We start from the raw sequence: 55592 nt of genomic DNA on the forward strand, positions 1-55592 counted from the left end.
ATCCCTGTGATGCGGGCTCGCTGCAGGCCGCCATGCAGGCCGCGCAGGCGGGCCTGATCACGCCGCTGCTGGTCGGCCCCGAGGCACGCATCCGAGCGGCGGCCCAGGCGGCCGGGCTGGACCTGGCGGGCGCGTCCATCCACTCCACCGCCGACGATCCACGCGCGGCGGCTGCCCAGGCGGCGGCGCTGTGCGGCAGCGGCCAGGCCCGCGCGCTGATGAAGGGCAGCCTGCACAGCGACGAGTTGCTGGGCGCCGCCGTGGCGCGTGAGGCCGGCCTGCGCGGCAGCCGCCGCGCCAGCCATGTGTTCGTGATGGACCTGCCGGGCTTCGAGCGCCCGCTGCTGATGACCGACTGCGTGGTCAACATCTTCCCCACGCTGATGGACAAGCGCGACATCGCGCAGAACGCCATCGACCTGGCCCGTGCCATCGGCATTGCCCGGCCGCGCGTGGCCGTGCTCTCGGCGGTGGAGACGGTCAACCCCGCCATTCCCGGCACCATCGACGCGGCCGCGCTGTGCAAGATGGCCGACCGGGGGCAGATCAGCGGCGCCATCCTCGACGGGCCGCTGGCCTACGACAACGCCATCTCACTGCGATCGGCGCATCACAAGGGCATCGTCTCCGATGTGGCCGGCCAGCCCGACGTGCTGTTGGTGCCCAGCCTGGAGGCCGGCAACATGATCTACAAGCAGCTGGTCTACATGGCCGACGCCGAATGCGCGGGCCTGGTGCTGGGCATGCGCGTGCCCATCGTGCTGACCAGCCGTTCGGACTCGGTGGCCAGCCGCATTGCGTCCTGCGCGCTGGCTGTGCTGGCCAGCGCGGCGGGCGGCAAGGAGCAGTCATGAGCCAGGTCCAAGCACAGGTGGCTGCGCAGGCGCCCGTGCCGCGCATGCTGCAGTGGCTCAGGCTCCTGCCCGGCACGGGCCTGTCGGGCGTGATCGCGCTGGCGGCGACTTTCGTCTCCACGCTGCATGGCGGGCCGCAGCTGCTGTTCGCGCTGTTCTTCGGCGTGGCCTTCCACTTCCTGAGCCAGGACGCGCGCGCCAAGCCCGGCATCGAGTTCTGCGCGCGCGGCGTGCTGCGCCTGGGCGTGGGCCTGCTGGGTGCGCGCATCACGGCCACGCAGATCGCGGGCCTGGGCTGGACCACGGCGCTGATCGTTATCGCCGCCGTGGTCACCACGCTGCTGTGCGGCACGCTGCTGGGCCGGCGCCTGGGCCTGACGCGCCCGCAGGGCGTGCTGTCGGGCGGCGCGGTGGCCATCTGCGGCGCCTCGGCGGCGCTGGCCATCTCGTCGGTGCTGCCGCGCGACAAGGACAGCGACCGCTTCACGCTGACCGTGGTGGTCACGGTCACCGTGCTGTCCACGGCCGCCATGGTGCTGTACCCGCTGGTGGCGCGCGCCCTGCATCTGCCGCCCGAGCTGGCGGGCCTGTTCATCGGCGGCACCATCCACGACGTGGCCCAGGTGGTGGGCGCGGGCTACACCATCGACCAGGCCACGGGCGACTACGCCACCATCGTCAAGCTGTTCCGCGTGTCCATGCTGGCCGTGGTGGTGGTCATGGTCTCGGCCCTGTTCAAGCGCCAGCGCGAGGCAGCGGCCGAGCAGCACCACGGCAAGAAGCCGGGCCTGGTGCCCTGGTTCCTGTGGGTGTTCGTCGCGCTGGTGGCCATCAACTCGCTGGGCTGGGTACCGCCGGGCCTGCAGCACCAGTTGAGCGACCTGTCGCGCAACTGCCTGGTGCTGGCCATTGCGGCCCTGGGCCTGAAGACCTCGTTCCAGCAACTGGCCCAGGCAGGCTGGCGACCCTTTGCGCTGCTGGTGGTGGAGACGCTGTGGATGGCGGCCTTCGTGCTGATCGCCATCGAGATCGAGATGCGCTGACGCCTGCACAGGCATTGCCGCAAGAGGCCCGCCCTGCGCGGGCCTTTGTCATGGCGCCACACATCGCTTGATGGGCATGCACCAAGATGATACATTTGCACACAAATTTTTGATCCACATCAACGCCCTACCGCGCCGTGAACGTTTTTCGCAAGCAAGCCGGCAGATTCCGCAGGCTGACCGCCACCCAAGTCCTCACCCTGCTGCGCAATCAGCAACCCCGGCAAGCCGCCCTGCTGCGGCTGCTGCCCTGCCTGTCGATGCTGGCCGTGTGCGCGGTGCTGCTCGATTCCCTGCTGCCCATTCCGCTGTGGGCCATCGCCAGCCTGACCGTGGTCATGGCCGCCTACATCGCCCACAACTGCCAGTCCTTTGTCGCCACCCAGCGCAGAAAGTCCACGCTGCGCCATCTCGCGCGCTCCTGCCTGCTGCACGCCGGCTGAAGCACAAGTGCCCCTGGGTGCCGGGCGTCAGGCACCGCCTCTGGCATAGGCCGTCAGCGCCTGGGCCACGGCCTTGAAGACCACGGCGCAGCGCTCGCTCTTGCGCAGGTCCTCGTGCATGGCCACCCAGGTATCGAGCTTCCATGAAAACGCCTGGGGCAGCACCCGCACCAGGTCCGGCTCCCGGGCCGCCAATGCCGACTGGCACACGCCAATGCCAAAGCCCGCGCGGATGGCGCCCAGCTGGGCCAGGTCGCTGTCAGAGCGCAGCGCCATGCCTTCGCGCGTGAGCATGGGAAACTGCTGCTGCATCTTTCGGATCAGGGCGCTTTCATGGTCGAAGCCGATGAGCGAATGCCCGGCCAGGTCCTCCAGCGATTCCGGCACGCCGCGTGCGGACAGATAGCTTTCATGGGCATGCAGCCCCAGCTCGATGGCGCCGATATGGCGTGCCACCAGCGCCTCCTGCTGAGGCCGGAACATGCGCACGGCCACGTCGGCCTCGCGGCGCAGCAGGTCATCCACCGCGTTGGACAGCACCAGCTCGATGCCCAGTTCAGGGTGTGCCGCGCGCAATTGCGCAAGCACAGGCGGCAGCACCTCCACGCCCACCACCTCGCTGGCCGTCAGCCGCACCGTGCCGCGCACGCCCGAGCCATGGCTGGCCGCCACGCGGCGCAGCGCGGCCGCCGTCGCGGCCATGCTGGCTGCATAGGGCTGAAGCTCGTAGGCCGCCTCCGTGGGCGCGAAGCCATCGGATGAGCGGGTGAACAGTTGCAGGCCCAGCGCCGACTCCAGCCCGTCGATGTGGCGGCCCACGGTCGGCTGCGCCACACCCATGGCCCGGCCCGCCGCTGACAGCGACCCGGACTCCAGCACCTGCAAAAAGCTGCGATACCACTCCCAGTGGGGTTCCGACATCACTCATCCATTCATTTATGCATGGACACCAGAGAATTCTAGGCAATTTTCTTTTTGCAGCGGGTTGCTGACACTGAGGCTGTCACCACAGGACCCAGCCCATGCCATCCATTGCACTCTTCGGCGCCGCAGGCGCCATCGGCCAGAGTCTGGCCGCCGCGCTCAGACAGCAGGGCCGCGCCTACCGCGTGGTCGGCCGCAACGCAGCCAGCCTGCGCCAGACCTTCGGCGCCGACCCGCTGGCCGAGATCGTCCCCTGGAACCCGGACAGCAACGGCTCCGTCGAGGCTGCCGCCCACGGCGTGGACACGCTGGTCTACCTGGTGGGCGTGAACTACTGGCAGTTCGCATTGCATCCCGAGCTCATGCGCAGGACGCTGGACGGCGCCATTGCCGCCGGCGTGCGCCGCATCGTACTGATCGGCACCGTCTATCCCTATGGAAAGGCGCAGGCCCATGCCGTGAAGGAAGACCATCCACGCAACCCGCATACCTTCAAGGGCCGCATGCGCAAGGCGCAGGAAGACCTGCTGCTGCAGGCCCACGCACAGGGCCGCATCGAGGCCGCCGTACTGCGCCTGCCCGACTTCTACGGCCCGGGCGTGCACAACAGCCTGCTGCACGGAGCCTTCGAGGCGGCGGCCCGTGGCGGCCGGGCCGACATGGTCGGCCCGCTGGACCGGCCGCATGAGTTTGTCTATGTGCCCGATGTGGGCCCCGTCGTGGCGCGCCTGATCGGCACGCCGCAGGCTTTCGGCAAGGTCTGGCACCTCGCCGGCGCGGGGGCGATCACGCAGCGCGACGTCGTCTCGGAGATCGAACGCCTGACCGGCAGGCCGTTGAAGCTGCGCGTTGCAGGAAAGACCGCGCTGCGCCTGGCCGGCCTGTTCAACCCCTTCATGCGCGAGCTGGCCGAGATGCACTACCTGCTGACCGATCCGCTGATCATGGAGGACTCCGCGCTGCACGCCCTGCTGGGCCCCATCGCCAAGACGCCCTATGCGCAGGGCATACGCGCAACGCTCAACGCCGCCATGGCAAGTGCCGACTCACACTTGGCCGCGGCCTGAGCCTGGCCTGCAGCCCGAAAACAAAAAAGCCCTGACAGCAAAACTGTCAGGGCCTTTGTCTATCTGGCAGGGGAGGAAGGACTCGAACCCTCGCATGCCGGAATCAAAATCCGGTGCCTTTACCAACTTGGCGACTCCCCTAGAAGACCTAAATTCTAATACGTTTTTTTGGCCCGAAATCCAAAATTCCAAAAATTTCGACACCGCCAAAGTTGTCTTCATGGCGCGGCCAGGGCTCCCTCAAGACAGCGGAGTATCGCCTCCCGCCCCATCGCCGTGAAACAGCCAATGAAGACAAACACGGACTCCGAGACCCTGGCCCCATGCAGGCTGGCAATGCGCAAGCGCCCACCCACCACGTGGACTTCCTGGACGCTGTCCTGCCCGCCCAACCGCACGATGCCCTTGGCCCGCAACAGGGGGACAGGCAGCGTACGCAGCGCCTGCCGCAACCGCTGCCGGTCAAAGCAGCGGCGCGTTGCGTAGGAAAAGCTGCCCACTTCGGCCATGCCGGCCATGTTCCCGGCCTGGCTTTTCCAGGAGCCGCCCGCTTGCAGCAGGCCTTGCGGGCGGCGTGGCGAGGCAGCCGCATCAATGAACACGGCCAGCGGTATCTCGCCATGTCGGGCAGCCAGCACCACGGCACCGGGCGCCATGCCGGCCACGCGCGCGGCCACCTTTTCGGTGGCACATGCGCCGGCCAGATCGGCCTTGGTCAGCACCAGCGCCGTCGCGCCCGAGATCTGGCGGCGGACCATGTCGCCGACCAGCGGGTCGCACAGTTGCTCATCGACGTCCTGGACATCCACCGCCACCAGGATGGCGTTGAGCTGCAGTGCGGGGTCGAGCATGCCAACCTGGGCAATGCGCACGGGGTCGGAGACGCCGCTGGCCTCGATGACCAGCAGGTCCGGTCGGTCAGGCCGCGCGCCCACGGCGGCCAGGGCTTCAGCCAGCCGGCCTCCGATGGAGCAGCAGATGCAGCCGTTTTCCAGCTGCAGCACGTCGCTGCTGCGCGTGCGGATCAGGGCGGCGTCGATGTTGATCTCGCCGAAGTCGTTGACCAGCACGGCCACGCGCAGGCCATCGGCACGCTCCAGCAGCCGGTTGAGCAAAGTGGTCTTGCCCGCGCCCAGATAACCGCCCACGACGACCATGGGAACGGGCGCCCGCTGCGCCGCGGCGACCGGCGTGCTCATGGCGCTGACCCGGGCGCGGGGAAGATGCGGCCGCCCAGCACGGTGCCCCAGACCTTCACGTCCTTGAGCGCCGCTGGCGCCACCGCGCGGGGATCGTCCTCCAGCACGGCGAAGTCCGCCAGCTTGCCGGGCTCGATGCTGCCCACGCGCCGCTCCAGTTTCAGGGTACGGGCCGCGCCCATGGTGATGGCATGCAGGGCGTCGTCCACCGACAGGCGCTCGGCCTCGCCCAGCACGCGGCCTGAAGCGGTTTCGCGCTGCACGGCGCACCATGCGGTGAACAGGGGGTGGATGGGAGTGATGGGCGCATCGGAATGCATGGCGAAATCCATGCCCAGGCGCCGCGCCGTGCCCGCTGCATTCATGCGCGAGGCCCACTGCATGCCCACGGTCTGCTCGGCGTGGGCATCCCCCCAGTAGTAGAGATGGTTGGAGAAGAAGTTGACACACATTCCCAGGCGCGCGGCGCGCTGCAGCTGGGCGCTGCTGGCCAGCTGGCAGTGCTGCAGGGTGTGGCGATGGTCGGCGCGCGGGTGCCTGGCCAGCAGGTCCTCGATCACATCCAGCACCACCTCGGTGGCCTCGTCTCCGTTGGTGTGGATGTGCTGTTGCAGACCGGCCAGGTGGAAGGGCTCGAACAGCGCGGGCAGCTGCGACGGGGGAATCAGCCACAGGCCGTTGGGCTGCCCGCCCGCATAGCCGGGAGCGCGCAGGCGCGCCGTGAAGCCCTGGATGGAGCCGTCCACGATGAACTTGACGGGGCCGAACTGCAGCTTGTCGCTGGCCGAGGACGCCGCTGCAGCATGCACGCGCGCAGCACCGCCTTCCGGGTTGCGCTGCGGCGCGAAGGCCGGGACGATGCGCAGCGGATAGGCCGCGTCGCCCGTGACTTCGCGCAGCGCGGACAGGCCCTGGGGCGAGAGATCGCTGACCAGGTCGGTGGCGGTGGTCACGCCCGCGAGCTGGGCCACGCGGCCGAACTTCCAGATCGCCTCGCGCTGCTCGGCGGCGGCCAGCGACAGCGCGCTGCCGATCACCTTCTGCACCGGATACATGGCGGCGAATTCCTGCAGCTCGCCCGTGGGCTGGCCCTCGGCGTCCTTGTGGATGCCGTCGATGTCGGTGTCCTCGTCGATGCCGGCCAGCGCCAGCATGGCCGAGTTCACATTCATCAGGTGCACGCTGGCGTGCAGGATGACGATGGGCCGCGTGGCGGAGACACGGTCCAGCTCGCGCACCGACAGCCGGCTGCTGCCGAAGAGGATGGGATCGAAGCCCCAGGCCAGCAGCGTGGCCTGCGCATCGGGCAGGGCACGCTCGGCCTCGGCCAGGCGCGCCAGCACGGCATCCAGCGTGCGCAGGCCGGGCCACAGGCGGCCCTCGGGATCGCGCCGATCGAAGTAGCCCAGGTACACGGCCTCCCACATGGCGCCTTCCATCAGGTGGCTGTGCGCCTCGATCAGGCCGGGCATGAGGACCTTGTCGTGCAGGCGGTCGATGCGCTCGGCCTCGGGCCAGGCAGCCATGTCGGCCTCCTGGCCAACGGCCAAGATGCGGCCGCCCTGCACGGCCACATGGGTGGCCTGCGGCTGGGCCGGGTTCATGGTGAGGATGGTGCGCGCCACAAAGACCTGCGTGCGCGCGTTCTCGTCGTGGTTCATGGTGGTGGTCTTTTTCAGGCGGCCTTGACGCGCGCGGCACCGGGCAGATAGTGGACGATGGCCGTGACCAGCAGGTTCAGCGCCAGGCTGATGAAGCCCAGGTTGATGCCGCCGAAATCCGGCTGCTGGATGTACAGCGCAATGGCCAGCGCCTGGCCGCAGGCAATGCCCAGGGCAACGGCCATGGGCCGGATGCGCCAGCCGAAGAGGATGGCCATCATTCCGGGGAAGAACTGCGTCACGCCGTAGTAGGTGGTGTTGATCAGCGTCAGCATCAGATTGGGCGTGAGCAGCGTCATCACGATGGACAGCACCAGGTAAATGACGATCACCACCTTGGCGCCCTGCTTTTGCTTGGCCTCGGGCAGGCCGGGCAGCAGGTTGCGGGCCACGATGGGGCCGATGGCCAGGCAGATGCCCGCCAGCACCAGCAGGCCCGACAGCGCGGCGCCTGCGGCCACCAGGCCCAGCAGCCAGTCGGGCAGCAGTCGCACGGCAGCCGCGAAGAAGGCCTCGTTGGGCGATGCCAGCTGCAGGTTCTGGCTGATGGCGTAGTACGAGGCCAGCACCAGGAACGGGTACATCAGCATGTACAGCGGCATGGCGATCTGGGTGCGGCGGATGGTGTGCGAACTCTTGGCCGTGAAGAAGTTCTGCACGGCGAACGGCATCATGTAGAAGCCCAGCGCCTGGAACAGCATGGTGCTCATGGAAAAGCGCAGCTGCGTATCGGTCATGTGGTTGCTGACCTTGGCACTGGCGGCGGTGAACACATCGCCCACACCCGCATGCCAGCCCACGGCCACGCCCGTGGCGATGATGGCCACCACCATCAGGATGTCCTTGAGGATGGCGATATAGGCCGAGGCGCGCACCCCCGAGATGGCGATGTAGGTGAAGGCCAGGCCCGCAGAGATCAGCAGCAGGTGCAGCGGCTGGAAATTCCATCCCAGGCCCTTGAGCGCGGCCACCAGCCCCGTGAACTGCAGCTGGCCCCAGGGCAGCAGGAACAGGATGGCCGAGCCGGCCACGATCAGCTCCAGCGCACGGCTGCCGAAGTGGCCCTTGAACAGGTCCGGCAGCGTGATGGCGTTGTGCCGCAGCCCCGCCTTCCAGATCATGGGGCCGAGGAAGTAGCCCAGCGGATAGGCCAGCAGGATGTAGCCCAGGAACCAGACGCCATAGGTCGGCCCCTTGGCGTAGATGCCGCCCGGAAAGCCGACCATGGTGCCGATGCTGTAGATCTCGCCGGCGGCCAGGAAGAACACCAGGTAGGCGCCGAACTGGCGGGAGGCGACGAAGAAGTCATGCACGCTTTGTGCACCCCTGCCCGTGCGCGAGCGGATGGCCAGGTACAGGGACAGCGCGATGAAGCCCAGAAAGACTGCGGTGGTCATGGCGGTGCTCCCTTCAGGCGGACTGCGCGTCGTCGGCTTCGTGGCGGTCGAACATCAGCCAGCACACGAGCATGCACAGCGACGTCAGCACGAACCACATGAAGATCCACAGGTAGATGAAGGGCACGCCGAACACGAAGCGATCGACGGACGCGACCCAGGGAAGCAGGCCGATCACCGCGATGTACGGGATGCCTATGCCGATGAACAGCTTGAGCATGGTTTGTCTCCTTTTGCTCCGATGAAAGAGTTGGCGGTTGTGGCCGCTCTATAGAACATTTCAATGTCCCTGGATGCGATCTTAGGAAGCGCCTACCTATAATTCAAATGAAAAATTTGCCAACAAACCATGAGGACTCCGCATGGATACACAGAAGCTGCGGCACCTGCTGGCCATCGTCGAGCACGGCACCTTTTCCGACGCAGCGCGCGCCGTGCATCTCACCCAGCCGGCGCTGAGCCGCAGCATCCGCGCGCTGGAAGATGAACTCAGGGCGCAGCTGTTCGACCGGGGCGCGCGGCGCGCCCGGCTGACGGTGTTTGGCGAGCTCGTGGCCGAGCGCGCACGCCGCATGCGGCTGGAGGAAACCCAGTTGCGGCGTGACCTGGAGCTGCTGCGCGGCGGCCAGGAAGGCGCGCTCGCCATTGGCGTGGCGCCCGCGCCCGCGGCGCTGCTGCTCAAGCCCTTTCTGATCCACATGGCGCAGGCGCATCCGCGCGTGAAGGTGCGCGCCGAAATGGGTGCCACCAGCGCATTGCTGCAGCTGCTGCGCAACGAATCCATCGATGCCATCGTCGGCGACGCCTACGTGCTGCGCGCCGCCGATGACGTGGAGATGGAACTGCTGGGCGAGCTGCCAGCCGGCCTGGTCTGCCGCGCGGGCCACCCCGTGCTGCAAAACCCCGGCATGGACGAGATCCGCCGCTACCCGCTGGCCACCACCACGTTGAGCACGGCCATGGCGCGGCAGCTGGCCGAGCTGTGGGGCGAAGGCGCCGAGCCCGACAAGCTGTTCACCCTGCACTGCAACGACCTGGACCTGCTGCGCGGCGTGACCCTGGCCACGGACACCTTGCTGTTCGGCGTGCTGTCCATCACCCGCAAGGAGCGCGCCAGCGGCGCCATGGCCGAAGTGCCCCTGCCCGCCGATCCCCGCCGATGCGGCCGCTACGGCATGGCGCGCATGGCCGCGCGCACCCTGTCACCGGCGCTGGACACGGCCTACGCCTTCACACGCACGCACTGGCGCGAGCTGTCGGAGCACGATCAGGAGCCCGGTTGATCGACGCTCAGCCGGCCGCCGGGGCCTGTGCATGTGCCTGTGCATGCGCCAGGCCCAGCGGCAAGGTCTGCGCGCGCAGCCAGTCCAGCACCAGGGCGAAGCTGGCCTCGTCCTGCACCGGCCGGGGCGACATGAGCACGTAGTGCGAGCCATCGGCCACGAAGCCGCGCGGCGCGCACAGCGTGCCGCTGGCCAGGTCATCGGCCACCAGTGCCAGCGGGCCGATGGCGACGCCGGCCCCGGCCACGGCGGCCTGCAGGCTCAGGTAGAAATGCTCGAAGCGCACCTCGCGACCGGCCCGCAGCGGCACGCCGGTCAGTTCGCTCCAATGCCGCCATGCGTCCGGCCGCGACTGCGTATGCAGCAGCACCCCGCCCAGCGGCCCTGAGCGTGCCAGCGCCTTGGCAAGCGCGGGCTTGCAGACGGGCCCCACGCGCTCTTGCACAAAGGGCTCGGCCACCACATCGGCGCCCATGTCGAAATCCGCGCGGCGTATGGCCAGATCAATGCCCTCGCGCGCAAAGGGCACGGAGCCGCCGGCCGATACCAGGCGCAGCTCGCGCTGCGTGCCGATCGCTTCCTGCAAACCACCCAGACGCGGAATCAGCCAGCGCATCAAAAACGTGGGCTCGCACGACAGCACCAGCGGCCGGTCCGGCCCTGCCGCCTGCCGCGCGCGGCCCAGCGCGCCGCGCAGGCGCTCCAGCGCCAGGGCCACCTCCTCGGCCAGCACGCGGGCCGTGGGCGTGGCAATGATGCTGCGGTTGCTGCGCTGGAACAGCGCAAAGCCCAGCGCCTCCTCCATGTCGCGCACGGCACGGCTCACGGCGCCATCGGTCAGGTGCAGCTCGCGCGCGGCCTTGGAGACACTGCCATGGCGCACCGTGGCCTCGAAGGCGCGCAAGGCAGACAGCGGCGGCATGTGGACGGGTGCGGGCATGGCAATGGCGGCTCTAGACAGGTGGAACAGCGGACTTTCAGTTGAACATTACTCAATTGAATGATGAGTCTATATCGATTTATTACTGGAGCATCTTCATGCAAAGTAAGCCCATCGATTGAGGTTTCAGCAAGAACCATGAAGCACTCCAGCCCCAACTCCGCCAACCCCTCGGCCAGCACTCCGGCCAGCGTGCCCCTGGCCATCACCATGGGCGATCCATTGGGCATCGGGCCCGAGATCATCGTCAAGCTGGCAATGGACCCTGCGCGGCCCTGCACGCCGTTTCTCGTCATCGGCGACATCGCCCGGCTGCAGCGGGCGGCCGATGGGTTGGGCGTCCATCCGCAGATCCGGGCCATCGAGACACCGGCCCAGGTCCCTGCCCTGGTGCCGCCCGCCACGCTCTTCGTGCTGCAGACCGGCGAGGACCTGCCGCCGGACCTGCCCTGGGGCTGCGTCGATGCACGCGCCGGCGCGGCCTGCCATGCCTATATCCAGCGCGGCATCGACCTGGCCCTGGCTGGCGACGTCTCGGGCCTGGTGACCGCCCCCATCCACAAGGAAGCGCTGCGCGCGGCAGGCTGCCCGCATCCGGGCCATACCGAGATGCTGGCCGAGCGTTCCGGCACCCGCGACTTCGCCATGATGCTCGCCAATGATGAGCTGCGGGTGCTGCTGGTCTCCATACATGTGCCGCTGCAGCAGGCCATCGCCTCCGTGACCATGGACAACGAGCTGCGCGCCATTCGCCTCGCGCACCAGGCCTGCCGCGCGTTCGGCATCCCCCGGCCCCGGGTGGCCGTGGCAGGGCTCAATCCGCATGCCGGTGAAAACGGTCTGTTCGGGGACGAGGACCGCTCGGTGATCATCCCCGCCATTGCCGCCGCGCGCGCCGAAGGCATCGACGCCAGCGGCCCCTGGCCCGGCGACACGGTCTTCATGCGGGCGCGCCGGGGCGAGTTCGACGTGGTGGTCGCCCAGTTCCATGACCAGGGGCTGATTCCCGTGAAATACCTGGGTGTGGAGCAAGGCGTGAACATCACCGTGGGCCTGCCCTTTGTGCGCACCTCGGTGGACCATGGCACGGCCTTCGACATCGCGGGCACGGGCCGCGCCGACCACGCCAGCCTGGCCTGCGCGCTGCGCCAGGCGGCAGCCATGGTGCAGGCCACCCGTACCGGTGCCAGCGCACGAACGCAGCGCCCGGACTTCATCTTCATGCTCACACAGCAGGACAGGACCATTGCCGATGCGCGCGAGCGGCTGCGCGAGGTGCTGGCCCAGGGCGTTCGCCATGTGGGCTTCAAGGACATCGGCCTGCCCCTGCCCGAGCTGCATGCCCTGGCCCGGGACATCCGGGCGGGCGGCGCCAGGGTCTATCTGGAGGTTGTCAGCCTGGACGAGGCCAGCGAAGTGGCCTCGGCCCGCGCGGCGGTCGAGCTCGGTGTGGACGTGCTCATGGGTGGCACACGGCCCGAGGCGGTGCTGCCCGTGCTGCGCGGCAGCGGCATTGCGTACTACCCGTTTCCCGGCAAGGTGAGCGGGCATCCGAGCGTGCTTTCAGGCCCGGTACAGGACATCGTGGCCAGCGCCCGCCGCATGGCGGGGCTGGACGGCGTGCATGGCCTGGACCTGCTGGCCTACCGCTTCCACGGCGACGTGCCGGCCCTGATCAAGGCCGTCTGCGATGCGGTGGACAAACCCGTGGTCGTGGCCGGCTCCATTGATCGCAGTGAACGCATCGCGGCCGTGCTGGCCGGCGGCGCAGCGGGCTTCACGATAGGCACTGCCGCCTTCGAGGAGACTTTTCCGGCCGCGCGGCCCGGGCTGGCGGCGCAATTGCAGGCCATACAGGCGCTGGTGGACTGACGCCGGCCATGTCGGCTATGCCGGCCCGCGCCTCGCACGCCGGGGTCACGGTCCAGCAGCAGCTGCAGCGGTTTCGCCCACCGGTGCCCGGGCGTTCTCACAGCCCCAGGTACAGGGCCAGCAGCGAAACGGCGGCCGGCACGGCCTGCACCCAGAGGATCTTGCGGCTGGCGGTGGCGGCGCCATACAGGCCTGCCACCAGCACGCACAGGAGAAAAAAGTACTTGAACGCCAGGCCGTCGGCGCCCTGCGCCAGCCCCCAGATCAGCCCTGCGGCGAGAAAGCCGTTGTAAAGCCCCTGGTTGGCGGCCAGCGTCCTGGTCTGCTGCGCAAATTCCGGCGTCAGCCCAAAGGCTTTCCTGCCAGCCGGCCGGTCCCAGAGAAACATCTCCAGCACGAGGATGTAGACATGGATTGCGGCGACGATGCCTATGAGAACGTTGGCCATCTGGGTGGATAGGAAAGTGGACAGGCCCCTGTATACGGGATGCATCCGCCGCCGTCCATGCCCGCCGCGCCACACATGGCCTGCAACGGCCTGCCCGTGTCACCCGGAAGACTTGCTGCCGGGTGGCACGGGCTTTTCCACTGGCTTTTGCGCACTCTCTGCCGGCGCCACGGCACCTGCGGCCGCACCGCCCAGCGCACCGGCCACGCTGCCTACCGTGCCGCCCACCACCACGCCCACCGGGCCTGCAATGACCGCACCGGCGGCAGCGCCGGCAGCGGCTCCGGCCAGTACGCCGCCGCCGATGAACACCGAGCGTGACTCGCGCTGCGCATCCTGCGGCGACAGCTGGTACTGGGCAGCTGCCTCGGGGTCCTGGGAAGGTACGCCGTGGCCCGGTCGTGCCTGTTCGGCCAGGTCTTCGTCCTCCACCGCATCTGCAGACACCGGCGGGATGGATGGCTTGTTACTTGCATTCATGGGAATCTCCTTCGGGGATGGACCGTGGACGCGGGACTGCATCCGCAGCATCCCTCTTGCAGTTTTCGTTGTACGCCTGTGCCCGCCAGGCCGACGCCGGCCCAGGCTGCGCTGCCGCGTCAGCAAACGGCCGCAGCTGCGCAGACCATGACTACAAGGGCTCGTAGGACCTGGCCTCCGGCACCCAAGGACCCTCCTACGCCGGTCGCGGCGCACCGACTACCCGGAGCACTTCATTGCGGTCCTAAGCTGGAACCCAGAAGCACACAGGCTTCGACTTCGCCAGGCGATGCACGGGCTTTGAAGGGGCCGCCTCCCGCGCCTTTTCCCATGCTGCATCGCCCAGCCGCCAGATGCACAGCGTCGGCGTGCCAGCACCAACCCACTCAATGGAGAGCCTCATGGTCACACCCAACACCGTATCGAGCGTCATTTCTTCCGAAACCGTCAGCGGCACCAATGTCTACAACCCCGCGGGCGACAAGCTGGGCAGCATAGACACGCTGATGATCGACAAGCTGTCCGGCAAGGTGCGCTACGCCGTGATGGAATTCGGCGGCTTCCTGGGCATCGGCACGGACCGCTATCCGCTGCCCTGGGAATCCCTCAAGTACGAGCCCGACATGAACGGCTACGTGGTGTCGCTCACGCGCGAGCAGCTGGACAACGCGCCCCGCTATGAGCGCGACACGGCACCGGCCTACACCGATGAATATGGACGCCGCGTGAACGATTACTACGGCGTGCCCTACCTGTAAATCCCGACCCTTGCGGTCTTTGACACAGCCCCGTTCGCGGGGCGTTTTCTTTGGTGCGGATAGCTGGCCAAGGAAGAACGCCCTGCGCGACTTCACTCCCTCATTCCAGGAGAACTCCCATGAATACCACCCCACCGGCCATCGACTACAAGGCATGCATGGATGCCTGCCAGGCCTGCATCATTGCCTGCAATACCTGTGCCGCCGCCTGCCTGAAGGAAACAGACGTCCAGATGATGGCCGCCTGCATTGCCCAGGATCTTGAATGCGCGCAGGTCTGCGAACTGGCCGTGGCCTCAATGGCGCGCCAAAGTCCGCATGTCTCAGACATCTGCCGCCTGTGCGCCCGGATCTGCCAGGCCTGCGCCGACGAATGCGGCAAGCATTCCCACGACCATTGCCAGACCTGCGCGGCAGCCTGCCAGCAATGCGCCATGTCCTGCAATCTCATGGGCATGCAATCGCACTGACGCCGCTGGCCTTTGTCACGACAGCCGGCCAAGCACCCATCCTGCAAACCGGCAGGAAAAAAAGCCACCGGCGCTGTCGTCATCCGCCCTATATCGGCAGCCTTCGGCGCTGCCTACACTTTGATGCATATCCACGCACAAAGGAGATGGGCATGGCACTGAACATCAGCATAGAACAGCGGTTCCTTACCCTCCTGGGCCAGTTGAAGCACATGCCTCCCTGCTCATCCCGCCAGGAAGCGCACGACATGCTCCTGCTGCTGTGGATGCGCATCTGCGAAGGCGCAGGCGCGCGCAGGCAATTGCTCAACAGCATGCGCCAGCGCACGCTGTGCGCAGAGCACGGCTGGAAAAACCTCGACAAAAGCCCCTGCTACTGGGATTCGGAGACCACGCCGGGCATCCGAATCTATCTGCATGCCAATGGCACCATCGTCATTCAAAGACAGGGCGGAGCGCAGGATTCCGAAATCCTGCACTTCAGCAGCCACCGGGAGTTTGTCGAGGCGTAGACAAAGGCCTCGCGCTCTATCCCGAACAATGGCGAAATATTGAAAAACCTAGGTGCAAACACCGACGATGTCCCACATGCGACATCGACCCTGTCTCCATAAAATGCGTCATTGTGTAGCACACTATCCATGAGGAACATATGACAGCAGATTACAAAACCCTGCTCAAGCAAAAGAGCGAGCTTGAGGCACGGATTGCCGAAACGCTGAAGGCGGAGAAAGGCGGAGTCATCGCAAAGGTCCGAGAACTCGTCCATGAGTTCGGATTGACCCACGACGACATCTTCAGCGCCCGCAAATCCAAGTCCGCCAACATTGGCGTGCCGAAATACCGGGACCCCGCCACCGGAGCCACCTGGACGGGACGGGGCAAGCCGCCGCGCTGGATCGAAGGCAAGGACCGCAAGGCCCTCGAGATCTGAGCATGGCCCGCCAACGCGGGCATTTTTTATGGCGGCCCCAATCGCCCGTACTCTCGCCAGGCAATGCCAGAAACAGAAAAACCCAGTGCTATTCACATAGCACTGGGTTTCATGTTTCTGGCGGAGAGGGAGGGATTCGAACCCTCGGTACGTTCGCACGTACGCCTGATTTCGAGTCAGGTACAATCGACCACTCTGCCACCTCTCCGCAGCGTCGAAGCTGAAATTATAGCCTAAAAATTCAGGCCTTCAGCAAAGTCTGTCCACCCATATACGGGCGCAGCGCCTCGGGGATGGTCACCGAGCCGTCGGCGTTCTGGTAGTTCTCCAGCACCGCCACCAGCGTGCGGCCCACGGCCAGGCCGGAACCGTTGAGGGTGTGCACCAGCTCGTTCTTGCCCTGGGCATTCTTGAAGCGCGCCTGCAGGCGGCGCGCCTGGAAGGCCTCGCAGTTGGAGACCGAGCTGATCTCGCGGTAAGTGTTCTGCGCAGGCAGCCAGACTTCCAGGTCATAGGTCTTGGCCGAGCCAAAGCCCATGTCGCCCGTGCACAGGCTCATCACGCGGTAGGGCAGGCCCAGCTTCTGCAGCACGGCCTCGGCGTGGCCGGTCATCTCTTCCAGCGCCTCGTAGCTCTTTTCCGGATGCACGATCTGCACCATCTCGACCTTGTCGAACTGGTGCTGGCGGATCATGCCGCGCGTGTCGCGGCCGTAGCTGCCGGCCTCCGAGCGGAAGCAGGGGCTGTGGGCCGTGAGCTTGATGGGCAGCTGGTCCTCGGCCACGACCACGTCGCGCACGAAGTTGGTCAGCGGCACCTCGGCCGTGGGAATCAGGTAGAGCGCCGCGTTGTCGGGCACGGGCTCGCCGTCCTGGCCGCCCTTCTTGGCGGCGAACAGGTCGCCCTCGAACTTGGGCAACTGGCCCGTGCCCTTGAGCGAGTCGGCATTGACGGCGTAGGGCACATAGCACTCGGTGTAGCCATGCGAGTCGGTCTGCAGGTCGATCATGAACTGCGCCAGGGCGCGGTGCAGGCGGGCGATGGGGCCCTTCATCACGGTGAAGCGCGAGCCCGACAGCTTGACGCCCATGTCGAAATCCAGGCCCAGCGGCTGGCCCACGTCCACATGGTCCTTGACCTCGAAATCAAAGGTCTTGGGCGTGCCCCAGCGGCGCGCCTCCACATTGCCGCTTTCGTCCGCACCGACGGGCACGCTGTCGTGCGGAAGGTTGGGCACGGCCAGCAGCATGGCGTGCAGCTCGCCCTGGATCTGCTCCAGGCGCGTGGCCGACTGCTCCAGCTCGGTCTTGAGGCTGCCGACTTCGGCCTTGGCGGCCTCGGCAGCGTCCTTCTCGCCCTTGCCCATCAGCATGCCGATCTGCTTGGACAGCTGGTTGCGCTTGGACTGCAGCTCCTCGGTCCGTGTCTGCAGGGACTTGCGCTCTGCTTCCAGGGACTGGAAGGCCTCCACGTTCAGGAAGGCCTGGGGCTTTTTGCGGGTCTCCAGCCGTGCGACGGCCGAGTCAAGGTCTTTGCGAAGAAGAAGGATATCGAGCATAGCCGGCAATTTTAGGCGGTATCGCCATGGCAGCGCCCGCCCCTGGGCGTTGGGGGTCTTGCCGCTACAGAAATCCCGCGCCGGCGCCGATACTTCCAATATGCCGCCCACAGCGGTTTGCGCACCCGGGAGCACCCATGTTTTTTGTCTTCGGTCCCAACGGACAGATGTTTCGCGGTCCCGCCGAGCGGCTGGGCCAGGTGGCGCCCGTGCGCCGCGTACAACGCCCGCAGGCCCTGCGCACGCGCTCGGCCGATGTGATGGCCGACGATGCAGCCGCCTCGTTCCCTGCCATCCTGGCCGACCTCGCGGGCCAGCCTGCCGGCGCGCCGGAGCCCGCCCCGCGCAGCCGCGGCGCGGTCGATGCCTACCTTTCCACGGAAAAAGGCCCCAGCCAGCCACGCCAGCCCCTGCAGACCGTGGCCGACGTGATGAGCCACGAGGCCGTGACGGTGTCGCCCGAGGCCGGTGTCAACGACGCCTGGCGCGTGCTGGCCGAGCACGGCGTGGCCCAGGCCCCCGTGCTGGATGCCGGTGGCCGCGTGGTCGGCCTGCTGCTGCGTGCCGACATGGCGCCGCTGGACCTGCTGCCCGAGCCCGGTGCGATCAAGGACGCCATTGCCCTGGCGCGCCGGCCCGTGAACGAGGTCATGATCTCCCCCATACCCACGGTGGCCACCACCACCGACCTGCGCCGCGTGGCCGGCGTGCTGCTGGAGACCGGCCTGCCGGGCCTGCCCGTGACCGATGAGCAGGGCCTGCTGGCCGGCTTCATCAGCCGCACCGACATCCTGCGCGCCGTGGCCTCCGATCCGCCGCTGGATCTGTGGAGCTGAGGCTTTCGGCCCCACCATGCAAAACGGGCGCCAGGCGCCCGTTTGCTTTTTGGCCAATGTCCGCTGCGCCTGCGGTTCAGCCGCCCGTCTCGGGCTGCTTGCCCACGGAGATCTCCAGGCCCGTGGCCGCGTCGATCTTCAGACCCTTGGGCAGCGGGAACTTCACGGTCTCCTCGATGCCATCCATCTTGCGCACCGACAGCGCGCCCAGCTGGCGCAGGCGCTGGATGACCTCGTCCACCAGCACCTCGGGCGCCGAGGCGCCGGCCGTCAGGCCCACGCGCCCGGCATTGGCAAACCATTCCTCGCACAGCTCGCCCGCGTTGTCCACCATGTAGGCGGGCGTTCCCAGGCGCGCGGCCAGCTCGCGCAGGCGGTTGCTGTTGGAACTGGTGGGGCTGCCCACGACGATGAGCACATCCACCTGCGGCGCCAGCACCTTGACGGCGTCCTGGCGGTTTTGCGTGGCGTAGCAGATGTCCTGCTGCTTGGGCTCGCGCACCTGCGGAAAGCGCGCGCGGATGGCTGCCGTGATGCCTGCGGCATCGTCCACCGACAGCGTGGTCTGCGTGACCACGGCCAGCTTCTCGGTCTGGCGGGGGGTGACACGGGCCACATCGGCCTCGTCCTCGACCAGGTGGATGCCCTCGGACAGCTGGCCCATGGTGCCCTCGACCTCGGGATGCCCCTTGTGGCCGATCATCAGGAACTCGTAGCCTTCCTTGGCCAGCTTGGCCACTTCCACATGCACCTTGGTCACCAGCGGGCAGGTGGCGTCGAAGATGGAGAAACCGCGCCTGCGCGCCTCCTCCTGCACTGCCCGGCTCACGCCGTGGGCGCTGAACACCAGGGTGGCGCCGGGCGGCACGTCGTCCAGCTCCTCGATGAAGATCGCTCCCTTGGCCTTGAGATCGTTGACCACGAAGGTGTTGTGCACGATCTCGTGGCGCACGTAGATGGGCGCGCCGAACTTGGCCAGCGCACGCTCCACGATCTCGATGGCGCGGTCCACGCCGGCACAGAAGCCCCGTGGCTCGGCCAGCAGGATTTCCTGGGGCGAGGTCGTATCCGGCACCTCAGAGCACCCCGATGATCTGCACTTCGAAGGTCACCGGCTGGCCGGCCAGCGGGTGGTTGAAGTCGAACAGCACGGCGCCGTCCTCGCGCACCTGCACCACGGCGCCCGCGTAGCTGCCCAGGCCGTCGGGCGTGGGGAACTGCACCACGTCGCCGGGCGCGTACTGCTCGTGCGGGTCGCCCAGCTCGTTCATCAGCTTGCGCGCCACCCACTGCATCATGTCGCCGTTGCGCTCGCCGAAGGCTTCGCCGGCCGGCATCTCGAACGTGGTGCGCGTGCCTTCGGCCAGGCCCAGCAGGCGCTGCTCGACGGCGGGCGACAGCTCGCCCGCGCCCAGGGACAGCGTGGCGGGCTTGTCGTTGAAGGTGTTGATCACATCGCCTGCAGGCCCGGACAGGCGGTAGTGCAGCGTGAGGAACGAGCCGGCCTGGACCGTGGGGTGGGCCGGGAAAGAAGCGCTAGAGGTCATGGAAGTCCCGATAAACTGGCCCGTATTGTAGAAAAACATCCATGTCCCCACGCCCCGTGCAACGGTGCCCCTGCGGCGCCCCTCACCTGGCTGAACCATGGCTCTCAAAGACCTGCCCGCCCAGGCCCAGCCGCGCGAAAGGCTCGCGGCACACGGCCCCTCGGCGCTTTCCGACATCGAACTGCTGGCCATCGTGCTGCGCACCGGCATGGCCGGCAAGGGCGTGCTGCAGTTGGCCCAGGAACTGCTGCAGCTGCCCGGCCGGCCCGGCCTGTCCGGGCTGCTGCAGGCCGGGCACGCCGACCTGAAGGCCATCAAGGGGCTGGGGCCTTCCAAGTGCGCACAACTCCTGGCCGTGCTCGAACTGGCGCGCCGCGCCACGGCCGAGCAACTGCGCGAGCGCCCTGCCCTGGCCTCGCCCGAGGCCGTGGCGCGCTACCTGCAGCTGCACCTGGCGGCACGCCAGCACGAGGTGTTCGCCGTGCTGTTCCTGGACAGCCAGCACCGGCTGATCGCGCTGGAGGAGATGTTCCGCGGCACGCTCACGCGCACCAGCGTCTACCCCCGGGAAGTGGTGCTGCGCGCCCTGCACCACCACGCGGGTGCCGTCATCCTGGCCCACAACCACCCCAGCGGCCATGTCCAGGCCAGCGCTGCGGACAGGGCCGTCACGCAGAGCCTGCAGGCTGCCCTGGGCCTGATGGACATCCAGGTGCTGGACCATGTGATCGTCGCGCCGGGCGCCGCGCTGTCCATGGCGGGCCAGGGGATGCTGTAGGACCCCGGCTGGGCCCGCCATGGCCGCCGGGGTGCCGAAATTGCGGTACAACCGGCGTCACCATGACTTTGAAAGCCACCAGCCTGCAGGACCTCGCGCCAGTGCGCCGCGCACTGGCCGAAGCCGCCGCCCAAGAGGCCCTGCTCCAGCAGCAGCGCGCCGAGACGGCGCGCCGCCTCCTGGCCGAGCAAAAGCTGTTCGAAAACACCGTGGGCCCGGTACATGCGCTCAAGTCCGCGCACGCCCGCCACCTCCATGCCCCCGAGCCCCCCGAGCCGCTGCCCCTGCAGCTGGAGCTGGACGAGCAGCGCGTGCTGCAGGAGGCCATGAGCGACGAGTTCGACGTCAGCACCCTGCTGGACACCGACGACCAGCTCAGCTTCCGGCGCCCCGGCATCGGCCTGGACGTGACCCACAAGCTGCGCGCCGGCCAGTGGAGCATCCAGCGCCAGCTGGACCTGCACGGCCTGCGCGTGGACGAGGCGCGCGAGGCGCTGGGCCAGTTCATCCGCCTGTCGCACCGCACCGGCATACGCTGCGTGCGCGTGGTGCACGGCAAGGGCCTGGGCTCGCCGGGCAAGACCCCCGTGCTCAAGGGCCGCGTGCTGCGCTGGCTGGTGCAGAAAAAGGAAGTGCTGGCCTTTGTGCAGGCCCGCCCGGCCGAAGGTGGCGCGGGCGCCCTGGTCGTCCTGCTGCAGCCGGGCAAGCGCCAGCTGTACTGAGGGCGTGGATGGCGTGAGCGGTGATGGGGCTCAGGCCGCGGCCACCGCCGCCGCCTTGCGCGCCCGACCTATCACCAGCGCCATCACCGCCGCCACCAGGCAGGCCAGGCCGGCCGCATACAGCGCGGGCGTATAGGTCAGCAGCAGGGTGCGCGTCAGGCCCGCGCCCCAGGCAGCGGTGGCCGCGCCCAGCTGGTGGGCCGCGAAGATCCAGCCGAACACCAGCCCCACCTTCTGCGGCCCGAAATGCTGGGCCGTGAGCTTGACCGTGGGCGGCACCGTGGCGATCCAGTCCAGCCCGTAGAACATGGCGAACAGGCCCAGGCCATAGAAGGTGAACTCCGAATGCGGCAGCCAGAACAGCGACAGGCCGCGCAGCCCGTAGTACCAGAACAGCAGCTTGCGGTTGTCGTAGCGGTCCGACAGCCAGCCCGACAGCACGGTGCCCACGAAGTCGAAGGCCCCCATCATGGCCAGCACCGACGCGGCGGGCACCGCGCCCATGCCGTTGTCGCCGCACAGCGAGATGAAGTGCGTCTGCACCAGGCCGTTGGTGGACAGGCCGCAGATGAAGAAGGTGCCCGCCAGCAGCCAGAAGGTGCGGTTGCGCGCGGCCTCGGCCAGCACCTTGAAGGGCGTGCCGAAGTTCATGGCCATGGCCGGTGGCGGCGGGGCCGAGGCATCGCCGCCAAAGGGCACCAGGCCCAGGTCCGAAGGCCGGTCCCGCACGAACAGCAGAGCCAGCACGGCAATCAAGGCGCTGGCCACGAACACCGGCACCGTGGCCGAGCGCCAGCCCCAGTGCTCGATCATCCAGGCGGCCAGCGGCAGGAAGGCCAGCTGCCCCGTGGCCGCACTGGCCGTGAGCACGCCGATGACCAGGCCCCGCCGCGCCGCAAACCAGCGGTTGGCCACCACGGCGCCCAGCACCAGCGCCGTCAGGCCCGTGCCCATGCCCAGCAGCAGGCTCCACAGCAAAAACAGATGCCACAGCTGCGTGGCCTGCGTCACCATCGCCATGGCGCCGCCCACCAGGGCCAGGCCCATGCACATCACGGCACGCAGGCCGAAGCGCTCCATCATCACGGCCGCAAACGGCCCCAGCAGGCCGAACAGCGCAAAGCGCAGCGCCAGGCTGCTCGATATCTGCTCCGTACTCCAGCCGAACTCGCGCGACAGCGGCTGCAGCATGGCGCCCGGCAGGCCCAGCGCCGCCGACATGGTCAGCATGGTGAGGAAAGTGATGGCCGCGACCAGCCAGCCGTAGTGGATGCCGCGCCGCTGCAGCCAGCGCGCCGTGGAGTTGGAGAGCATGGGAGTCTCTTCGGGGGTTGGGAATTCGGTAGGGCCTACGCCTGCGGGCCGTCTGCAGCGTTGCCATCGCCATTGCCGCCATCGAGCAGCACCAGGCATTCGTCGATCAGCGCATGCAGGGCCGCCACGCGCTCCAAGCCCACGCGGGCGTTGAGCTCGTTCTGTGCGGTCTTCCAGCTTTGCTTGGCCTCTTCGCGCTTGGCCTGGCCCGCGTCGGTGATGTGCACCAGGCGGCTGCGCTGGTCCTCGCCCTGGCCCATGCGCACCCAGCCGGCGTCGATCAGCGGCTTGAGGTTGCGCGTCAGCGTCGAGGCGTCCATGCGCATGCGCCGCGCCAGGTCCGAGGGCCGCACCGGACTGGCGGCCAGCACATGGCTGAGCAGCGAGTACTGCGTGATGCGCAGCCCCGTCTCGTTCAGATGGGCGTCATACACCTGGCCCACGCTGCGCATGAGCTGGCGCACGCGGTGGTTGGTGCAGCCCTGGGGCACGGCGAGGATGTCTGGATTCACTGGCATGGCGCAGATTATTGCATATACAACTGTTGTAGATACAATAATATCCACGCCGCCATCCCAGACAGCCTGGCGCCCGCACTTTTCCCAATGAAAGAGAGACATTCCATGGACACCCGCACCCACTCCCCGGAGCAGGCCGCCCACAGCCTCACCTCCGGCGCCACCTCCAGCGCCACCGGTGCCATCTCCCCTGCCCTGCAAGCCTGGCTGGACGAGGAACAGGCGGTCACCCTCCGGCTGGACGCCGGCCCCGGCGCAGGCGTGTCGCGCCCCGACCAGGTCGCAGGCCGCAGCGGGCTGGAGCTGATGCAAGCCATGCTGCGCGGCGAACTGCCCTACCCGCCCATTGCACGCACGCTGGACTTCATGCTGATTTCCGTGGGCGAAGGCAGCGCCGTCTTCCAGGGCCGCCCCGGCGCCAACCACCTCAACCCCATGGGCACGGTGCACGGCGGCTGGTTCGCCACCTTGCTGGACTCGGCGCTGGGCTGCGCCGTCCACACCTGCATGCCGCCGGGCCGGGGCTACACCACGGCCGAGCTGGGGGTGAACCTGGTCAAGGCCCTGACCCCGCGCGTGCCGCGCGTGCGCGCCGAAGGCCGCGTGCTGCACTGCGGCCGCCAACTGGCCACGGCCGAGGCGCGCCTGGTCGGCCCCGATGGCACGCTCTACGCCCACGCCACCACCACCTGCCTGGTGTTCGAGATGCCGCCTGCGCGCTGAAGCCCGTTCGGCACAAGCAAAAAAGCCCCGTGCCAGATGCACGGGGCTTTTTTGTTGCTTGCCTGCCGGAACTTACTTCGACAGATCCAGGCGGTACTTGGACGTGCCCTTGCCCGAGCCGTCATCGGCCGCCACCAGCGAGATGTTGGCCAGGCCCGCCGCCTGCGCCACCGGCAGCGCGTTGGCGCCGGAGCTGAACACCACGTTGGCCGAGGTGGCCACCTTGGTGAAGCGCCAGCTCTTGGCCGCGCCATTGGCGGCGCGCGTGATGCTGCCCTTCTTGCGCACGTAGCCGATCACCACGTCGCGGTTGGCGTCCGGCGAGGCCCAGATGGCGCTGGAGCCGTCGAGCTTGGCGATGAAGCTCTTGCCGCTGGTGGCGCGGTAGTTGTTCGTGGCGATCACGAACTCCTGCGCGGGGTCGATGGCCTTGCCCAGGTACTGCAGGTTCTTGATGCGGCTGCCCACGGGCTGGGTCACGTCGATCTCGTACTGCACATCGGCCGTGGTGAACATGTCGAAGTTGTAGCCCGGGAAGGTGCTGATCAGCTGCTGCTCACCCGTCTTGGCCGGATCGATCTGGTTGAAGCGCTTGGCAGCGGCCTCCAGCCAGTCCTTGATGTCGGCGCCATTCACCTTCACCGCATACACGGTGTTGGGGTACAGGTACAGGTCGGCCGCGTTGTAGATGGCCAGCGGGCCCACGGCCACGTCGGTGTAGTCGGCGCCGCCCTGGAAGCCCGACTTGAACGGCGCGCTCACCGACAGCACGGGCAGCTGCGCGTACTGCGGCAGGCTGGCCTTCACATAGTCGGCCACATAGTCGCGCTGCGCCTGGTTGACGATCTGGATGGCGCCCGGGTCGCCCACATCGGCGAACAGCGTGCTCATGCGGAAATCCGTGCTGCCGATGGGCGTCTTCACGTACTGGATGGCGGCCTGGTGCTGGCTCTCGATCAGCGGCGCCACCGTCGGGTCCACGGCCACGTAGGTGGCCTTGCCTGCGGCGTCCTTGCCGGTCTGGATATTGCGCAGCTCGCTCTTGCCCGCGCTCTTGTCCACGCTCCACTGCTTGCCGTCCCACTTCAGCGCCAGCTGGATCACGCCCAGCGCCTTGCCCCAGGAACTGGCCATCACCGACTGCACGCCGTTGATGGTGCCCGCCTTGTTGTCCACGCCCGCCTGCGTGAACGCCGGCGTGGCCGCCGTATCGGGGAACACGCCGTGCTGGTGGCCCATGACCATGGCGTCGATGCCGGCCACCTTGCTCAGGTGCAGGCCGGGGTTTTCCATCGTCGGCGAGTAGGCCGCGCCGTCCAGGCCGCCGTGCAGCATGGCCACCACCACGTCGGCGCCCTTGGCGCGCATCTCGGGCAGGTACTTCTGGGCGGACTCCACGGCACCTTCGGTGTAGAGCCTGCCCTCCAGATAGCGCTTGTCCCAGTTCATGATGCCCGGCGTGGTGAAGCCGATCACGCCGATCTTGATGGGCAGTTCCACCGCCTTGCCATCCTTGTCCTTGGCCGCGATCTTGCGCTCCAGAATCACGTAGGGCTGCACCAGCGGCTGCTTGGTCTTGCTGCTGTAGACATTCGACAGCGCCATGGGAAAGCCATTGCCCGCGCACTTGACCGACTTGTCCACGCCGTCCACGTCCAGGCCGCCGCCCAGCACCTGGTTCAGGAAGGGCAGGCCGTAGTTGAACTCATGGTTGCCCAGCGTGCCCGCATCGAAGCCCAGCGCGCCCATGGCCTTGTACATGGACAGCTGCTGCGTGCAGGGGATCTTGGCCACCTCGGCCTCGTAATCGGCCAGGGCCGTGCCCTGGATGGTGTCGCCGTTGTCCACCAGCAGCGTATTGGCAAACTCCTTGCGCGCCGCGCGCACCAGCGTGGCCGTGCGCTCGAAGCCGTAGGAGGCATCCTCGGCCAGCTTGAAATAGTCATAGCTGCGCACATTGAAGTGCAGATCCGTGGTCTCCAGCACGGCCAGCGTGGCCGTCGCGGGCTGGCTGGCCACCGGGGGCGTCGCGCTGTCGTTGCTGTCGCTGCCACCGCAGGCGGCCACCAGCGCGGCGCTGGCCAGGACGCTCAGCGCCAGGCGGCGGGACAGGAGCAGGGATTGCAATGTGGGGAGGTTGCTCAGTGGCATGTGGTTTTTGTGGGGGTGGTGAAGGGGGGGAGTTTGTTGGTGGGGGTTTACAGGGGTGTGACAGCTGGTCTGTTCTGGTCTGGTCTTGGTCAGGTGCTGTTTTTTGTCCCTGCCGGGGGGTTGTTTTTCGAGGCCGGGTTTCGGCCCGGCGGCCGACCTACTTTCCTTTGTTTCGCCAAAGGAAAGTAGGCAAAGCAAAGGCGACCCGGATGTCCGCGACCCCTTCGCTTCGCTGCGGGGCAACCTGCGTCGGGCCACCTGCGGGGTTCGCTGCGGAACTCGCTGCGTTCACTGCGTGAACTCCGCTCAGACAACCGCAGCGAGTCAGATCACGAAGCAGTCCTGTCCTTCGGCAGGACTGCAACCCCGCAGGCGGCCCGACGCAGGCGCTGACATACGGGGAGCTTGCTCGGGCCTTCGCTGCGCTCGGCCTGGTTTCTTGATACGCAGCCGTTAAACTTGCGGCAGGCCGAAAGGCTTGGTGTGTCGTAACACCAATACAGAGGTGCGGCCCCCACCTTGAAGGGGGCTTTGTCATGTCCAGATTCCTGGGGCAGATGCGTCGTCGCGCGTCCGTCTCCAACGGTTTTGGACGGGATGGGCTTACCCGCAAGGATGGCCGCACGTCTGTATACGTGTTACGAACATCCCGTCCACCCGTTGCCCGTCGTACGGTGGCGTGTGGTTCTCTTGATTCATACAGGAACCAAGACATGCACCCTCTCACCGCCGCTCAGGCGGCCCCTCCCCAACCACCTTTTCTTCCCACCTGGCGGCAGGCCATGCACGCCTCGCTGGGCCTGGTGCACAGCACGCTGCAGCAGTTGATCGAACTGATGGTCGACGATCCTGACAGGGACGACAGCGAAGTCGATGTGGACTGCGCCGTGGAGCTGGCGCTGGAGCACATCAAGCGCATGAGTGTCCAGCAGCATGCGGACCGCTATGCCTTCGAGGTGGAGTGGATCAAGGCAACAGCGGCGCTGCGGCTGGCGCAGGGCGCCTTCGGGCGGCCGGAATCACGCTTTGGCCTGCGGCTCAAGGATGCTATCCAGCAGCTGGAGATGCTGCCGGAGCTGGTGGAGTTCGTGGACCAGGACGACGGCGAGTGAACTGTGCGGCGCGCCCGTATCTCTGTGAGAAACTGGCCCGCCGAACACCCCCTTGCCTTCACCCATGGAACTGCGCCAGCTGCGCTACTTTGTCGATATCGCCAAGACCGAGCACCTGACGACATCGGCCAGAAACCTCTATGTCACGCAGTCCACGCTCTCGCATGGGCTGCGCCAGCTGGAAGAGGAGCTGGGCATGGCGCTGTTCGAGCGCATTGGCCGGGGGCTGAAGCTGTCGCAGGCCGGCGTGGTGTTCCGCAACTATGCGGAGCGCGCGCTGCATGAGGTGGAGGCCGGGCGCATGGCGCTGGCCGACCTCAGCGAGCTGCAGACCGGCACGCTAACCATCGGCGTGATTCCCACCTTCCTCAACACCCTGGTCGCCCCGGCCGTGGCGGCTTTCATGCGTGCCTATCCCAAGGTCAACGTGGTGGTGATCGAGCTGCTGGCCCCGCCCGTGGAGCAGGGATTGCTGGACGGCAGCCTGGACCTGGGCGTGAGCTTTCACCCGCCCCAGCGCGCCGAGCTGGACGCGCTGCCGCTGTTCGACGAACGCATGATGCTGCTGGTCAACCCATCGCACCCGCTGGCCGGGCGCCGCACGCTGTCCGTCAAGTCGCTGACCGGCGTGCCCCTGGCTCTGCTGCCGCGCACGTTCTACACGCGCAGCCTGATCGAGGACGGGCTGCGCACCGCAGGCGTCACGCCCTTGCTGCGCGCGGAAATGGGCTCGGTGGAATCGCTGATCGCGCTGTGCCGCTGGGGCGACATGGCCACCATCGTCCCCGAGCGCGCCGCCCAGCAGGCCACGGACATGGTGGCCATCCACCTGGTCGCCCCCCAGCTCATCCGCACCGCCGGCCTGCTGTGGCGCCGAGGCGCCAGCTACAGTGCGGCCGCGCGCGAGTTCGCGGCGCAACTGGCCCCCGCCACCAGAACCAACATGCCCCGCTAAAAAAACCCCTGGCCGAGCGCAGCAAAGGTCCGAGCAAACTCCCCGTATGTCAGCGCCTGCGTCGGGCCGCCTGCGGGGTTGCAGTCCTGCCGAAGGACAGGACTGCTTCGTCAACTGACTCGCCGCAGTTGTCTGAACGGAGCGCGCAGCGCGCAGTGAGTTCTGCGGCGAACCCCGCAGGCGGCCCGACGCAGGTTGCCCCGCAGCGCAGCGAAGGGGTCGCGGACATCCGGGTCGTCTTTCTTTTGCCTCCTTTTCTTCGGCCGGCGTACCGGTGACGAATCAAAGAAAAGGAGGTCGGCCGCCGGGCCGAGACCCGGCCTCGAAAAACAACCACCCGGCAGGGTCAAAAACTAACCCGTTGCAGGGAAAAAACCAGCTCACGGCAAAGAAGGCCGCGCCCTCTCAGGCACCCGGGCCCCCAACGCAGCCGGCACATAAGCCGCATCAAAACTGCACCCCACCCCAAACTTGGCCTCATTAGCAGAACAAGCAGCAGCAATCCCCGCAGCAGTCGGCTTCACCCCCGCCTCCACCCACTGCATCAACGCAGTCATCAAGGTGGGATAGGTCGCATCGCTGATATAGCTGTGCGTCCCCTGCCGCGTAAAGGTCTGCACCAGCCGGTCCCCACTGCCGCCCTGCTGCATCACCGCACGGAACCGCGCATCCAGCTCCACGAAGGCCGTAGGGTCGCTGATCCACTTGGCCGAGAGGACCGGCACGCCAATCCTGCCCACGGGGTCGGTGTCATCGGCGAACTTGCGGTAGGCCGCAGGGTCGGCGCGGTAGCGCAGCACGCCGGCATTGAGTGCGGCATCGTCGGCCGAGCCGGCATAGACCGCACCCTCGTTGCCGAAGGGGCTGGCGCCGCCCGTGCGCTTGGCCGAGATGTCCTGGAAGTGCATGGTGCCCCAGTTCATGTGCGACTGGATGGCGCTTTCGGGGATCTTGATGACCTTGGTGATGGTGTCGATCTTCGCCTGCTGCGCGGCCGTGCGCTGGGCGGCGGGCTTGTCCAGCGCCAGGCATTCGTTCACGCGCAGGGCCACGTCGGCCTGGCGCATCTTGGCGTCAGCGGGCAGGCCCAGGTTGAGCGCGTACTGCGGCTCATTGGGGCGCGGGTGGTTGCCGCACAGGTACTGGTAGACCACGCGCAGATCGGTGCGGAAGTCATAGGCATGGGTGCCGCCGCCCAGCACGCCGCTGGTCAGCAGCACGCCGTCGTAGGGGCGCTCGCCCACGGTCTGCTCGTTGAACATTTCCGCGCCCTTGGCGGCCACGCCCGCACCCCAGGACTGGCCGTGCAGGATGGTGCGCTGCGGCTTGGCCACATGCTGGCGGAAGATGCCGCGCAGGCGCTCGGTGTCCTCTGCGGCGGCGCGCACTTCCACGCCGCCCTGGCGGTAGGTAGAGCCGGCCCAGGCGTAGCCTGCGCGCACCATGATGGACCAGCGCACCAGGTCTTCGGCCGCACGGGCGGCGGTGGGCGCGGCCAGGTCGGGGCCGCCGTGGGCGTGCAGCACCAGGGTGCCGTTCCACTGCGCGGGCTTGGCGATCAGGTAGTAGGCGCCCTTGGAGTCCTGCCCGGCCCAGCAGCTGACGCCCGCAGGAATCTCGGCAGGGCAGGCCGTGCTCTTGGGCGCGGTCTCGATGGAGGTGACCGGCCCGTGCAGCACGGCCGAGCCGCCGCCGCAACCGGCCAGGGCGAGCGCAGCCAGCAGCGAGGCGCTGGCGGGACGCAGGGGGAAATACGCGGATGCTTGCATGCCTTGTCTCCTGTCTTGGCTTCTTGTTGGAAGTCACCTGCCGCGCCGCGGCAAGCGGTCTCATCGGTGACTGGATGGGATTTTGTAGAGGCTTGTCCAATATTTCAAAGATTTTTAGGATATCGGCTGGATACTTTTCACATATATGGAACTGCGCCATCTCCGTTACTTCCTGGCCGTGGCCGATACCGGCCACATCACGCGCGCGGCCGAGCTGCTGGGCATGCAGCAGCCGCCGCTGTCGCAGCAGATCCGCGCGCTGGAGGAGGAGCTGGGCATTGCCCTGTTCCGGCGCCACCCCAAGGGCGTGGACCTGACCGACGCGGGCCTGGAGCTGCAGGGCGAGGCCACACGGCTGCTGGCCGACTTCACCGCCATGCGCGACCGCATGCAGGCCTTTGCGCGCGGCGAGCGCGGGCGCATCCATGTGGGCTTCACCAGCTCGGCGGCGGCCCATGCCTTCACGCCCGAGGTGCTGCGCCTGTGCCGTGGCCGCCATCCCGACATTGCGCTGGATGTGAGCGAGAACAATGCCGCCGAGATCACCGAGGCCGTGCAGGCCGGGCGCATGCACTGCGGCTTTCTGCGCGTGCCGGTGGCCAGGCCCGAAGGCCTGGCGTTCGAGACACTGCTGCAGGAGCCCGCGCTGCTGGCCATTCCCGTGGACCACCGGCTGGCGCGCGATGCATCGCGGCCCGTGGCGCTCAGGCAGCTCGATGGCGAGCGCCTGATCCTTGTGCGGCGCACGGGCGCGCCGGGGCTGTACGCGAACCTGCTGGCGCTGTGCGCCCGGCACAAGGTACAGGTGGAGGTGGCCGCCGAGGTGGAACGCATGATGACCAATGTGAACCTGGTGGCGGCGGGCGTGGGCCTGTCCATCGTGCCGGCCTCGGTGCGCGGCGCCCATCCCGAGGCGGTGGTCTACCGCGCCTTCGAGCCCGCCGTGCGGCTGAGCGCCCCGCTCACCCTGGTGCACCGCGAGGCCGGCACGGAAACCGGCGGCGCAGGACCCGCGGCCACCTTCATCGCCCTGGCGCGCGAGCTGGCGCAGCGCCACCAGGCGCCGGGCGGCTGAGGCATGCGGGCACCGCAAGGCACCGATACCGGCCGGCGCGCCCTGCTGGCGGCGGGCGCCTGCGCGCTGGCCTGGCCCGCCCAGGCATGGCCGGCCCGGCCTGCCTGGCCGGGCGCCAGCGTGCGGATCGTGGTGGCCTACCCCGCAGGCGGTGTCAGCGACATGGTGGCCCGCGCCCTGGCCGAGCAACTGGCGCAGCAATGGGGCACGGCCGTGATCGTGGACAACCGCCCCGGCGCCAGCGGCACCGTGGCGCTGGAGCTGCTGGCGCGCAGCGCGCCCGACGGCCGCACCCTGGTCTTTGCCGCCGCCACCGCCGTGGGCCTGGCCGCAGCCTCCGTGACGCCCGTGGCTGGCGTGATGCGCGTGCCCATGCTGCTGGTGGGCACGCCGGCGCTGAAGGCCGCAGATTTCGAAGGCATGCTGGCCGAGGCGCGCGGCATGCCCGGCGGCATACGCTGGGCCACCACGGGCGAGGGCACGACGGGCCACGCCGTCCTGCAGCGCATAGAGCAGGCCACGCGCATTCCCATCGTGCATGTGCCCTACAAGGGCGGGGGCCAGCAGCTCAACGATGCGCTGGCCGGGCATTTCGAGCTGCTGTCCACCAATGTGGCGCCGCTGCAGCTGCAGGCGCTGCGCGCGGGCCGCCTCAAGGCCCTGGCCGTGGGCGCGCCGCAGCGGCTGGCGGCCCTGCCCGATGTGCCCACGCTGGCGCAGCTGGGCCATGCGCAGGCCAACCTGGATTCGCTGTTCGGCCTGTTCGCGCCGCCGCAGATGGCGCCAGCGCTGGCCCAGCGCATCAATGCCGCGGTGGCCCAGGCGCTGCGCGCGCCGGCCATCCGCAGCCGGCTGGAGGCGGCCAGCAACCAGCCGTTCGAGGGTTCGGCCGCAGAGTTCGCGCAGCAGGTGATGCGCGAGGCCGGGCGCTGACCGCCCTGCATCGCTCCCCCCGCACCACGCTCCCGCACCACGCCCTGCACCACGCCGGACTGGCTCAGCGCGCGTACTTCTTCGCCCCGGCCACGCAGACCACGGCGGCCATGGTGACCAGCACCATGCCCCAGCTCACCTGCTCGTGCAGCAGCAGGGCCGCCAGGCCCAGGCCCATGAAGGGCTGCAGCAGCTGGATCTGGCCCACGGCCGCAATGCCGCCCTGGGCCAGGCCCCGGTACCAGAAGAAAAAGCCGATGAGCATGCTGAACAGCGAGACATAGGCCAGGCCCAGCCATGCGGGCCGGCCCACATCGGCCAGCGATGCCGGCATGCTGAGCAGGGCGGCCGGCAGCATGACGGGCAGGGCCAGCACCAGCGACCAGCTGATGACCTGCCAGCCGCCCAGCGTGCGGGACAGGCGCGCGCCCTCGGCATAGCCCAGGCCGCAGACGATGATGGCAACCAGCATCAGCAGGTCGCCGCGCAGCGAGCCCCCGGCCCCGCCCACGGCCGCATAGCCGGCCACGAAGGCCGCGCCCGCCAGCGAGAACAGCCAGAACGCCGGGCGCGGCCGCTCGCCGCCGCGCAGCACGGCGAACACGGCCGTGGACAGGGGCAGCAGGCCCACGAAGACGATGGAATGCGCCGAGGTGACGTACTGCAGCGCCAGCGCGGTCAGCAGCGGAAAGCCCACCACGCCGCCCAGCGCGCTCAGCGCCAGCGAAGGCATGTCGGCACGCGCGGGCCGGGGCTGGCGCAGCGCCAGCAGCATGGCCAGGGCCAGCAATGCCGCGATGCTGGCGCGCGCACAGGTCAGGAAGGTGGGGTCCAGGTCGGCGACCGCCACGCGGGTGGCCGGCAGCGATCCCGCAAAGATCGCCACGCCGATGAATCCGTTGATCCACCCGCTGCTTGTCTTGTCCATCAAAAAGCTCCTTGGTTTGCAGCAGGCAGTGGGCCATTGCACGGCCGGATCTTCCATAGACAGTCCAATACAATTCAAAAGAACTGTTATGCACACAAATCCACTACAGAAGAGAGAGCAGCCATGCGCAGCGGCACACGCATCCAGGCGGTGATGGAGGACATCCAATCGCGCATTGCCGCGCGCACCTATCTGCCCGGCACGCGCCTGCCCTCGGTGCGCGCGCAGGCGCAGGCCATGCAGGTGTCGGTGTCCACGGTGGTGGAGGCCTATGAGCGGCTGGCGGCCGAGGGGGTGATCGCCTCGCGCCCGGGCTCGGGCTTTTATGTGGCGGGGCCGGTGGCGCCGCTGGCGCTGGGCGGTATCGGGCCGCGCGTGGACAGGGAGGTCGACCCCCTGTGGCTGGCCCGCCAGTCGCTGCAGGCAGATGCCCACGCGCTCAAGCCGGGCTGCGGCTGGCTGCCGCCTTCATGGCTGTACGAGGAAGGCGTGCGCCGCGCGCTGCGCTCCCTGGCGCGCTCGGGCACGCTGGAGCTGACGGAGTACGCAACGCCGCTGGGCCACCCGGCACTGCGCCGCCTGCTTGCGCGGCGCATGGCCGCCATGGGGCTGGAGACCTCGCCCGAGCAGATCCTGCTGACGGAGTCGGGCACGCACTCCATCGACCTGGTCTGCCGTTTCCTGCTGGAGCCCGGCGATACGGTGCTGATCGACGACCCCTGCTATTTCAATTTCCATGCGCTGCTCAAGGCGCACCGCGTGCAGGCCGTGAGCGTGCCCTACACGCCGCAGGGGCCCGACGTGGCCCGGTTCGCCGACGCGCTGCAGGCGCATTCGCCACGCCTGTACATCACCAATTCGGCCATCCACAACCCGACGGGCGCCACGCTGTCGCCACTGGTGGCGCACCGCATCCTGAAGCTGGCCGACAGCTCGGACCTGGTGATCGTGGAGGACGACATCTTCTGCGACCTGGAGACCCATGCGGCGCCCCGGCTGGCGGCCTTCGACGGCCTGTCGCGCGTGATCCAGATCGGCAGCTTCTCCAAGACGGTGTCGGCCTCGCTGCGCTGCGGCTTCATCGCGGCGCGGCCCGACTGGACGCAGGACCTGGCGGACCTGAAGATCGCCACCAACTTCGGCGGCGGGCGCATGGCCGCCGACATCGTGCTGCGCACGCTGACCGACAGCGGCTACCGCAGGCACATGGAGTCCGTGCGGCTGCGGCTGGCGCAGGAGATGGAACGCACGGCCGCGCGGCTGCAGGCCCTGGGCATGAAGCCCTGGCTGGTGCCGCAGGCCGGCATGTTCCTGTGGTGCCAGTTGCCCGGGGGCATGGATGCCACGGCGCTTGCGCGCACCTGCCTGGAGGATGGCGTGGTGCTGGCGCCCGGCAATGCCTTCAGCCAGTCGCAGAGCGCAGGCGATTTCCTGCGCTTCAATGTGGCGCAGTGCTCGGATGCGCGGATCTTCGAGGTGCTGGCGCGGGCGCTGAAGGGCTAGGCCGTTTCAGCCTGCAGCAGGCCGCGCACCCGTGCCTGCACGTGTTCCAGGGACGGCGGCAGGTCGAACAGCACGCGGTAGACGATGGGCGCGGCCAGCGCGTCGATCAGGGTGTCCGCAGCGGGCATCGCCTCGCCACGCCGCGCTGCGCGCTCGCCGATCTGCGCCAGTTGCCCGCGCAGGATTTCCACGCAGGCGCAGGGCGTGTGCTCGTTGCCCGCTGCGGCGGCCATGTCGCGCAGCATGGTGCGGCCCAGCGGCGAGGCCGATTCCTCCAGGAACTGCTCGGCCCAGGCCAGCAGGTCGCCCTCCAGCGTGCCCGTGTCCAGCGGCGGCGCCGTGGGCCGGATGATTTCCACGGCCACATCGGCCAGCAGCTGCTGTATGTCGCCCCAGCGCCGGTAGAGGGTGGACGGCGTCACGCCCGCCTGGGCGGCGATGAGCGGAAAGCTCAATTCCTCGCGCGGCATGGTTTCCAGCAGGCCCTTGACGGTCTGGTAGACCGTGGCCTGGATGCGCGCGCTGCGTCCGCCGGGACGGGCGGGACCGCCTGTTTTGGAAAGGGATGGGACTTGCGTGCTCATGGTTATTAAAGCTAAAAATTTGCGTTAGCAGCGCACAAGCGCAGAATTCGCTAACGCAAAAACTTTGCATTAATTGTGCAGCAGGGCTCTTAACCATGTCGGTACTGCAACCATCCAACTCCACTCCCGCTGCCCGGCCCGGCCGCAGCCTGGCCGTCCTGGCCTTCGGCCTGGGCAGCTTCTTCGCGGCCTCCAGCGCGCCCACGCCGCTGTACCGGCTCTACCAGCAGGACTGGGGCTTTTCCTCCGGCATGCTGACCCTGGTCTTCGCGGTCTATGCGCTGAGCCTGCTGCTGGCCCTGCTCACCACGGGCGCGCTGTCGGACCACCTGGGCCGCAAGCCCGTGATCCTGGCGGCGCTGGTGCTGGAGATCGTCTCGCTGGCGGTGTTCGCCCGCGCGGGCGACGTGCAGGCCCTGGTGCTGGCGCGCGTGCTGCAGGGCTTTGCGACCGGCATGGCCAGTGCGGCCATGGGCGCGGCGCTGCTGGACCTGCACCGCGAACGCGGCACGCTGGTGAGCACCATGGCGCCCATGGTCGGCATGGCGGCGGGCATTGTCGTGGCGGGCGAGTTCGCGCAGCTGTGGCGCCAGCAGCTGGGCCTGGTGTTCTGGCTCATGGCGCTGATCTTCGTGGCCGTGGCCGCCGCCATGGCCGTGCTGCCCGAGACGGGCGCGCGCCGCCCCGGCGCACTGGCCGCCATGCGCCCGCGCGTGCGGATTCCGGGCCAGGCCCGGGCCGACTTCATGCGCGTGCTGCCCATGAGCATCACGGTGTGGGCGCTGGGGGGCTTTTACCTGTCGCTGGGCCCGTCGATGATCCGCTCGGTCACGGGCTCGGAGGTCGCCGCCAGCTTTGCCGTGTGCATCAACACGCTGAGCGCCGCCGCCGCCATCTGGACGCTGCGCAGCCGCGCGCCGCGCGCCATGCTGCAGTTCGGCGGCAGCGGCCTGCTGGCCGGGGTGGCCCTGCTGCTGGTCGGCGCCCATCTGCAAAGCCTGCCCCTGGTGCTGGGCGCCTCGGTGGTGGCGGGCGCGGGCTTCGGCGTGGGCTTCCAGGGCGCGTTGCGCAGCGTGATCCCGCTGGCCGAACCGCACGAGCGCGGCGCCCTGATCTCGGCCATCTACATCGCCAGCTACCTGGCGTTCAGCGTGCCGGCCATCGCGGCGGGCATGGCCGCCGCGCGCTTCGGCCTGTTGCCGGTCACCTATGCCTACGGCCTGATGCTGATGCTGTTCGCGGGCCTGGCGCTGGCGGGGACGCGCCAGCCCAGGCCGGTGGTGGTGTCCTGAGGCATTGATCGAAAAATAAAACCATAGCAATCCAGCCTTATTCCACCTGGTGATCAACGGGAAGTAACGGAGAAAATCTCAGCGGCGGCGCAAAAAAAGTCCAGCCGAACTTGCAGGATCGGCAAGGCTTGTTCGGCATACGGGGAGTCACACCACTTTTCCCAGCCCTATGCCCCGCACCCTCCCCCACCAGCCCCAGGACGGCCTTGCAGCCGCACGGGGCTGGCCTGCGTCCATGGGGATGGCTGGGGTGGCAGCGGTGCTGGGGGTGGCGATGCTGGTTGCCACGGCAGCGGACTGCGTCCATGCGGCGCCGTCCGCCCAGGCCGCCCAAGCCGGCCAGCGCAGCTTTTCGATTGCGGCCGGCCCTCTCACGCATGTGATCGCGCAGTACGCCAACCAGGCTGGCGTTGCGCTGTCGTTTGATGCCGCGCAGCTGGGCCTGCTGCAGTCCCCGGGGCTGCAGGGCAGCTATGGCGTGGAAGACGGTTTTGCCAGGCTGCTACAGGGCACGGCGCTGCAGGCCGTGCGCGAGTCCAGCGGCGTCTACACGCTGCGGCCGCTGCCAGCGGCGGCCTCGGGCACGGGCGGGCAGACGCTGGGCACGGTCACGGTCCGGGCCACGGCGCCGGCCAGTGCCACGACCGAGGCATCGGACAGCTACGCGGCCAGCCTGGTCACGGGCTACAAGGGGCTTCAGTCGGTGCGCGACATCCCGCAGCCCGTGACCGTGCTCACGCGCCAGTGGCTGGACGAGCAGGCCCTGCCCGACCTGCATGCCGTGCTGCAGCACACGCCGGGCGTGACGGTGGAGTACATCGACAGCGAGCGCATCGCCTATTACTCGCGCGGCTACCAGATCGATTCGCTGCAGGTGGACGGGCTCAATGTGAACCAGGTGGCCTCGGCCTCCACCTTCATCCAGCCCGATACGGCCATGCTGGACCGCGTGGAGGTGCTGCGCGGCGCCACGGGCCTGCTGCGTGGCGCGGGCTCGCCCTCGGCCATGGTGAACATGGTGCGCAAGCGGCCCACGGCGCAATGGCAGGGCTCGGCCGCGCTGACGCTGGGTTCCTGGGACCGCCAGCGCATGGAGGCCGACCTGTCCGGCCCGCTGAACGCAGCCGGCACGCTGCGCGGCCGGCTGGTGGCGCTGGCGGACGACAAGGCATCGTTCCAGACCGCGCGCAAGGAAAAGCGCCTGGGCCTGTACGGCGTGCTGGAGGCGGACCTGGGGCCGCGCACCACGCTCACGGCCGGCCTGCAGCACACGGACCTGCAAGCCACGGGCTCCTGGGGCGGCCTGCCTGCCGCCGCCGACGGCAGCCAGCTCGGCCTGCCGCGCAGCACCTACCTGGGCACGCCCTGGAATACCTGGGACCGCCACAACCAGCAGGCCTTTGCCGAGCTGGAGCACCGGATGGACAGCGGCTGGCAACTGAAGGCCCAGGCGGCGCACACGCGCTTTCGGTCGGACGGGTTCAAGCAGACTTCGTTTTCCAGGGCCAGCGACAGCAATCCCTACCTGTTCGACGTGAGCACCTCCATCTATGGCGGCGACGGCAGCACGCAGAACGCGCTGAGCCTGCTGGCCAGCGGCCCCTTCGAGGCCCTGGGCCGCAGGCACGAGCTGTCGCTGGGCGCCGACCTGCAGCGCATCCGCAGCACGGGCGCCACGGGCTACTGGGGCGTGAGCCCGCTGCGCAATGTGGATATCCGCGGCTGGAATCCGTACACCAGCTATCCGGAGCCGTTCTACAGCGAGGGCAACGGCAACGCCTATTCATCGCCCGTGTCCCACATCCACCAGTACGGCGGATTCGCGCGGGCCCGGCTGTCGCTGACCGACTCGCTCACCGCCATTGCCGGCGCGCGCCTGAGCTGGTGGAGCTATCTCGAACCCGGCAATGCCCAAAGCGGCTACAGCCTGCGCCGCGAGCTGACGCCCTATGCGGGCCTGGTGCATGCGCTGTCGGACACGCTCGACGCCTATGCCAGCTACAGCGAGATCTTCAGCCCCCAGGACAAGAAGGCCGCCGACGGCAGCATCCTGGCGCCCGCCCGGGGCGAGGACCTGGAGGCCGGGCTCAAGGGCAGTTTCATGGACGGCCGGCTGCAGGCCAGCGTGTCGTTGTTCCGCATCCAGCGCGTGGGCAGCGCCATGCAGGACACGGCATCGGCCATGCCCTGCCTGCCGTACTACCCGACCAGCCACTGCTTCATGGCCGGCGGCAAGAGCCGCAGCCAGGGCTGGGAGCTGGAGCTGTCCGGCGAGCCCGCGCCAGGCTGGCAGGTGCTGGCCGGCTACACCTACACCCAGGCCAGGTACCTGCGCGACGCCTCCGAGGCCAACGTGGGCCAGCCGCTGCGGCCCGTGGACCCGCGCCATGCGCTGCGCCTGTTTGCCAGCCACCGCTTCAAGGGGCCCTTGCAGGGATGGACCGCAGGCGCCGGCGTGCGGCTGCAAAGCGATGCCTACGCCAGCGTGGGCGATGCAACCACCCGCCAGGGTGGCTATGCGCTTTTTGACGCGCTGCTGGCCTACCGCCTGGACGACACCTACTCGCTGCAGCTGAACGTGAGCAACCTGCTGGACAAGCGCTACTACGCCAAGTTCTCGCCCAACAGCACCTACTTCAACAACTACTACGGCGATCCGCGCAACGTGACGGTGTCGCTGCGCGCGCGCTTCTAGGGCCACGGCCGGCCTGCCCTCCTTCCCCGGCTTTTTCTTCACGGTTTTTCCAACCTTTGCACATGACTGCCATGACGCACCACAGCACTCCTGCGGACTTCCGCTTCGCTCCCCATCCCCTCACGCGCCTGATCCGCCAATGCCTGGGCGCCGGCCTGGCCCTGGCCGCCGTGGGCGTGGCGGCCCAGACGGCCGAGGGCCCGGCCCTCAAGGAGGTGACGGTGAGCGACCAGGCCGAGGCCATCGGCGGACTGCAAAAGACCTATGCCGGCGGCCAGATCGCGCGCGGCGGCGACCTGGGCATCCTGGGCAAGACCGACCAGATGAACGTGCCCTTCAGCACGACCAACTACACCTCGGAGCTGATCGAGAACCAGCAGGCGCTGACCATCGCCGACGTGGTGATGAACGACGCCTCGGTGCGCACCCTGCAGGCGCGCGGCGGCTATGGCGATGACTTCCAGGTGCGGGGCTTTTCCCTGTCCATGCGCGATGTGTCGGTGAACGGCCTGTACGGCCTGTCGCCCTCCACGCGACTGCCGCTGGAGGTGATCGAGCGCGTGGAAGTGCTCAAGGGCCCCGGCTCGCTGACCAATGGCGTGGGTCCCAGCGGCAGCATCGGCGGCAGCATCAACGTGGTGACCAAGCGCGCGGGCGACGTGCCGCTGAACCGCCTGACCGCCACCTACATGGGCAAGGCCCAGTTCGGCACCCACCTGGACGTGGGCCGCCGCTTTGGCGAAGACAACCAGTGGGGCGTGCGGGTGAACGGCGTGTGGCGCAACGGCGAAGGCAACATCGACGGCGGCCGCCAGCGCCTGGGCCTGGCCTCGGTGGGGCTGGACTACGAAGGCCAGGGCCTGCGCTGGTCGCTGGACGCGCTGACCACCAGCGGCAAGACCACGGAGTTCCGCCCGCAAAGCGCCTTCCTGGCCGGCATCACCCAGGTGCCCGCCGTGCCCGACAGCCGCATCAACTTCAACCCGGGCACGGAGCTGCTGGACAAGGCCAAGACCGTGATCTCGCGCGTGGAATACGACATCAACGCCAACACCTCCGTCTACGGCGGCGTGGGCTACAGCGATGTGTCCAGCGACCAGAGCTTCCCCACGGCCGTGCAGCGCATCGACTCGCTGGGCAACTTCACGGTGCGCAACGGCTTCTACGACGAGTTCAACAAGACCACCTCGGCCGACGTGGGCCTGCGCACGCGCTTCAAGACCGGCGCCATCGGCCACACCGTGGTGGCCGCGGCCAACTACATGGACCGCGAGAGCGGCTACTTCTACCAGCTGACCTCCAAAGCCGTCCCCTCCAACATCTACAACCCCTCGCCCCTGCCGGCCATCGACTTCGTGCGCGGCGCGCCCACCAAGAACGCCGAGCTGACGCAGCACAGCCTGGCGCTGGCCGACACCATGGCGCTGTTCAGCGACCGCCTGCTGGTGACCGTGGGCCTGCGCGACCAGACCATCGACCAGAAGAACGCCAGCGGCACCACGCTGTACAAGGCCAGCGCCGTGACGCCGCTGGCCGGCGTGGTGTTCAAGCCGCAGAACCATGTCGCGGTCTACGCCAACTACACGGCAGGCCTGTCGGCAGGCGGCACGGCCGGGCCCAACACGGCCAATGCCGGCCAGGTGTTCGCGCCGCAGAAGTCCAAGCAGTACGAAGTGGGCGTGAAGGTGGACTGGGGCCGCATGACCACGCAGGCCGCGCTCTACCAGATCCAGCGCCCGGGCTCCATGACGGACCCGGTGACCAATGTCTACAGCTTCGGCGGCGAGACGCGCAACCGCGGCCTGGAGCTGACCGCCTACGGCGAGATCCACAAGGGCCTGCGCCTGCTGGCCAGCGCGGCCTTCAACAACGCCAGGCTCTCGCGCACGGCAGGCGGCGTGAACCAGGGCAACGATGCCAACGGCGTGCCCGATCGCACCTTCAACCTGGGCCTGGACTGGGATACCCCCTGGGTGGAGGGCCTGAGCCTGAACGGCCGCGTGATCCACACCTCGTCCATGTACTACGACGCGGCCAACATCCTGCGCATGCCCGGCTGGACACGCCTGGACCTGGGCGCACGCCTGCGCACCCACGTGGCCGGCAAGCCGGTGGTGCTGCGCGCCAGCCTGGAGAACGTCAGCAACAAGAGCTACTGGGTGACTGCCGCCGGCTACACCACCACGGGCGCGCCGCGCACGCTGATGCTGTCGGCACAAGTGGACTTCTAAGCCCCCGGCAACCGGCAACCGCCCCGCCCCCGGCATGGCGCCGGGGGGCGCGGTGATGGCGGGGGCCTCAGGCCCCCTTCTGTCAGAGAAAAAAACACCCCATGCAAAGCCACACGATCAAGACCTGGGCCTGGTTGCACAAATGGAGCAGCCTGGTCTGCACCGTCTTCATGCTGCTGCTGTGCCTGACCGGCCTTCCGCTGATCTTCCACCACGAAATCGGCCACCTGCTGGGCACCGAGGTGGAGGCCCCGCCCATGCCCCAGGGCACGCCCCATGCCAGCCTGGACAAGGTGCTGGAGGTGGCCCGTGCCCAGCACCCGGACCGCGTGGTGCAGTTCGTCTCCAAGTCCGACGACACCGACGACCTCTGGTTCGTCACCATGACGCCCACGCCGGCGCCCACGGACGATTTCCGCTCCGTGGTCATCGATGCGCGCACGGCAGAGCTGCTGGCCCAGCCGCGCTTCGACCAGGGCTTCATGTGGGTCATGTTCAAGCTGCACGTGGACCTGTTCGCGGGGCTGCCGGGCAAGCTGTTCCTGGGCTTCATGGGGCTGCTGCTGCTGATCGCCATCGTCAGCGGCGTGGTGCTGTACGCGCCCTTCATGCGCAAGCTCGATTTCGGCACCGTGCGCCGCACTCGCCAGCCCCGCCTGAAGTGGCTGGACCTGCACAACCTGCTGGGCATCGTCACCCTGGTGTGGCTGTTCGTGGTGGGCGCCACCGGCATGATCAATACCTGGGCCGACCTGCTGATCAAGTACTGGCAGCATGACCAGCTCAGCAGCGTGCTGGCGCCCTACCAGGGCCAGGACACGGTGCCGGTGGCGGAGCGCGCCTCGCTGCAGCAATCGCTGCAGGCCGCCCAGCAGCAGGTGCCAGGCACCAGGCTGTACTTCATCGCCTTCCCCGGCACCACGTTCTCCAGCCCGCACCACCACACCTTCTTCCTGCGTGGCAACGAGCCCCTGACCTCGCGCCTGTTCCTGCCCGTGCTGGTGGACGCCAGGACCGCCCAGGTCACGGCCGCGCCCGCCCTGCCCTGGTATCTGACGGCGCTGCTGGTGTCCCAGCCGCTGCACTTCGGCGACTACGGCGGGCGGGCCATGCAGATCCTCTGGGCGCTGCTGGACATCGCCAGCATCATCGTGCTGGGCACCGGCCTGTACCTGTGGATCAACAAGGGCAAGAGCGTGCCGGCCCCGCAGCCCGCGCCGCGCGGCAAGGAGATCACGGCATGAGCGGCGCGCAACACCGGGGCTTTCTCGCCCTCTGGGGCTGGCCCATCGCGCTGGGCGTGCTGACGGCCATCGGCCTGGTCTCGGCCCTGTTCAGCGACGGCGGCCTTGGCGACATGCTGGCCGGAGTCTGCCTGGCCGTTCCCACGGCGGCAGGGATCTGGCATGGATGGCTGCGGCGCAGGCCGCCGGGCTGAAGCCGGGGCAGGCCGGCACGACGCTCAGTCGCGCCGGTCGCGCTGGCCTGCGCTTTCCAGCAGCTGCTGCAAGGCTGCGCCCAGTGGCCGCCAGACATCGGTGACACCGGCCCAGTCGCCGGCCAGGCAGGCCTGCTCCAGGCTCCTGGTCAGTCCGCTGGCCCGCTCCTGTCCCAGCAGGCGCAACACGCTCTGCAGGCTGTGCGCCTGCCTGCGCAGGGCCATGGCGTTCTGCTCCGCGATAAGGACCTCCATCCGGGCGATATCGTCGGGCAAGTGTGCAAGGCAGATGTCACGGTAGCTGTGGAACAGGCCTGCGTCGCCACCAAAGAAATTGGCGATGGCGAGCGCGTCCGACGGCGCCTCCGGTTGCACATCCGGTCGCACATCCGGCTGCGCATCGGCGCCCTCGCCCGTCCCGGCCTCCTGCCTGCAAGGGGGAGGCGGCGCATGCTGCTGGAGCACCGACTCCACGCAGTCCACCAGTTGCGCCACCGACACCGGCTTGAGCAGCACGCGCCACACCTTCAACTGCTCCAGCTGCAGCGCAACATCGGCCCGCACGCCGGCACTGAAGACCACGGCGCAGCAGCCCGCCTGCGGCGAGCGGCGCAGCCACTCGATCAGCTCCACGCCGGAGGCGCCGGGCAGCATCAGATCGGTGATCAGCAGGGCAAAGGGCTGGGTTTGCAGCAGTTGCTGGGCCTGCTCCGCACTCGTGCAGGACACCAGCGTGAGGGGCAGGCCCTCCAGCGCCAGCGCAACGAACCGCGCAATCGAGGCATCGTCCTCGACCAGCAGGACCGCAGGAAGGGGCGCGTTCACGCCGCCGGCCCGCCCAGCAGCCCGCCCAGCGCTTCGGGCAGTTCCTGCACCAGCTGGGGCTTGTGGATCACGCGCACGCCGCCCAATGCGAAGGCATAGGCCTCGCGCTCTGACGCCTCCAGCGAGGTGACCACCAGCAGCTTGCAGCGCGCGAACTGCTCATGGGTGCGCAAGGTGGTGATCAGGGCGGCGCCGTCGATGTCGGGCAGCAGGATGTCCACCAGCAGCACATCGGGCTGGATCTGGCCGTACAGCGCCATGCCCGTGATCCCGTCGTTCGCCACATGCAGCTGGACGTCGGGAAAGTGACGCTGCACCAGCATGCGCACCAGATTCTGGAAGTGCACGGAGTCCTCGATCAGCAGCACGCGCTGCCCGGTGCCCGAACCCGCCTGGGCAGGGGCCGGCGCCTGTGCCACCGCTGGTGCGCCGGGCACCCCGGGCGCTGCGCGCTCGCCCTGCCTGCTGCGCCAGCGCTCCACGGAAGCGCGCGTAATGCGGCGATGGCCTCCGGGCGTCTTCCAGGCCTCGAGCTCGCCGCGATCGACCATGAGCTGGACCGATCGCACGGCCATGCCCAGCAGCTTTGCCACCTCGGCAGTCGTGTAGTGCGGAATTTGGCCTGATGGGGTGCTGTTCTCGGACATGGCAGCAATTTTGCATCAAATACGATTGAAAAATTCAATATAAATTTGATGAATTTGATATTTATGATTTAACCTCACGCAGCCCCCTTCAACTGCGTTGTGAAAGGTCCGCCATGAAGAAGATACTGATCGTCGAAGACCAGGCCGACATCCGCAAACTGCTGCGCATGACGCTGGAGTCCGGCGCCTACGAGGTCATGGAGGTGCCCACCGCCGACGAAGCCTGGGCCGTGGCCCAGCGCAACAAGCCCGATATCGTGCTGCTGGACATGATGATGCCCGGCACGCTGGACGGCCTGGAGGTGTGCTGTCGCATCAAGACCTCCTACGATCTGCGGCATACCCTGGTGGTGCTGCTCACCGCCCGGGACAGCGCAGAGGACCGCGAGGCGGGCTTCAATGCGGGCGCCGACGAATACCTGGTCAAGCCCTTCAGCCCGACCCGGCTGCTGCAGATCCTGGCCAGCCTTGAAAGGAGCGACTGATGATGATGCGCGCACGGGAGACCGGCCGCGTGGACCTGTCCATGGCAGACGGCCCGTCCAGCCGCAGGCTGGCGGACGGCTGGCACTGGATGCAGGCGTTCGCGCCGGCCCGGCCCGTTCCTGTGCCGCACGACGGGTTGACCGCCATCGTCGCGCCCCGGAATTTCTGATGGAGCATCTTCATCATGTCTGATCGAGCTACCGCGCATCATTTCCTGGGTGCCGGACGCAGCGCCCACATCAAGGCACTGGTGCTGACCTTTGCCCTATGCGTGCTTGCCGGGCTGGTGCTCTTCGTCTGGAGCCAGCTGCACGCCGAGGCCGACCAGAGCAAGTCCCAGGCCGCACTGCTGGCGCGCGTGCTGGAGGACCAGACGGCCAAGACCTTCGAGAACACCGAAATGGCCCTGTCCAGCCTGGCGCACCACCCCGCCATCCTGGCCGCCGGCAGCACGCGCAGCACGCGCGAGGCCGCCATGGCCCAGCTGATCGCCCAGCTGCCCTACCTGCGCAGCATGGCCCTGCTCGACGACAAGGGACTCATCCTGGCCAGCACCCAGGCGGGCGAGGCCGGCCAGCAGATCGACATGCAGGAGCTGCTGCACGACAAGAGCGCCGTCGTCGTGCCCGGCAAGCCCCTGCTGGGCCGGCTGGTGCCCGGCCGTGGCCTGTCGGCCCTGGCGCCCCGCGCGCACCCGTCGCCGCGCGGCGTATCGTTTCTGCCGCAGCTGCTGGGCTTTCACCAGGACAACGGCATGCCCGCCGTGCTGGTGGCCCTGATCAACCCCGACGCCGTGGCCAACTTCTACCAGGCCACGCTGGAGATCCTCAGCTACGAGGCCGTGCTGCTGACCTACGACGGCCGGCCGCTGGCCAGCACCAATGCGGGCACGGGCGTGCAGGCGACCGCCGTGCTGCAGACACCGCTGTTCCGGCAATGGCTGCCGCACAGCGAATTCGGCTCCTACATCGGCGCGGGCATGCTCGGCTCCCATGAGATCGTGTCGTTTCGCACCGTGCGCAACTGGCCGCTGCTGCTGGTGGTGGAGGAGCCCTACGCAGCCCTGGTGGCGCGCTGGAGGGATGACGCCTTCGCCTTCTTCGTGGCCGGCGTGGCCCTGCTGGCCCTGGTGCTGGGCCTGAGCTGGTCGGTGCTCAAGACGCGCAGGGAGCAGAAGACGGCACAGCAGGCCATGGAGCAGGCCCAGGCGCGCCTGGCGCGCAGCGAGCATGAGATGGCCGTGCTCATGCGCAGCGTGCAGGAGCTGATCTTTCGCACTGACAGCGAGGGTCTGCTGACCTTCGTGAACGCACGCTGGGAACAGCTGACCGGCCAGCCCAGCTCCGAGGCCGTAGGGCAGCCGCTGGAGAACATCGTGGACGGCCCGTACCGCGCGCAGATCCAGGCCCTGCTCGATCCCCTGGCCCGGCTGGCGCCGCGCAACTGCCAGGCCATGTTCCAGCTGCCGGGCCACCGGGAAATACTCTGCGACATCGCCGTCGTCCCCCTGCTGCGCGACGGCCGGCTCGTGGGCTTCGCGGGCAGCGCCGTGGACGTGACGGCCCGCTGGAAGGCGCAGCAGGAACTGCAGACCCAGCTGGCCTTCCAGCACCTGCTGTTCGAGACCACGCCCCTGCCCATGCTGGTCACCGACGCGGACCACCGCGTGGTACTGGTCAACAAGGCCTGGGAGGACTTCTTCGGCCGCGGCCGCTATGCCGTGCTCGGCCACGAGATCAAGGGCCTGCACTCGCGCGACGATGCCCTGCTGCAGATACGCAGCAACCAGGTCGTGATGCGCTCGGGCCAGCGCATGGTGCTGGAGGCCCGGCTGCCCCACATGGACGGCAGCTACCGCGACGTGCAGATCTCCAAGGCGGCGGTCAAGGATGCCCAGGGGCAGACCACCGGCGTGCTCAGCATCTTTGTGGATGTGAGCGAATTCCGCGCGGCCGAGCATGCCACGCGCGAGGCCCGCGACGCGGCCGAGGAGGCCTTCCGCGTGAAGTCGGAATTCGTCGCCAACATGAGCCATGAGCTGCGCACCCCGCTGCAGTCCATCATGGGCTTTGCCGAGCTGGGCAGCCTGCGCTCGCGCGGCAATCCCGCCATGGCCGACATGTTCAACGACATCCATGCGGCGGGCCAGCGCATGCTGGCCCTGGTCAATGACCTGCTCGATGTGGCCAAGCTGGACAGCGCCGTGGGAACCATCCACCTGGAGCGCACGGACCTGCGCAGCCTGATCCGGCCGGTCGTGCGCGAGCTGGAGCCGCAGCAGCAGCACAAGCTCATCGACCTGCGGCTCGAACTCGACGACGCCCCGCTGATCGCCAAGGCCGACCCCGTGCGCTTCCAGCAGGTGGTGCGCAATGTGCTGGCCAATGCCATCAAGTTCTCGCCCATCGGCGGGCGCATCGATGTGCAGGGCCGCATCGACGGGCAGGGCGACATCTGCATCGCCTTCTCCGACCAGGGCCCGGGCATTCCGCCGCAGGAGCTGGACAAGATCTTCCAGCCCTTCGTGCAGTCCAGCAAGACCCGCAACGGCTCGGGCGGCACGGGCCTGGGGCTGGCCATCTGCCGCAAGATCATCGACGCCATGGACGGCACCATCGTGGCCAGCAACCGGCCCGAGGGCGGCTCGCTGTTTCGCATCACCCTTCCCTGCCGCAGCGCATCGGAGACGCGCCCGGCGGAGCTGCTGTAGCGGCACCGCCGGCCGGCGCGCCTGCGGCCGGCAAACTGGTGGTGAACAAGTGGTAAACGGGCGGCAACAAATGAGAAAAAGTCTCATTTAGAATGCCAGCACTTCGTCCCGCCCTGCCCGCCTGCCTTTCCTCCCCGCTTGCTTGTATGACACGCCATCCGACTCCTGCCGCCTGGCTGGGCCTGGACCTGCACTGGGCCTATGGCAGCCTGCTGCCCGCCATCTGGCGCAGCACGCGCTGCATCCACCGCGCGCAGGATGTGCTGCATGACGCCTTCGTGCGCTACGCCCTCAGCGGCCGGCACGAAGGCATCGCCCAGCCGCATGCCTACCTGCGCGTGGTGGCGCGCACCGTGCTGGCCGACCAGATGGCGCATGAGCGCCGCTTCGTGCCCCTGCCCGAGCTGGCCGGCGCCGCGCAGCACCCGGTGGCACGCGCGGACGAAATCGCCTTGCAGGAAGCCTTCACGGCGCCTTCGGCCGAGATGCTGGCCGACCTGCAGCAGCGCCTGGGCGCCGTGCAGCGTGTCATCCAGGGATTGCCTGCGCGCTGCCGCGAGGTGTTCTGGCTGTGCAAGGTGGAAGGCCACTCCCAGCCCCAGATTGCCGCCATGCTGGGCATCAGCCTGAACATGGTGGAGCGCCACCTGATGCGCGCCCTGCTGGACCTGCGCGCCGCACGCGAGCTGCTCGCGCCATGAGCACGCCGCGCGAGGAAGCCGCGCGCTGGTTCATACGCATGCACCGGGATGCGGGAGCGCGGCCGGGCGCCGCCGATGCCGCTGCCTGGCGCCGCTGGATGGACGCCGACCCGCGCCACGCCGCCGAATACGCCGCCTTCGAGGCGCTGTGGCAGGACTTCGACTCCACGCCCCGCACCGAGGCCCTGGCCACGGCGGTGGACACCGCCGCACGCCAGCGCCGCGACACACGCAGCAACGCGCGCCGCGCGATCATCACCCGCGGCGTGCTGGGCGTTGCCGGCCTGGGCACGGCGGGCCTGCTGGCATGGCGCGGCTGGCTTGAATGGCAGGACACCACCGTGTTCGCCCTGGCCCGCGACAGTGCGATTGGCGAACGCATCGTGCTGAACCTGCCCGACGCCAGCGTGCTGACCCTGGGACCGGCCAGCCGCATCGCCACGCGCTACACGCGCCGCCGGCGCGCCGTGGTGCTGGAGCAGGGCGAGGCCCTGTTCGACGTGGCCAGGGATGCAGACCGCCACTTCGCCATCGACGCAGGCCAGGCGCGCATCACCGTGCTGGGCACGCGCTTCACCGTCAACCGGCTGCCGGGCCTGGTGCGGGTGAGCGTGGAGCATGGCACGGTGCGTTTGGCGGTGAAAGGTGCTGAAGGAGCACCGTTCTTGCTGCTGCAGGCTGGCGAAGTGGGGGAACTGCCGGACGAAAGCGCCGGTGCCGCCCCCGGTGCCGCACCCGGTGCCGATGGCGCCCACGCCAGCCCCCTCCCCCGCCGCGTGCAGCGCGATGCGCGCGACAGCTTCTCGTCCATCGAACGCGGCCTCATCGTCTTCGACAGCGCCGGGCTGGGCGAGATCGCGGCCACGCTGTCGCGCTGGCGCCGCCAGCCCGTGCGTGCGGCCGTAGCCGACGGCACGGGCGGGCCGCGCATCACGGCCGCCGTGCAGCGCGCCGATGTGGAGAGCTTCCTGGACGCGCTGCCGCGCATCGCCGCCGTGCGCGTGCAGGAGCGCGACGGCGCCACCTGGCTGGCCCCGCGCAGCACGGCGCCGGAAAAAATCCGGAAAAACTGAAAAAAAGCGGCCAACGCACATCAGGGATCCGGCGGGCTGCCCCGTCATACAGGCGAGCACAACCGATACCCAGGAGAACGTTCCCGCCATGCCCGCCCGCCCTCTTTCCTCCCGCCCGGCACGCGCCTGCCTGTCCCTGCTCGCCTGCGCGGCGGCACTGGCCTGCACGCCAGCCCTGGCCGCCCCTGCCGACATCGACCTGCCGGCCCAGCCACTGGCCGACGCCATCAAGGCCCTGGCGCGCGCCACCGGCACCAGCATCGCGGCCGACAGCGCCCTGCTCGCAGGCAAGTCCGCGCCCGCCGTCCAGGGCCGCCTGGAGCCGGCCGAGGCACTGCAGCGCCTGCTGGCCGGCAGCGGCCTGCAAGCCTCTGCCCAGCCCCAGGGCGGCTGGCTGCTGCGCCCCGCCCCGGCGCGCCCGCAGACCGCGCTGGACGAAGTGCGGGTGACGGCCACGGCCCTGCGCGACGGCCGCACGGAAGGCACGGGCAGCTACCGGGCGCCCTATGCCAGCGCGGCCACCAAGATCGAGCTGACGGCCCGGGAGACGCCGCAGTCCGTGTCCGTGATCTCGCGCGCACGACTCGATGACCAGAACTTCGTGGAGCTCACCGAAGCCGCCAAGGTGGTGCCCGGCATCGTCGTGCGCCGGCAAAGCAGCCCGGGCGGGCGCAGCGACATCCTCTCGCGCGGCTACCAGTCGTCCACCTACCAGTTGGACGGTCTCACCGTCAGCGGCAACCCGGCCACCCAGGAAACGCTGGACCTGGCCCTGTTCGACCGGGTCGAGGCCCTGCGCGGGCCGGCCGGGCTGTTCTCGGGCGCGGGCGAGCCCAGCGTCATGCTCAACCTGGTGCGCAAGCGCGCCCTGCCGGACTACCAGGGCCAGGGCGCCATCGGCCTGGGCTCGCGGGGCCGCAAGCGGGCCGAGGTGGATGTCACCGGAGCGCTGTCCGAAGATGGCCGCCTGCGTGGCCGGGTGGTGGCGCTGCACGAGAACTTCGGCAGCCCCGTGATGGCCATGGACGGCCACAAGCAGGCCCTGTACGGCACGGTGGAGCTGGACGTCACTTCCCAGAGCACGGTCTCGGTGGGCGCCACCTGGCAGCGCGGCCGGGGCAACTACGACACCGGCCTGCCCGCCCACGCCGACGGCAGGCTGGCCCCCATTCCGCGCGACGTGGCCATTGCCGCCGACTGGGGCCGCGCCGCGCCCGAATCGCTGGCCGGCTTCATCGAGTCGGAGACGCGGCTCGACGGCGGCGGCCTGTTCAAGCTGGCCGCCCGCCGTGTGCTGCGCCAGCAGCGCGACAAGTACATCAACGGCTACTCGGCCGTATCGGACACCGGCATCAGCCGCTTTACCCAGGCCCAGACCGTGGACCGCGACTACGCCGACACCACGGCCGACATCTACTACAGCACGCCCTGGCAATGGGCCGGGCAGACGCACCATTTCATCGCGGGCGCGGACTACCGCAGCTCCAACATGCACCTGCGCATGCTGCGCGGCGCCATGAACACGCCGGCCGACCTGTTCCACTACGACCCCTCCTCCATCCCCGAGCCCAGCTTCAAGCCCTTTGCCGACGACATCACGCGCACCAGCCTGCGCGGCGTCTACGGCCAGTTGCGCATCAAGCCCACGCAGGCCCTCACCCTGGTGTCGGGCGCGCGCAAGAGCTGGTGGAAGACAGAAACCTCGGACCGGCTGCAGAACACGCGCTCGGGCTACGAGGTCGATGGCCAGTTCACGCCCTTCGGCGCCGTGCTCCTCGATCTGAACGACAGCTGGACGCTCTACGCCAGCCAGTCGCGCATCTTCCAGCCGCAAAGCGGGCGCCTGGCCGGCGGCGGCCAGATCGCCCCGCGCGAGGGCCGGCAGGTGGAGGCCGGCATCAAGGGCAGCCTGCTGGACGGACGCCTGAATGCCACCGCCGCCGTCTACCGCATGCAGGACACCAACCGCGCGCTGGCCGACCCCGCCGATGCCGCCTTCGTCATCCCCGCAGGCAAGGTGCGCTCCGAAGGCTTCGAGGCCGAGGTGGTCGGCTCGCTGTCATCGCGCTGGGACGTGGCGGCCAGCTACGCCTACATGCGCTCCAAATACCTGCAGGGCACCGTCACGCAGACGGGCACCGACTTCAGCACCATGTCGCCGCGCCACAGCGTGAACCTGTGGGCGCGCTACCGCGTGGCCGGCCCCGTGGCCCAGGGGCTGGAGCTGGGCGCGGGCGTGCGCGCCGTCAGCGAGTTCTACGACACCCTGGGCACCGTGCGCTGGCGCGCGGGCGGCTACGGCGTCTGGTCCGTCTATGCCGCCTACCCGCTGACCCCCCAGGTCAAGCTGGCCGTGAACATCGACAACCTGTTCGACCGCGTCTACTGGGAGCGCGTGGGCACGGCCACGCGCAGCAACTACTACGGCCTGCCGCGCAGCATCATGGTCACGCTGCGCAGCAGTTTCTGATCCCGTCGCCAGAGGGCGTGCGCAGCACAAGGCCGCCGCGCCCCCTGCCTGCCGCGCAGGCATTCAACACATCGACACCATCGAATGATTTCTCACAAATAATTCAATAGATCCACACAATGCATGGATTTACGCTTGTGTCCATTGCCGGCAGCCGCCGCCAGCCAGGACACCAGCCATTGCCATGCAAGACCGTTTTCTGATCGAGCGCATCGAGGCGCGGATCCTCGACATTCCCACCATCCGCCCGCACAAGCTGTCATTCGGCTCCATCAGCCGGCAAAGCCCGGTGATCGTGCAGCTGTGGCTGCGCAACGGGGCCACGGGCTTTGGCGAGGCCGCCACCATCGGCGGCCCGTCGTGGAATGAGGAATCGCCCGAGAGCATCCACCATGCCATCGCCAACCACCTGGCGCCCAGCCTGATCGGCCAGGACGGCGCGCGCTTCGAGGCCTGCCTCTCGCGCATGGACTTGGCCTGCAAGGGCAATGCCTTTGCCAAGAGCGCCGTCGAGATCGCGCTGCTGGACGCCGTGGCGCGCAGCCTGCAGTTGCCCGTGTGGCAGTTGCTGGGCGGCAAGCAGCGCGACAGCCTGCCCCTGGCCTGGACGCTGGCCAGCGGCGACATCGAGCGCGACCTGGCCGAGGCCCAGCTGCGCCTGGAACAAAAGCGCCACCGCATCTTCAAGATGAAGATCGGCGCGCGCACGCCCGAGGCCGATGTGGCCCATGTGAGCGAGATCGCGCGCGGCCTGCAGGGCCGCGCCACGCTGACGGTGGACGTGAACCAGGCCTGGGACGGCGCCACGGCGCGGCGCTTTCTGCCGCAATTGATCGATGCCGGCGTGACCCTGATCGAGCAGCCCGTGGCCGGCTGGAACGTGCCCGCGCTGCGCGAGCTGACCGCCACGCTGCACGGCGCCCTGGTCATGGCCGACGAGAGCGTGTGCACGCCCTACGACGCCATGCGCCTGGCGCGCGAGCAGGCCAGCCATGTGTTCTCGCTCAAGGTCGCCAAGCACGGCGGCCTGCTGCGCACGCGCAAGGTGGCGGCCATTGCCCAGGCGGCCGATATCGGCTGGTACGGCGGCACCATGCTGGAGACCTCGATCGGCTCGGCCGCCTCGGCCCATGTCTTTGCCACGCTGGGCGGGCAGCACTACAACTGCGAGCTGTTCGGCCCCCAGCTGCTGGTGGACGACATCGTCACCGAGCGCATGGCCATCCGCGACTTCGAGCTGCAACTGCCCGACGGGCCCGGCCTGGGCGTGGAGGTCGACCTGCAGCAACTCGCGCGTTTCGACCGCGCGCTGGCCGGCAGCCAGCCGCAGCACTTCGACATGGGGCAGGCCCGGACCGGGGCTGCGACCTGAATTCCTTTCATTCCTCCTGGAGACAAACATGCTTTACCTGGTCCGCATGGACGTGAAGATCCCCCACGACCTGCCCGCCGACGTGGCAGCCGAGATCAAGGCCCGCGAGAAGGCCTACTCGCAGCAGCTGCAGCACGACGGACGCTGGCCCCACATCTGGCGCGTGGTGGGCGAGTACGCCAACTACAGCGTGTTCGACGTGGCCTCCAACGACGAGCTGCACGAGCTGCTGCAGGGCCTGCCGCTGTTCCCCTACATGGACATCCAGGTCACGCCGCTGGCAAGGCACCCCTCGGCCATCGCCTGAGCACAGCCCAAACCAAGACCAAATTGTTCGGAGACAACTGAAGTGAATGTGAAACGCCGTTTTCTGACCGCCGCAGCCGCAGGCCTGTGCCTGTCCGCCGTGATGCCCGCCGCCCATGCGCAGGCCCCCGAGGCCAACTGGCCCAGCAAGCCCATCCGCTGGATCGTGCCCTTCCCGCCGGGCGGCGCCATGGACGCCATTGCGCGCACCCTGGGCGAGAAGGCCGGCCGCACGCTGGGCCAGCCCTTCGTGATCGAGAACCGTCCCGGCGCCGGCGGCAACATCGGCGCCGACTTCGTGGCCAAGCAGCCCGGCGACGGCTACACGCTGATGATCACCTCCATCGGCATGGCCACCAACAAGCCGCTGTACCGCAAGCTCAGCTACGACCCCATCAAGGACTTCGCCCCCGTGGGCGTGCTGGCCGTGGTGCCCAACATCCTGGTCACCAACTCCACCCAGCCCAACGTCAAGAGCGTGGCCGACGTGGTGGCCGCCGCCAAGGCCTCGCCCGGCAAGCTGACCTATGCCTCGGCCGGCAACGGCACCTCCATCCACCTGGCAGGCGAAGTGTTCAACTCGCTGGCCGGCGTGGACATCCTGCACATCCCCTACAAGGGATCGGGCCCGGCCGTCTCCGACCTGCTGGGCGGACAGGTCAACTACATGTTCGACTCCATCACCTCGGCGCGCCCGCACATCCAGTCGGGCAAGCTGCGCGCCCTGGCCGTGACCACGGCCAAGCGTTCGTCCAGCATGCCCGACGTGCCCACCATGGAAGAGGCCGGCATCAAGGGCTACGAGGTCTCGCCCTGGTTCGCCGTCTTCATGCCCGCCAGCACGCCGCCGGCCATCGTCAAGAAGCTCAACCAGGTCTTCGTGGCCGAGATGAAGCAGCCCGACGTGCTCGAACGCTTCAAGGCCATCGGCGCCGAAGTCGTGGGCTCCACGCCCGAGGAGGCGGCAAAGCACCTGCAGGCCGAGTCCGTGCGCTGGACCAAGGTGATCACGGAGCGCAACATCAGCATGGACTGAGCGCTTCTCTTTTCCAGGACATCCCATAAAACCACGAGGAGACAAACATGTCCGAACTGTCCCAGGACCAGCTGCTGAATCTGGTCAACAGCAAGCAGATCGCCCCTGGCAGCGACCGCGTGCGGGCGCTGACCCAGCGCATCGTCAGCGACCTGTTCCACACCATCGACGAGATGGATGTCACGCCCGACGAGTTCTGGGCCGCCGTGGACTGGCTGGGCCGCCTGGGGAGCAGCGGCCAGCTGGGCCTGATCACGGCAGGCCTGGGCTTCGACCGGCTGCTGGACATCCGCAGCGACGAGGCCGATGCGCGTGCCGGCCGTGCGGGCGGCACGCCGCGCGCCATCGAAGGCCCGCTGTTCGTGGCCGGTGCACCGCTGTCGCAAGCGGAAGCGCGCCTGGACGAGGGCGAACCCCAGGGCGAGGTCTTCGTGATGGAAGGACGGGTGCTGGATCTTGACGGCCAGCCTCTGCCGCATGCGCTCATCGATGTCTGGCATGCCAATGTCCAGGGCGGCTACTCGCACTTCTTCCCGGGCATGAAGCCCTACGAGCTGCGCCGCCGCATAGAAGCTGACGACCAGGGCCGCTACCGCTTTCGCAGCTATGTGCCGCCCGGCTACTCCATACCGCCGAACAGCCCCACCTCGGAACTGTTCGACGCGCTGGGACGCCACGGCCATCGACCCGCCCACATCCACTTCCTCGTGGTTGCACCCGGCATGCGCACGCTGACCACCCAGGTCAACCTGCCCGGAGATACCTACCTGGACGACGACTTCGCCTTCGCCACGCGCGACGGCCTGATCGTCGAGCTGGAGCGCGGCGTGGCGCCGGCCGGCTATGAGTCGCTGGGCGTGAACGCGCCTTTCGTCCGCACGCGCTTCGACTTCGTGCTGCAGCCCGCAGTCAGCGAAGGCGAGTCCTTGCCGCTGACACGCATGGAGCGTGTGCGCGCCTGAGGCTCCGCCACCTTCCGGGGCCTTCCGGCCTGCCATTTTTTTCGCTTCGTCCGTTCCACAGCAGGCCGCCCCTTGGAGTGCGGCCTGCTTCACCGTATCCGCTTCCCACACCATGTCCAGCCTGCATCGCATCGCCGCAACCCTGCTGACCGCCACCGTGGCCCTCGTGCCCGCCCTGGGCCACGCCCAGGCTCCGGCAGCCTTTCCTTCCAAGCCGGTGAACATCGTCGTGCCCTACGCGGCCGGCGGCCCCGTGGACAACCTGGCACGCGCGCTGGCCACGCGCCTGAACAAGGTCTGGTCGCAACCCGTGGTCATCCTCAACCGCACAGGCGCCAACGAGATCATCGGGGCCGAGTACGTGGCCAAGAGCGCACCCGACGGCTACACGCTGTTCGCCGCGACCGAAGCGTCGCTGACCATGAACCCGCACCTGTACCGGAAGCTGCCCTACAACCCGCAAAAGGACTTCGCCCCCATCTCCCGCCTGATCAGCGTGCCCATGGTCTTCTTCGTGCCCCAGAGCTCCAAGGCCGGCACGCTGCAGGAGTTCATCGCTCAGGCACGCC

At 68.4% G+C, this 55592-nt stretch carries 54 protein-coding genes and 2 tRNA genes (2 of these 56 cut by a window edge); 35 read left to right on the forward strand and 21 right to left on the reverse strand.

The genetic code is table 11. The features are described 5' to 3' along the window. The 3 genes from U6958_RS27360 to U6958_RS27370 all read left to right on the forward strand — a co-directional run. Positions 1–854, forward strand: partial view of a bifunctional enoyl-CoA hydratase/phosphate acetyltransferase gene (locus U6958_RS27360; protein ID WP_016450078.1) — the 3' portion only. Its footprint begins 121 nt before the window's first position; only the last 854 of its 975 coding nucleotides appear in the window; its start codon lies off the left edge, out of view; the stop codon is at positions 852–854. Continuing rightward, positions 851–1897: a YeiH family protein gene (locus tag U6958_RS27365; protein WP_016450079.1), complete on the forward strand. Its 1047-nt coding sequence runs from the start codon at positions 851–853 to the stop codon at positions 1895–1897. Before U6958_RS27360 ends, U6958_RS27365 begins: the two co-directional genes overlap by 4 nt. 137 nt (positions 1898–2034) lie before the next feature. Beyond that, on the forward strand, positions 2035–2340 hold the full coding sequence (locus tag U6958_RS27370; RefSeq protein ID WP_016450080.1) for a hypothetical protein: 306 nt from the start codon (positions 2035–2037) through the stop codon (positions 2338–2340). Between the two features lie 27 nt (positions 2341–2367). Here the strand turns inward: U6958_RS27370 and U6958_RS27375 are convergent, their stop codons facing one another. Next, a complete protein-coding gene (locus U6958_RS27375; RefSeq protein WP_074923663.1) occupies positions 2368–3261 on the reverse strand; it encodes a LysR family transcriptional regulator in 894 nt (297 codons plus the stop codon). 101 nt (positions 3262–3362) lie between these two features. Between U6958_RS27375 and U6958_RS27380 the strand changes: the two genes are divergently transcribed. Then, positions 3363–4331: an NAD-dependent epimerase/dehydratase family protein gene (locus U6958_RS27380; RefSeq protein ID WP_074923662.1), complete on the forward strand. Its 969-nt coding sequence runs from the start codon at positions 3363–3365 to the stop codon at positions 4329–4331. 64 nt (positions 4332–4395) lie between these two features. Here U6958_RS27380 and U6958_RS27385 read toward each other — a convergent pair. From U6958_RS27385 to U6958_RS27405, 5 genes are all read right to left on the reverse strand, one after another. Further along, positions 4396–4472, reverse strand: a tRNA-Gln gene (locus U6958_RS27385). A gap of 77 nt (positions 4473–4549) precedes the next feature. Beyond that, on the reverse strand, positions 4550–5530 hold the full coding sequence (locus U6958_RS27390) for a GTP-binding protein (protein ID WP_016454300.1): 981 nt from the start codon (positions 5528–5530) through the stop codon (positions 4550–4552). Next, positions 5527–7191, reverse strand: coding sequence for an amidohydrolase (locus U6958_RS27395; protein ID WP_074923661.1), 1665 nt, complete (start codon positions 7189–7191; stop codon positions 5527–5529). Before U6958_RS27395 ends, U6958_RS27390 begins: the two co-directional genes overlap by 4 nt. A 14-nt stretch (positions 7192–7205) precedes the next feature. Further along, entirely contained in the window at positions 7206–8588 is a 1383-nt protein-coding gene (locus tag U6958_RS27400) for a sodium:solute symporter (protein ID WP_074923660.1), read from the reverse strand. A 13-nt stretch (positions 8589–8601) separates the two neighbouring features. Next, positions 8602–8808, reverse strand: a complete 207-nt coding sequence (locus tag U6958_RS27405; protein WP_016450086.1) for a DUF3311 domain-containing protein — start codon at positions 8806–8808, stop codon at positions 8602–8604. Positions 8809–8950: 142 nt separating this feature from the next. On the opposite strand from U6958_RS27405, the gene U6958_RS27410 reads away from it, so the two are divergent. Continuing rightward, positions 8951–9871, forward strand: coding sequence for a LysR family transcriptional regulator (locus U6958_RS27410; protein WP_047219220.1), 921 nt, complete (start codon positions 8951–8953; stop codon positions 9869–9871). Positions 9872–9878: 7 nt separating this feature from the next. Here the strand turns inward: U6958_RS27410 and U6958_RS27415 are convergent, their stop codons facing one another. Continuing rightward, the gene (locus tag U6958_RS27415; RefSeq protein ID WP_074923659.1) at positions 9879–10811 is read right to left on the reverse strand and encodes a LysR family transcriptional regulator; all 933 of its coding nucleotides are present in this window, start codon (positions 10809–10811) and stop codon (positions 9879–9881) included. A gap of 138 nt (positions 10812–10949) precedes the next feature. Here U6958_RS27415 and pdxA point away from each other — a divergent pair, with 138 nt between their 5' ends. Continuing rightward, complete coding sequence (gene pdxA / locus U6958_RS27420) at positions 10950–12683, forward strand: 4-hydroxythreonine-4-phosphate dehydrogenase PdxA (protein ID WP_074923658.1); 1734 nt, start codon at positions 10950–10952, stop codon at positions 12681–12683. 97 nt (positions 12684–12780) lie between these two features. On the opposite strand, the gene U6958_RS27425 is transcribed toward pdxA, so the two are convergent. Both U6958_RS27425 and U6958_RS27430 read right to left on the reverse strand, forming a co-directional pair. Beyond that, positions 12781–13131: a DUF1304 domain-containing protein gene (locus U6958_RS27425; RefSeq protein WP_017407778.1), complete on the reverse strand. Its 351-nt coding sequence runs from the start codon at positions 13129–13131 to the stop codon at positions 12781–12783. A gap of 99 nt (positions 13132–13230) precedes the next feature. Then, complete coding sequence (locus U6958_RS27430) at positions 13231–13611, reverse strand: hypothetical protein (RefSeq protein WP_016450091.1); 381 nt, start codon at positions 13609–13611, stop codon at positions 13231–13233. Positions 13612–14012: 401 nt separating this feature from the next. Between U6958_RS27430 and U6958_RS27435 the strand changes: the two genes are divergently transcribed. The 4 genes from U6958_RS27435 to U6958_RS27450 all read left to right on the forward strand — a co-directional run bounded on the left by U6958_RS27435 (position 14013) and on the right by U6958_RS27450 (position 15773). Continuing rightward, positions 14013–14369, forward strand: coding sequence for a PRC-barrel domain-containing protein (locus tag U6958_RS27435; protein WP_016450092.1), 357 nt, complete (start codon positions 14013–14015; stop codon positions 14367–14369). A gap of 119 nt (positions 14370–14488) precedes the next feature. Beyond that, the gene (locus U6958_RS27440; RefSeq protein ID WP_016450093.1) at positions 14489–14839 is read left to right on the forward strand and encodes a four-helix bundle copper-binding protein; all 351 of its coding nucleotides are present in this window, start codon (positions 14489–14491) and stop codon (positions 14837–14839) included. A 152-nt stretch (positions 14840–14991) separates the two neighbouring features. Further along, a complete protein-coding gene (locus U6958_RS27445) occupies positions 14992–15351 on the forward strand; it encodes a hypothetical protein (protein ID WP_016450094.1) in 360 nt (119 codons plus the stop codon). A gap of 140 nt (positions 15352–15491) precedes the next feature. Continuing rightward, positions 15492–15773, forward strand: a complete 282-nt coding sequence (locus tag U6958_RS27450) for an H-NS family nucleoid-associated regulatory protein (RefSeq protein ID WP_016450095.1) — start codon at positions 15492–15494, stop codon at positions 15771–15773. Between the two features lie 118 nt (positions 15774–15891). On the opposite strand, the gene U6958_RS27455 is transcribed toward U6958_RS27450, so the two are convergent. Together U6958_RS27455 and serS are read right to left on the reverse strand one after the other, a co-directional pair. Further along, positions 15892–15981: transfer RNA gene (locus U6958_RS27455), tRNA-Ser, on the reverse strand. A 33-nt stretch (positions 15982–16014) separates the two neighbouring features. After that, positions 16015–17331, reverse strand: coding sequence for a serine--tRNA ligase (serS, locus tag U6958_RS27460; RefSeq protein ID WP_074923657.1), 1317 nt, complete (start codon positions 17329–17331; stop codon positions 16015–16017). A 137-nt stretch (positions 17332–17468) separates the two neighbouring features. On the opposite strand from serS, the gene U6958_RS27465 reads away from it, so the two are divergent. Beyond that, complete coding sequence (locus U6958_RS27465) at positions 17469–18167, forward strand: HPP family protein (protein WP_017406743.1); 699 nt, start codon at positions 17469–17471, stop codon at positions 18165–18167. Positions 18168–18243: 76 nt separating this feature from the next. Here U6958_RS27465 and ispH read toward each other — a convergent pair whose 3' ends face one another. Beyond that, positions 18244–19242 (reverse strand): 4-hydroxy-3-methylbut-2-enyl diphosphate reductase, encoded by a 999-nt coding sequence (ispH, locus tag U6958_RS27470; protein WP_016454293.1) that lies wholly within the window; start codon positions 19240–19242, stop codon positions 18244–18246. A 1-nt stretch (position 19243) separates the two neighbouring features. Then, a complete protein-coding gene (locus U6958_RS27475; RefSeq protein ID WP_047219241.1) occupies positions 19244–19714 on the reverse strand; it encodes a peptidylprolyl isomerase in 471 nt (156 codons plus the stop codon). 97 nt (positions 19715–19811) lie between these two features. On the opposite strand from U6958_RS27475, the gene radC reads away from it, so the two are divergent. Next, a complete protein-coding gene (gene radC / locus U6958_RS27480; RefSeq protein ID WP_016454292.1) occupies positions 19812–20492 on the forward strand; it encodes a DNA repair protein RadC in 681 nt (226 codons plus the stop codon). 62 nt (positions 20493–20554) lie between these two features. Then, entirely contained in the window at positions 20555–21214 is a 660-nt protein-coding gene (locus tag U6958_RS27485; RefSeq protein WP_016454291.1) for a Smr/MutS family protein, read from the forward strand. Between the two features lie 30 nt (positions 21215–21244). Here the strand turns inward: U6958_RS27485 and U6958_RS27490 are convergent, their stop codons facing one another. Both U6958_RS27490 and U6958_RS27495 read right to left on the reverse strand, forming a co-directional pair. After that, positions 21245–22528: an MFS transporter gene (locus U6958_RS27490; RefSeq protein WP_043824820.1), complete on the reverse strand. Its 1284-nt coding sequence runs from the start codon at positions 22526–22528 to the stop codon at positions 21245–21247. A gap of 35 nt (positions 22529–22563) precedes the next feature. Next, positions 22564–23046: a MarR family winged helix-turn-helix transcriptional regulator gene (locus tag U6958_RS27495; RefSeq protein WP_074923656.1), complete on the reverse strand. Its 483-nt coding sequence runs from the start codon at positions 23044–23046 to the stop codon at positions 22564–22566. Positions 23047–23151: 105 nt separating this feature from the next. Here U6958_RS27495 and U6958_RS27500 point away from each other — a divergent pair, with 105 nt between their 5' ends. Then, positions 23152–23769, forward strand: coding sequence for a PaaI family thioesterase (locus tag U6958_RS27500; RefSeq protein WP_074923655.1), 618 nt, complete (start codon positions 23152–23154; stop codon positions 23767–23769). 72 nt (positions 23770–23841) lie between these two features. On the opposite strand, the gene U6958_RS27505 is transcribed toward U6958_RS27500, so the two are convergent. Next, entirely contained in the window at positions 23842–25920 is a 2079-nt protein-coding gene (locus U6958_RS27505) for a bifunctional 2',3'-cyclic-nucleotide 2'-phosphodiesterase/3'-nucleotidase (RefSeq protein ID WP_074923654.1), read from the reverse strand. Positions 25921–26633: 713 nt separating this feature from the next. Between U6958_RS27505 and U6958_RS27510 the strand changes: the two genes are divergently transcribed. Continuing rightward, positions 26634–27032: a hypothetical protein gene (locus U6958_RS27510; RefSeq protein WP_074923653.1), complete on the forward strand. Its 399-nt coding sequence runs from the start codon at positions 26634–26636 to the stop codon at positions 27030–27032. 64 nt (positions 27033–27096) lie between these two features. Continuing rightward, positions 27097–27987 (forward strand): LysR substrate-binding domain-containing protein, encoded by an 891-nt coding sequence (locus U6958_RS27515; RefSeq protein ID WP_013803865.1) that lies wholly within the window; start codon positions 27097–27099, stop codon positions 27985–27987. Positions 27988–28367: 380 nt separating this feature from the next. Here U6958_RS27515 and U6958_RS27520 read toward each other — a convergent pair whose 3' ends face one another. Next, entirely contained in the window at positions 28368–29756 is a 1389-nt protein-coding gene (locus tag U6958_RS27520; RefSeq protein WP_074923652.1) for a hypothetical protein, read from the reverse strand. 145 nt (positions 29757–29901) lie between these two features. Here U6958_RS27520 and U6958_RS27525 point away from each other — a divergent pair, with 145 nt between their 5' ends. Together U6958_RS27525 and U6958_RS27530 are read left to right on the forward strand one after the other, a co-directional pair. Further along, positions 29902–30831, forward strand: a complete 930-nt coding sequence (locus U6958_RS27525) for a LysR family transcriptional regulator (protein WP_074923651.1) — start codon at positions 29902–29904, stop codon at positions 30829–30831. Positions 30832–30834: 3 nt separating this feature from the next. Continuing rightward, on the forward strand, positions 30835–31764 hold the full coding sequence (locus tag U6958_RS27530) for a tripartite tricarboxylate transporter substrate binding protein (protein WP_074923650.1): 930 nt from the start codon (positions 30835–30837) through the stop codon (positions 31762–31764). A gap of 64 nt (positions 31765–31828) precedes the next feature. Here the strand turns inward: U6958_RS27530 and U6958_RS27535 are convergent, their stop codons facing one another. Continuing rightward, positions 31829–32692, reverse strand: a complete 864-nt coding sequence (locus U6958_RS27535; RefSeq protein ID WP_074923649.1) for a DMT family transporter — start codon at positions 32690–32692, stop codon at positions 31829–31831. A gap of 123 nt (positions 32693–32815) precedes the next feature. Here U6958_RS27535 and U6958_RS27540 point away from each other — a divergent pair, with 123 nt between their 5' ends. Beyond that, positions 32816–34195, forward strand: coding sequence for a PLP-dependent aminotransferase family protein (locus tag U6958_RS27540; RefSeq protein ID WP_016450111.1), 1380 nt, complete (start codon positions 32816–32818; stop codon positions 34193–34195). Here the strand turns inward: U6958_RS27540 and U6958_RS27545 are convergent. Further along, positions 34192–34779: a TetR/AcrR family transcriptional regulator gene (locus tag U6958_RS27545; RefSeq protein WP_012203814.1), complete on the reverse strand. Its 588-nt coding sequence runs from the start codon at positions 34777–34779 to the stop codon at positions 34192–34194. The two genes, U6958_RS27540 and U6958_RS27545, sit on opposite strands and share 4 nt — an antisense overlap. Positions 34780–34874: 95 nt before the next feature. Between U6958_RS27545 and U6958_RS27550 the strand changes: the two genes are divergently transcribed. The 5 genes from U6958_RS27550 to U6958_RS27570 all read left to right on the forward strand — a co-directional run bounded on the left by U6958_RS27550 (position 34875) and on the right by U6958_RS27570 (position 42435). Then, on the forward strand, positions 34875–36071 hold the full coding sequence (locus tag U6958_RS27550) for an MFS transporter (RefSeq protein WP_013803871.1): 1197 nt from the start codon (positions 34875–34877) through the stop codon (positions 36069–36071). 169 nt (positions 36072–36240) lie between these two features. Then, on the forward strand, positions 36241–38766 hold the full coding sequence (locus U6958_RS27555) for a TonB-dependent receptor (protein ID WP_074923648.1): 2526 nt from the start codon (positions 36241–36243) through the stop codon (positions 38764–38766). Positions 38767–38828: 62 nt separating this feature from the next. Next, the gene (locus U6958_RS27560) at positions 38829–40997 is read left to right on the forward strand and encodes a TonB-dependent siderophore receptor (protein WP_074923647.1); all 2169 of its coding nucleotides are present in this window, start codon (positions 38829–38831) and stop codon (positions 40995–40997) included. Between the two features lie 101 nt (positions 40998–41098). Next, positions 41099–42241, forward strand: coding sequence for a PepSY domain-containing protein (locus U6958_RS27565; protein WP_074923646.1), 1143 nt, complete (start codon positions 41099–41101; stop codon positions 42239–42241). Then, positions 42238–42435, forward strand: coding sequence for a hypothetical protein (locus U6958_RS27570; RefSeq protein ID WP_074923645.1), 198 nt, complete (start codon positions 42238–42240; stop codon positions 42433–42435). The genes U6958_RS27565 and U6958_RS27570 overlap by 4 nt, the downstream gene beginning before the upstream one ends. Positions 42436–42459: 24 nt before the next feature. On the opposite strand, the gene U6958_RS27575 is transcribed toward U6958_RS27570, so the two are convergent. Both U6958_RS27575 and U6958_RS27580 read right to left on the reverse strand, forming a co-directional pair. After that, positions 42460–43260, reverse strand: a complete 801-nt coding sequence (locus U6958_RS27575) for a response regulator (protein WP_074923644.1) — start codon at positions 43258–43260, stop codon at positions 42460–42462. Then, entirely contained in the window at positions 43257–43907 is a 651-nt protein-coding gene (locus tag U6958_RS27580; protein ID WP_016450119.1) for a response regulator, read from the reverse strand. The genes U6958_RS27575 and U6958_RS27580 overlap by 4 nt, the downstream gene beginning before the upstream one ends. A 113-nt stretch (positions 43908–44020) precedes the next feature. Between U6958_RS27580 and U6958_RS27585 the strand changes: the two genes are divergently transcribed. The 11 genes from U6958_RS27585 to U6958_RS27635 all read left to right on the forward strand — a co-directional run. Further along, positions 44021–44392 (forward strand): response regulator transcription factor, encoded by a 372-nt coding sequence (locus U6958_RS27585; RefSeq protein WP_017407052.1) that lies wholly within the window; start codon positions 44021–44023, stop codon positions 44390–44392. Beyond that, a complete protein-coding gene (locus U6958_RS27590) occupies positions 44392–44562 on the forward strand; it encodes a hypothetical protein (protein WP_017407051.1) in 171 nt (56 codons plus the stop codon). The genes U6958_RS27585 and U6958_RS27590 overlap by 1 nt, the downstream gene beginning before the upstream one ends. Before the next feature lie 15 nt (positions 44563–44577). After that, complete coding sequence (locus tag U6958_RS27595) at positions 44578–47103, forward strand: ATP-binding protein (RefSeq protein ID WP_244387228.1); 2526 nt, start codon at positions 44578–44580, stop codon at positions 47101–47103. 146 nt (positions 47104–47249) lie between these two features. Next, the gene (locus U6958_RS27600) at positions 47250–47804 is read left to right on the forward strand and encodes an RNA polymerase sigma factor (RefSeq protein ID WP_074923085.1); all 555 of its coding nucleotides are present in this window, start codon (positions 47250–47252) and stop codon (positions 47802–47804) included. Continuing rightward, positions 47801–48877: a FecR domain-containing protein gene (locus U6958_RS27605; RefSeq protein ID WP_074923084.1), complete on the forward strand. Its 1077-nt coding sequence runs from the start codon at positions 47801–47803 to the stop codon at positions 48875–48877. Before U6958_RS27600 ends, U6958_RS27605 begins: the two co-directional genes overlap by 4 nt. Positions 48878–48965: 88 nt before the next feature. Continuing rightward, positions 48966–51347 (forward strand): TonB-dependent siderophore receptor, encoded by a 2382-nt coding sequence (locus U6958_RS27610; RefSeq protein WP_074923083.1) that lies wholly within the window; start codon positions 48966–48968, stop codon positions 51345–51347. 184 nt (positions 51348–51531) lie between these two features. Continuing rightward, positions 51532–52719 carry a muconate cycloisomerase family protein gene (locus U6958_RS27615; RefSeq protein WP_074923082.1) on the forward strand — a complete coding sequence of 396 codons (1188 nt, stop codon included), beginning with the start codon at positions 51532–51534 and terminating at the stop codon, positions 52717–52719. A gap of 28 nt (positions 52720–52747) precedes the next feature. Next, on the forward strand, positions 52748–53026 hold the full coding sequence (catC, locus tag U6958_RS27620) for a muconolactone Delta-isomerase (RefSeq protein WP_012203794.1): 279 nt from the start codon (positions 52748–52750) through the stop codon (positions 53024–53026). Between the two features lie 42 nt (positions 53027–53068). Further along, the gene (locus U6958_RS27625) at positions 53069–54061 is read left to right on the forward strand and encodes a tripartite tricarboxylate transporter substrate binding protein (RefSeq protein ID WP_012203793.1); all 993 of its coding nucleotides are present in this window, start codon (positions 53069–53071) and stop codon (positions 54059–54061) included. A gap of 47 nt (positions 54062–54108) precedes the next feature. Then, complete coding sequence (locus U6958_RS27630) at positions 54109–55023, forward strand: dioxygenase (RefSeq protein WP_043790605.1); 915 nt, start codon at positions 54109–54111, stop codon at positions 55021–55023. Positions 55024–55135: 112 nt separating this feature from the next. After that, positions 55136–55592 carry the start of a tripartite tricarboxylate transporter substrate binding protein gene (locus tag U6958_RS27635; RefSeq protein ID WP_074923081.1) on the forward strand. It continues 539 nt past the right edge of the window, so only the first 457 of its 996 coding nucleotides appear in the window; its start codon is at positions 55136–55138; the stop codon falls past the right edge of the window.

It is taken from the genome of Delftia lacustris (genome assembly GCF_040267515.1).
Lineage (GTDB): Bacteria > Pseudomonadota > Gammaproteobacteria > Burkholderiales > Burkholderiaceae_C > Comamonas > Comamonas tsuruhatensis.

Excerpts from the sequence above, each read along its gene's own strand:
- U6958_RS27490 (WP_043824820.1), bottom strand. The coding sequence starts at position 22,528 with ATGCTCTCCAACTCCACGGCGCGCTGGCTGCAGCGGCGCGGCATCCAC.
- U6958_RS27560 (WP_074923647.1), top strand. The coding sequence starts at position 38,829 with ATGACTGCCATGACGCACCACAGCACTCCTGCGGACTTCCGCTTCGCT.
- U6958_RS27555 (WP_074923648.1), top strand. The coding sequence starts at position 36,241 with ATGCCCCGCACCCTCCCCCACCAGCCCCAGGACGGCCTTGCAGCCGCA.
- U6958_RS27565 (WP_074923646.1), top strand. The coding sequence starts at position 41,099 with ATGCAAAGCCACACGATCAAGACCTGGGCCTGGTTGCACAAATGGAGC.
- U6958_RS27590 (WP_017407051.1), top strand. The coding sequence starts at position 44,392 with ATGATGATGCGCGCACGGGAGACCGGCCGCGTGGACCTGTCCATGGCA.
- U6958_RS27600 (WP_074923085.1), top strand. The coding sequence starts at position 47,250 with ATGACACGCCATCCGACTCCTGCCGCCTGGCTGGGCCTGGACCTGCAC.
- U6958_RS27425 (WP_017407778.1), bottom strand. The coding sequence starts at position 13,131 with ATGGCCAACGTTCTCATAGGCATCGTCGCCGCAATCCATGTCTACATC.
- U6958_RS27535 (WP_074923649.1), bottom strand. The coding sequence starts at position 32,692 with ATGGACAAGACAAGCAGCGGGTGGATCAACGGATTCATCGGCGTGGCG.
- U6958_RS27495 (WP_074923656.1), bottom strand. The coding sequence starts at position 23,046 with ATGCCAGTGAATCCAGACATCCTCGCCGTGCCCCAGGGCTGCACCAAC.
- U6958_RS27485 (WP_016454291.1), top strand. The coding sequence starts at position 20,555 with ATGACTTTGAAAGCCACCAGCCTGCAGGACCTCGCGCCAGTGCGCCGC.
- U6958_RS27545 (WP_012203814.1), bottom strand. The coding sequence starts at position 34,779 with ATGAGCACGCAAGTCCCATCCCTTTCCAAAACAGGCGGTCCCGCCCGT.
- U6958_RS27630 (WP_043790605.1), top strand. The coding sequence starts at position 54,109 with ATGTCCGAACTGTCCCAGGACCAGCTGCTGAATCTGGTCAACAGCAAG.
- catC (WP_012203794.1), top strand. The coding sequence starts at position 52,748 with ATGCTTTACCTGGTCCGCATGGACGTGAAGATCCCCCACGACCTGCCC.
- U6958_RS27415 (WP_074923659.1), bottom strand. The coding sequence starts at position 10,811 with ATGCCCGCACCCGTCCACATGCCGCCGCTGTCTGCCTTGCGCGCCTTC.
- U6958_RS27365 (WP_016450079.1), top strand. The coding sequence starts at position 851 with ATGAGCCAGGTCCAAGCACAGGTGGCTGCGCAGGCGCCCGTGCCGCGC.
- U6958_RS27610 (WP_074923083.1), top strand. The coding sequence starts at position 48,966 with ATGCCCGCCCGCCCTCTTTCCTCCCGCCCGGCACGCGCCTGCCTGTCC.
- U6958_RS27585 (WP_017407052.1), top strand. The coding sequence starts at position 44,021 with ATGAAGAAGATACTGATCGTCGAAGACCAGGCCGACATCCGCAAACTG.
- radC (WP_016454292.1), top strand. The coding sequence starts at position 19,812 with ATGGCTCTCAAAGACCTGCCCGCCCAGGCCCAGCCGCGCGAAAGGCTC.
- U6958_RS27505 (WP_074923654.1), bottom strand. The coding sequence starts at position 25,920 with ATGCCACTGAGCAACCTCCCCACATTGCAATCCCTGCTCCTGTCCCGC.
- U6958_RS27400 (WP_074923660.1), bottom strand. The coding sequence starts at position 8,588 with ATGACCACCGCAGTCTTTCTGGGCTTCATCGCGCTGTCCCTGTACCTG.
- U6958_RS27525 (WP_074923651.1), top strand. The coding sequence starts at position 29,902 with ATGGAACTGCGCCATCTCCGTTACTTCCTGGCCGTGGCCGATACCGGC.
- U6958_RS27530 (WP_074923650.1), top strand. The coding sequence starts at position 30,835 with ATGCGGGCACCGCAAGGCACCGATACCGGCCGGCGCGCCCTGCTGGCG.
- U6958_RS27550 (WP_013803871.1), top strand. The coding sequence starts at position 34,875 with ATGTCGGTACTGCAACCATCCAACTCCACTCCCGCTGCCCGGCCCGGC.
- U6958_RS27450 (WP_016450095.1), top strand. The coding sequence starts at position 15,492 with ATGACAGCAGATTACAAAACCCTGCTCAAGCAAAAGAGCGAGCTTGAG.
- serS (WP_074923657.1), bottom strand. The coding sequence starts at position 17,331 with ATGCTCGATATCCTTCTTCTTCGCAAAGACCTTGACTCGGCCGTCGCA.
- U6958_RS27405 (WP_016450086.1), bottom strand. The coding sequence starts at position 8,808 with ATGCTCAAGCTGTTCATCGGCATAGGCATCCCGTACATCGCGGTGATC.
- U6958_RS27430 (WP_016450091.1), bottom strand. The coding sequence starts at position 13,611 with ATGAATGCAAGTAACAAGCCATCCATCCCGCCGGTGTCTGCAGATGCG.
- U6958_RS27390 (WP_016454300.1), bottom strand. The coding sequence starts at position 5,530 with ATGAGCACGCCGGTCGCCGCGGCGCAGCGGGCGCCCGTTCCCATGGTC.
- U6958_RS27515 (WP_013803865.1), top strand. The coding sequence starts at position 27,097 with ATGGAACTGCGCCAGCTGCGCTACTTTGTCGATATCGCCAAGACCGAG.
- U6958_RS27615 (WP_074923082.1), top strand. The coding sequence starts at position 51,532 with ATGCAAGACCGTTTTCTGATCGAGCGCATCGAGGCGCGGATCCTCGAC.
- U6958_RS27520 (WP_074923652.1), bottom strand. The coding sequence starts at position 29,756 with ATGCAAGCATCCGCGTATTTCCCCCTGCGTCCCGCCAGCGCCTCGCTG.
- U6958_RS27445 (WP_016450094.1), top strand. The coding sequence starts at position 14,992 with ATGGCACTGAACATCAGCATAGAACAGCGGTTCCTTACCCTCCTGGGC.
- U6958_RS27500 (WP_074923655.1), top strand. The coding sequence starts at position 23,152 with ATGGACACCCGCACCCACTCCCCGGAGCAGGCCGCCCACAGCCTCACC.
- U6958_RS27380 (WP_074923662.1), top strand. The coding sequence starts at position 3,363 with ATGCCATCCATTGCACTCTTCGGCGCCGCAGGCGCCATCGGCCAGAGT.
- U6958_RS27580 (WP_016450119.1), bottom strand. The coding sequence starts at position 43,907 with ATGTCCGAGAACAGCACCCCATCAGGCCAAATTCCGCACTACACGACT.
- pdxA (WP_074923658.1), top strand. The coding sequence starts at position 10,950 with ATGAAGCACTCCAGCCCCAACTCCGCCAACCCCTCGGCCAGCACTCCG.
- U6958_RS27540 (WP_016450111.1), top strand. The coding sequence starts at position 32,816 with ATGCGCAGCGGCACACGCATCCAGGCGGTGATGGAGGACATCCAATCG.
- U6958_RS27465 (WP_017406743.1), top strand. The coding sequence starts at position 17,469 with ATGTTTTTTGTCTTCGGTCCCAACGGACAGATGTTTCGCGGTCCCGCC.
- U6958_RS27375 (WP_074923663.1), bottom strand. The coding sequence starts at position 3,261 with ATGTCGGAACCCCACTGGGAGTGGTATCGCAGCTTTTTGCAGGTGCTG.
- U6958_RS27395 (WP_074923661.1), bottom strand. The coding sequence starts at position 7,191 with ATGAACCACGACGAGAACGCGCGCACGCAGGTCTTTGTGGCGCGCACC.
- U6958_RS27435 (WP_016450092.1), top strand. The coding sequence starts at position 14,013 with ATGGTCACACCCAACACCGTATCGAGCGTCATTTCTTCCGAAACCGTC.
- U6958_RS27605 (WP_074923084.1), top strand. The coding sequence starts at position 47,801 with ATGAGCACGCCGCGCGAGGAAGCCGCGCGCTGGTTCATACGCATGCAC.
- U6958_RS27440 (WP_016450093.1), top strand. The coding sequence starts at position 14,489 with ATGAATACCACCCCACCGGCCATCGACTACAAGGCATGCATGGATGCC.
- U6958_RS27570 (WP_074923645.1), top strand. The coding sequence starts at position 42,238 with ATGAGCGGCGCGCAACACCGGGGCTTTCTCGCCCTCTGGGGCTGGCCC.
- U6958_RS27410 (WP_047219220.1), top strand. The coding sequence starts at position 8,951 with ATGGATACACAGAAGCTGCGGCACCTGCTGGCCATCGTCGAGCACGGC.
- U6958_RS27510 (WP_074923653.1), top strand. The coding sequence starts at position 26,634 with ATGCACCCTCTCACCGCCGCTCAGGCGGCCCCTCCCCAACCACCTTTT.
- U6958_RS27475 (WP_047219241.1), bottom strand. The coding sequence starts at position 19,714 with ATGACCTCTAGCGCTTCTTTCCCGGCCCACCCCACGGTCCAGGCCGGC.
- U6958_RS27595 (WP_244387228.1), top strand. The coding sequence starts at position 44,578 with ATGTCTGATCGAGCTACCGCGCATCATTTCCTGGGTGCCGGACGCAGC.